The organism is Propionibacterium australiense (assembly GCF_003666605.1).
Lineage (GTDB): Bacteria > Actinomycetota > Actinomycetes > Propionibacteriales > Propionibacteriaceae > Propionibacterium > Propionibacterium australiense.
In genome coordinates, this window is the sequence record NZ_RCIV01000021.1 from 1 (window position 1) to 40,430 (window position 40,430).

General features: G+C 68.5%; 39 protein-coding genes. 17 read left to right on the plus strand and 22 right to left on the minus strand.

Features of this window, described 5'->3' with window-relative positions:
- Window positions 1-14 precede the first annotated feature (14 nt).
- Window positions 15-128: a hypothetical protein gene (locus tag D9T14_RS14500; protein WP_375154066.1), complete on the plus strand. Its 114-nt coding sequence runs from the start codon at window positions 15-17 to the stop codon at window positions 126-128.
- A 25-nt stretch (window positions 129-153) separates the two neighbouring features.
- On the opposite strand, the gene D9T14_RS11530 is transcribed toward D9T14_RS14500, so the two are convergent.
- The 9 genes from D9T14_RS11530 to D9T14_RS11570 all read right to left on the minus strand — a co-directional run bounded on the left by D9T14_RS11530 (window position 154) and on the right by D9T14_RS11570 (window position 8,428).
- Entirely contained in the window at window positions 154-1,848 is a 1,695-nt protein-coding gene (locus tag D9T14_RS11530; RefSeq protein WP_119162599.1) for an ABC1 kinase family protein, read from the minus strand.
- 59 nt (window positions 1,849-1,907) lie between these two features.
- A complete protein-coding gene (locus D9T14_RS11535) occupies window positions 1,908-2,459 on the minus strand; it encodes a PadR family transcriptional regulator (protein ID WP_119162600.1) in 552 nt (183 codons plus the stop codon).
- Window positions 2,460-2,572: 113 nt separating this feature from the next.
- The gene (locus D9T14_RS11540) at window positions 2,573-3,625 is read right to left on the minus strand and encodes a galactitol-1-phosphate 5-dehydrogenase (RefSeq protein WP_197720590.1); all 1,053 of its coding nucleotides are present in this window, start codon (window positions 3,623-3,625) and stop codon (window positions 2,573-2,575) included.
- A gap of 25 nt (window positions 3,626-3,650) precedes the next feature.
- On the minus strand, window positions 3,651-4,598 hold the full coding sequence (locus D9T14_RS11545) for a 1-phosphofructokinase family hexose kinase (protein WP_119162601.1): 948 nt from the start codon (window positions 4,596-4,598) through the stop codon (window positions 3,651-3,653).
- 4 nt (window positions 4,599-4,602) lie between these two features.
- On the minus strand, window positions 4,603-5,214 hold the full coding sequence (locus tag D9T14_RS11550) for a class II aldolase/adducin family protein (RefSeq protein ID WP_119162602.1): 612 nt from the start codon (window positions 5,212-5,214) through the stop codon (window positions 4,603-4,605).
- Between the two features lie 68 nt (window positions 5,215-5,282).
- Window positions 5,283-5,741, minus strand: a complete 459-nt coding sequence (locus D9T14_RS11555) for a PTS sugar transporter subunit IIA (RefSeq protein WP_119162603.1) — start codon at window positions 5,739-5,741, stop codon at window positions 5,283-5,285.
- A gap of 31 nt (window positions 5,742-5,772) precedes the next feature.
- Window positions 5,773-7,020: a PTS transporter subunit IIC gene (locus tag D9T14_RS11560; RefSeq protein ID WP_119162604.1), complete on the minus strand. Its 1,248-nt coding sequence runs from the start codon at window positions 7,018-7,020 to the stop codon at window positions 5,773-5,775.
- Window positions 7,021-7,065: 45 nt separating this feature from the next.
- On the minus strand, window positions 7,066-7,365 hold the full coding sequence (locus tag D9T14_RS11565; RefSeq protein WP_119162605.1) for a PTS sugar transporter subunit IIB: 300 nt from the start codon (window positions 7,363-7,365) through the stop codon (window positions 7,066-7,068).
- Window positions 7,366-7,369: 4 nt separating this feature from the next.
- Window positions 7,370-8,428, minus strand: coding sequence for an alcohol dehydrogenase catalytic domain-containing protein (locus D9T14_RS11570; protein WP_119162606.1), 1,059 nt, complete (start codon window positions 8,426-8,428; stop codon window positions 7,370-7,372).
- 259 nt (window positions 8,429-8,687) lie between these two features.
- Between D9T14_RS11570 and D9T14_RS11575 the strand changes: the two genes are divergently transcribed.
- From D9T14_RS11575 to D9T14_RS11590, 4 genes are all read left to right on the plus strand, one after another.
- Window positions 8,688-10,607: a BglG family transcription antiterminator gene (locus D9T14_RS11575; protein WP_119162607.1), complete on the plus strand. Its 1,920-nt coding sequence runs from the start codon at window positions 8,688-8,690 to the stop codon at window positions 10,605-10,607.
- A gap of 15 nt (window positions 10,608-10,622) precedes the next feature.
- Window positions 10,623-11,270, plus strand: coding sequence for a class II aldolase/adducin family protein (locus tag D9T14_RS11580; RefSeq protein WP_119162608.1), 648 nt, complete (start codon window positions 10,623-10,625; stop codon window positions 11,268-11,270).
- 131 nt (window positions 11,271-11,401) lie between these two features.
- Window positions 11,402-11,674, plus strand: a complete 273-nt coding sequence (gene relB, locus D9T14_RS11585) for a type II toxin-antitoxin system RelB family antitoxin (RefSeq protein WP_119162609.1) — start codon at window positions 11,402-11,404, stop codon at window positions 11,672-11,674.
- A complete protein-coding gene (locus D9T14_RS11590; RefSeq protein WP_119162610.1) occupies window positions 11,674-11,940 on the plus strand; it encodes a type II toxin-antitoxin system RelE family toxin in 267 nt (88 codons plus the stop codon). The genes relB and D9T14_RS11590 overlap by 1 nt, the downstream gene beginning before the upstream one ends.
- Before the next feature lie 79 nt (window positions 11,941-12,019).
- Here the strand turns inward: D9T14_RS11590 and D9T14_RS11595 are convergent, their stop codons facing one another.
- The 5 genes from D9T14_RS11595 to D9T14_RS11615 all read right to left on the minus strand — a co-directional run bounded on the left by D9T14_RS11595 (window position 12,020) and on the right by D9T14_RS11615 (window position 18,052).
- A complete protein-coding gene (locus tag D9T14_RS11595; RefSeq protein ID WP_119162611.1) occupies window positions 12,020-13,012 on the minus strand; it encodes an asparaginase in 993 nt (330 codons plus the stop codon).
- A 3-nt stretch (window positions 13,013-13,015) separates the two neighbouring features.
- Entirely contained in the window at window positions 13,016-14,464 is a 1,449-nt protein-coding gene (locus D9T14_RS11600; RefSeq protein ID WP_119162612.1) for an amino acid permease, read from the minus strand.
- A 272-nt stretch (window positions 14,465-14,736) separates the two neighbouring features.
- Complete coding sequence (rlmB, locus tag D9T14_RS11605) at window positions 14,737-15,663, minus strand: 23S rRNA (guanosine(2251)-2'-O)-methyltransferase RlmB (protein ID WP_119162613.1); 927 nt, start codon at window positions 15,661-15,663, stop codon at window positions 14,737-14,739.
- The gene (gene cysS, locus D9T14_RS11610) at window positions 15,660-17,066 is read right to left on the minus strand and encodes a cysteine--tRNA ligase (RefSeq protein WP_119162614.1); all 1,407 of its coding nucleotides are present in this window, start codon (window positions 17,064-17,066) and stop codon (window positions 15,660-15,662) included. Before cysS ends, rlmB begins: the two co-directional genes overlap by 4 nt.
- A gap of 191 nt (window positions 17,067-17,257) precedes the next feature.
- Window positions 17,258-18,052 (minus strand): FadR/GntR family transcriptional regulator, encoded by a 795-nt coding sequence (locus D9T14_RS11615; RefSeq protein WP_232012359.1) that lies wholly within the window; start codon window positions 18,050-18,052, stop codon window positions 17,258-17,260.
- 214 nt (window positions 18,053-18,266) lie between these two features.
- Here D9T14_RS11615 and D9T14_RS11620 point away from each other — a divergent pair, with 214 nt between their 5' ends.
- The 5 genes from D9T14_RS11620 (at window position 18,267) to D9T14_RS11640 (ending at window position 23,523) form a co-directional block, all read left to right on the plus strand.
- The gene (locus tag D9T14_RS11620) at window positions 18,267-19,955 is read left to right on the plus strand and encodes an L-lactate permease (RefSeq protein ID WP_119162615.1); all 1,689 of its coding nucleotides are present in this window, start codon (window positions 18,267-18,269) and stop codon (window positions 19,953-19,955) included.
- Window positions 19,956-19,997: 42 nt separating this feature from the next.
- Window positions 19,998-20,792: a (Fe-S)-binding protein gene (locus D9T14_RS11625; RefSeq protein ID WP_119162616.1), complete on the plus strand. Its 795-nt coding sequence runs from the start codon at window positions 19,998-20,000 to the stop codon at window positions 20,790-20,792.
- 5 nt (window positions 20,793-20,797) lie between these two features.
- Window positions 20,798-22,330: a LutB/LldF family L-lactate oxidation iron-sulfur protein gene (locus D9T14_RS11630; RefSeq protein ID WP_119162617.1), complete on the plus strand. Its 1,533-nt coding sequence runs from the start codon at window positions 20,798-20,800 to the stop codon at window positions 22,328-22,330.
- 2 nt (window positions 22,331-22,332) lie between these two features.
- Window positions 22,333-22,989 carry a LutC/YkgG family protein gene (locus D9T14_RS11635; RefSeq protein ID WP_119162618.1) on the plus strand — a complete coding sequence of 219 codons (657 nt, stop codon included), beginning with the start codon at window positions 22,333-22,335 and terminating at the stop codon, window positions 22,987-22,989.
- Between the two features lie 183 nt (window positions 22,990-23,172).
- Window positions 23,173-23,523 carry a hypothetical protein gene (locus D9T14_RS11640; protein ID WP_119162619.1) on the plus strand — a complete coding sequence of 117 codons (351 nt, stop codon included), beginning with the start codon at window positions 23,173-23,175 and terminating at the stop codon, window positions 23,521-23,523.
- 50 nt (window positions 23,524-23,573) lie between these two features.
- Here the strand turns inward: D9T14_RS11640 and D9T14_RS11645 are convergent, their stop codons facing one another.
- From D9T14_RS11645 to D9T14_RS11655, 3 genes are all read right to left on the minus strand, one after another.
- Window positions 23,574-24,959, minus strand: coding sequence for a DUF4032 domain-containing protein (locus D9T14_RS11645; protein WP_232012357.1), 1,386 nt, complete (start codon window positions 24,957-24,959; stop codon window positions 23,574-23,576).
- Window positions 24,960-25,145: 186 nt separating this feature from the next.
- Window positions 25,146-26,333 (minus strand): trans-sulfuration enzyme family protein, encoded by a 1,188-nt coding sequence (locus D9T14_RS11650; protein ID WP_119162621.1) that lies wholly within the window; start codon window positions 26,331-26,333, stop codon window positions 25,146-25,148.
- A gap of 158 nt (window positions 26,334-26,491) precedes the next feature.
- The gene (locus D9T14_RS11655; RefSeq protein WP_119162622.1) at window positions 26,492-27,571 is read right to left on the minus strand and encodes an ABC transporter ATP-binding protein; all 1,080 of its coding nucleotides are present in this window, start codon (window positions 27,569-27,571) and stop codon (window positions 26,492-26,494) included.
- 441 nt (window positions 27,572-28,012) lie between these two features.
- Here D9T14_RS11655 and D9T14_RS11660 point away from each other — a divergent pair, with 441 nt between their 5' ends.
- From D9T14_RS11660 to D9T14_RS11680, 5 genes are all read left to right on the plus strand, one after another.
- Window positions 28,013-29,125: a methionine ABC transporter ATP-binding protein gene (locus D9T14_RS11660; protein ID WP_119162623.1), complete on the plus strand. Its 1,113-nt coding sequence runs from the start codon at window positions 28,013-28,015 to the stop codon at window positions 29,123-29,125.
- Entirely contained in the window at window positions 29,122-29,814 is a 693-nt protein-coding gene (locus D9T14_RS11665; protein WP_119162624.1) for a methionine ABC transporter permease, read from the plus strand. The genes D9T14_RS11660 and D9T14_RS11665 overlap by 4 nt, the downstream gene beginning before the upstream one ends.
- Window positions 29,815-29,850: 36 nt before the next feature.
- Window positions 29,851-30,720 (plus strand): MetQ/NlpA family ABC transporter substrate-binding protein, encoded by an 870-nt coding sequence (locus tag D9T14_RS11670; RefSeq protein ID WP_119162625.1) that lies wholly within the window; start codon window positions 29,851-29,853, stop codon window positions 30,718-30,720.
- 115 nt (window positions 30,721-30,835) lie between these two features.
- The gene (locus D9T14_RS11675) at window positions 30,836-31,699 is read left to right on the plus strand and encodes a MetQ/NlpA family ABC transporter substrate-binding protein (RefSeq protein ID WP_119162626.1); all 864 of its coding nucleotides are present in this window, start codon (window positions 30,836-30,838) and stop codon (window positions 31,697-31,699) included.
- Window positions 31,700-31,781: 82 nt separating this feature from the next.
- Entirely contained in the window at window positions 31,782-32,972 is a 1,191-nt protein-coding gene (locus D9T14_RS11680) for a M20 metallopeptidase family protein (RefSeq protein WP_119162627.1), read from the plus strand.
- A 141-nt stretch (window positions 32,973-33,113) separates the two neighbouring features.
- On the opposite strand, the gene D9T14_RS11685 is transcribed toward D9T14_RS11680, so the two are convergent.
- The 5 genes from D9T14_RS11685 to D9T14_RS11705 all read right to left on the minus strand — a co-directional run bounded on the left by D9T14_RS11685 (window position 33,114) and on the right by D9T14_RS11705 (window position 39,685).
- A complete protein-coding gene (locus D9T14_RS11685; RefSeq protein WP_119162628.1) occupies window positions 33,114-34,853 on the minus strand; it encodes an ABC transporter ATP-binding protein in 1,740 nt (579 codons plus the stop codon).
- Window positions 34,846-36,621, minus strand: coding sequence for an ABC transporter ATP-binding protein (locus tag D9T14_RS11690; RefSeq protein ID WP_119162629.1), 1,776 nt, complete (start codon window positions 36,619-36,621; stop codon window positions 34,846-34,848). Before D9T14_RS11690 ends, D9T14_RS11685 begins: the two co-directional genes overlap by 8 nt.
- 191 nt (window positions 36,622-36,812) lie before the next feature.
- Window positions 36,813-37,457 carry an MptD family putative ECF transporter S component gene (locus D9T14_RS11695; protein ID WP_119162630.1) on the minus strand — a complete coding sequence of 215 codons (645 nt, stop codon included), beginning with the start codon at window positions 37,455-37,457 and terminating at the stop codon, window positions 36,813-36,815.
- A 16-nt stretch (window positions 37,458-37,473) separates the two neighbouring features.
- Window positions 37,474-38,940: an ABC transporter ATP-binding protein gene (locus D9T14_RS11700; RefSeq protein ID WP_119162631.1), complete on the minus strand. Its 1,467-nt coding sequence runs from the start codon at window positions 38,938-38,940 to the stop codon at window positions 37,474-37,476.
- A gap of 1 nt (window position 38,941) precedes the next feature.
- Window positions 38,942-39,685: an energy-coupling factor transporter transmembrane component T family protein gene (locus D9T14_RS11705; protein WP_119162632.1), complete on the minus strand. Its 744-nt coding sequence runs from the start codon at window positions 39,683-39,685 to the stop codon at window positions 38,942-38,944.
- A 101-nt stretch (window positions 39,686-39,786) separates the two neighbouring features.
- On the opposite strand from D9T14_RS11705, the gene D9T14_RS11710 reads away from it, so the two are divergent.
- Together D9T14_RS11710 and D9T14_RS11715 are read left to right on the plus strand one after the other, a co-directional pair.
- Window positions 39,787-40,170 carry an MFS transporter gene (locus tag D9T14_RS11710; protein ID WP_126464279.1) on the plus strand — a complete coding sequence of 128 codons (384 nt, stop codon included), beginning with the start codon at window positions 39,787-39,789 and terminating at the stop codon, window positions 40,168-40,170.
- A 55-nt stretch (window positions 40,171-40,225) separates the two neighbouring features.
- The coding region (locus D9T14_RS11715; protein WP_147434126.1) for a transposase at window positions 40,226-40,430 on the plus strand (205 nt) is incomplete at its 3' end.

Below are 40,430 nucleotides of genomic sequence, written 5' to 3' on the forward strand. Positions count from 1 at the left end.
ACTGCTTCGCCTACATACCACTCCTGCTACTGGGCGGCCCAGAAGAAGTCAACCGACTCGACCCCTGCCACATGTGGACACACCTGGAACTCATCGCCCAAGCAACCGGCACACCCAAAGAACCCTGATACCAACACATCCGCCAGCTGCTCATCACCGCGCCCACGGGCCCCGCCCATTCAGCAGCGCCTTGCCCAGCGGCAGCAGCGAGAGCCCCATCAGCGTCAGCCCCCACACCGGCTCGCTGCCACGCAGCACGATGCCGCCGACGAGCATCCCGGCGAACACCACCGCCGCCACCGTCCGGTCCTGGCCCTGCTCGGCCCGGCGGATCTGGCGGAGCGCGTCAGGGGTCTGCACGCTGAGCTGGCCCCGCTCGATCATCGTGAGCACCCGGTCGACGCGCCGCGGCAGCCCGATGGCGAGGGCGGCCAGCGACCTGGACTCCTCGAGCACCACTCCCAGCTGCGAGCCGGGCGTGCCGGTCACGAGGCTGCGGGCGTAGGGTTCCACCGAGTCCCACAGGTTGTACTCCGGGTACAGCTTCACGCACAGGCCGTTCATGAGCGAGGCCGCGCGGATGAGCAGCAGGAAGTTCTGCGGCAGCTGGAAGGGCATCGACGCCATGAGCTCGCGGAACTGCATGCCGAAGGCCACGAACTCCCTCGGGTCGACGTTGCGCATGTCCGCCAGGCTCATGCCGCCGAAGCGGTCGAAGAGCTGGCTCACCGCCCGCTCGATGAGCGCCAGGTCCGCCGTGGGCAGCAGCATGTCGAGGTCCTGCATGCAGCCCAGCAGCCGGTGGCTGTCACGCAGCCCCACCGCGATGACGACCTCCTTCAGCTCGTCTCGCAGGTTCTCCGGCACCTGGCCCATCATCCCGAAGTCGATGAAGGTGAGCCGCCAGCCGCGGCCGGCCTCCGCGGCCTGCGCCTTGGGCAGGGGCGTGATGAACAGATTGCCCGGGTGCGGGTCGGCGTGGAAGAAACCCAGGTTGAAGACCTGCTCGATGTAGGCGTCGGCCACGGCGAAGGCCACCTCGCGGCGATCGATGCCGGCCGCCTCGATCGCCTCGACGTCACTGATCTTGATGGCCGACACATCGGACAGGGTGAGCACCCGAGGCGAGGTGCGCTCCCACACGACGAACGGGTAGCCCACCTGCGGGGCGTCGGCGAAGCACACGGCGAACCGTTCGGCGTTGCCCGCCTCGTTGAGGTAGTCGAGTTCCTCGGTGGTCGTGCGGGCGAACTCCTCCACGAGCGCCGGCATGTCCGTGCGCTCGGCGATCGGACGGTAGTGCGCGATCCAGCCGGCCGCCCGCCGCAGCGCCGCCAGGTCCACCTTGGTCACCTGCTCGATGCCCGGGCGCTGCACCTTCACCACCACGTCCCGGAAACCCACGTCGCGGGCCTCCGACCGCGACAGCCGCGCCCGGTGCACCTGCCCCAGCGAGGCCGCCGCCAGCGGCTCGGGGTCGAACTCCTCGAAGGCCTCGGACAGGGGCATGCCCAGCGACGCCTCGGCCGCCGGCCTCACCTCCTCGAAGGGGACCGGCGGGGCCTCGTCCTGCAGGCCAGACAGCTCATCGGTGACGGTGGGCGGTAACACGTCGAGGCGCGTCGACATGAACTGGCCCACCTTGATCATGAGCCCGCCCAGCTCGGCGGCCAGGCAGTGGAACCGCACGGCCGCCTTGTGCAGCCGCCGTTCCCGGCCCCGCTCGGACAGCCCGCGCAGGCCGAGTCGTGGCAGGACGGCGTCGAAGAACCACAGCTGCACGATGAGCCGGGCGAAGAAGCCCAGGACCCTCCGGTAGCGGGCTCGAAGATGTCTGCTGCCGCTCATGAGACCTCCACGGGCGCCGGGTCACGGCCCGGCCCCGCCCCAGTCTTCCTCACCGCCTCCTAGTCGTCGGCCAGGATCTTGTAGATCCGGCGGCGCGCCTCGTCGATGACCTCGGTGGCGGCCCTGACCTGAACGGGGGTGCCGCTCGTGGCCACCTGAGCGACGGCCTGCACCAGGCGCCTCGCCGCCCTCGGCAGCACCATCGACTCCGGCACGTCCTGCTCGGCGGCACTCTTCCAGGGCGCCGGGCGGCCGCCGGCCGCCTCGGCCTCGGCGCGGCCGGCCTCGGTGAGGCTGTACACCTTCTTGCCGTCCTGCTCGGCCACCTCCACCAGGCCCTCGTCGGCGAGCATCTGCAAGGTGGGGTACACCGAGCCGGCGCTCGGGCGCCACACGCCGGCGCTGCGCTCGGTGATCTCACGGATGATCTGGTAGCCGTGCATCGGCTCCTCGGACAGCAGCGCCAGTACCGCCGCCCGCACGTCGCCCCGCCCGGCTCGCCCGCCGCGCGGGGACGCCAGCTCCCGCAGCTGCTCCTCGATCGCGTCGAACGGGAACATCCTGTCGCCACGGCGGCCACGACGCCCGCCCATGGGGAATGTCGAGTACATGATGGCTCCTCTCCTCGTCCGGCTCCCTGGGAACCGGACCACGACGTCAACGATACATCGGAAGCTATCGCTGGTCGAGGATTGCGGGGAATCGCACCGAACCGGACCAGGAGTCAGGCGTCTTCGCCGAAGACGCGGAACATCACCTTCAGGCGCCTGACGCCGGTTCCGCGCATCACCTCGAAACCGTCCGCCGCCTCCCCGAGGCCGAACTCGTGGGTGACGATGCCCTCAGGCGAGACGGGGGAGTTCTGAAGCACCCGCACGGCGTCGGTCCACTCGCTGCCGGGGAACGGGCTGGAGTACGACAACCACGAGCCCTTGATGGTGAGTTCCTTGCGCAGGATCTGCTCGAAGGTGTCGATGTCCGTCTCGAACGGCCGGGTCGGCTTGCCGACGTACACGATCCGCCCGCGCCTGGCGGCCAGCTGAAGGGCCTGGCGGATCGTGGCGGCCGCCCCGGCCGTCTCGAGGACCAACCCGGGGGCGGCTTCGCCTGACAGCACCGCTGCCGTGTCCTGTGCCGCCGGGTTGATCGTCCGGCACGCCCCCATGGAGCGGGCCACGTCGAGCACCCACGGGTTGATGTCGACGACGGTGATGTCCTCGACACCCCTGTCGCGCAGCGACAGCACGCTCATCAGGCCGATCACGCCGCTGCCGAGCACAACTGCGCGCAGGCCGGGGCGTACGTCGACCTGGTTCACCGCGTGCAGGGCCACGGTCAGTGGCTCGACGAGCGCCGCCGACCTCAGCGAGAGCCCGCCGGCCGGCACCAGGTTCTCGGACGGCGCGAGCACGTACTGCGCCATCGCCCCAGGCTCGCGGGAACCGATGAACGAGTAGTCCTCGCACAGCGTCGGGTTGGCGTCACGACACTGCCCGCACTGCCCGCACGGGATGTGGGGGGCGACCGCCACGCGCGTACCCACCGGCGTGCCGCAACCCGGGCCGGCTGCGGCGACCACCCCGGAGAACTCGTGGCCGAGTATCTGCGGGAAGGCGTGCACCGCGCCGTCGAAGTAGCGGGGCACGTCCGAGCCGCAGATGCCGCAGTAGGCCACTTTGACCAGCGCCTGCCCCGGGCCTGGAGCCGGCACCGGACAGGTGACGGCAGAGAAGTTCTGCACGCCCGTCACGGCGATGGATGTCATGGTCTCTGTCATCGTGCGTCCTCTCGGTCGTCGTTTCTCACAGGGCGGTGACGGTGACCTGTGGCAGCAGCCGCTTCGCCACGTCGAGGTCCAGCTCGCCCGTGCGGAGCGTGAGCACCGCGGCAGCCGAGACGGCCGCCGTCCACCGGGCGGTCTCCGCCCAGTCGTCGCCGAGCGCCCGGCGCCAGGCCACGGCCGACGACGCGGAGTCGCCGGCGCCTGCGGCATTCACCGCATCCTGGCGCGGTGCGATGGCGCGGACGACCCGGTCCCTCGTCGCGACGAGCAGGCCCTCGGCCCCGCAGGTGACGATGAACGCCGAACAGCTCAACCGGGGCAGCCGATCCCGCAGGTCCGCCGCCACGGCCTCGACGCCATGACCGGATGGGGACGCCAGGGCGAATGCCTCGGCGTATTCGTCGTCATTGCATTTCACGACGGCATTGCTCGTCGTGGCGTGCTCGACGAGCACGTGCCCGGAGCAGTCCACGAGCGCCGGCACCCCGGCCTCGCCGGCCAGGTCGACGAGTTGCTTGTACGCCTCGGGTCCCAGGCCCTTCGGCAGGCTGCCGGAGGCGATGAAGAAGACGGCGCCGTCGAGGGCCCGCCGCAGCGTCCTGGTGAACTCCTCGAAACCGGCGGCCGTGGTCTCCAGCGTCCCGCAGGTGATGTGGCTCATCGTGCCGGTCGCCGTCTCGATCACGACGTGCGACTCCCGTGTCGAGCCGCCGACCCGCACGGGGCGCACGTCAATGCCGTAGCCCTGCCCCAGGTCGGTCACCCGGTCACCGGCAGGTCCGGCCACGTTGACCACCCCGGTGACCTGCTCGCCGATGCAGGTCAGCGCGACGGCGCTGTCCATGCCCTTGCCGCCCAGGCACTCGACGACCGCCGGGCCTCGCATGTCAGTGCCGGGGGTCCAGCGTTCGATCTGGATGATCCGGTCGATCGCGCTGTTGAGGGTCGCGGTGACGAAGCGGGCCATGACCTCACATCCCCGCGCGCAGCTGTTCGACGAGTGGTCTGGTCAGCAGCACCATGGCGTTGGTGTTGAGACGTTCGACCGAGTCGATGAGGGTGTCGAGGTCCCGGCCGATGATGAACACGCCGTGCCCCGGAATGAGCACGGGGGCGCCATGCTTGCCGATGCGTTCGCGGTGCACCTCGACGAGCCTGATGATCTCGTCGGACTGCTCCTTCGAGTACGGCTCGACCTCGGGAATGATCTCGAGGGTGCCGAAGGTCTGCGTCGACTTGAGCACGGCCTCCATCGGCAGGTCGAAGGTGGCGAAGGGGAGCATCCACGGCGAGTGCGCGTGGATGATAGCGGTGGCCTCGGAGAAATGGCGGTAGGCGTACACGTGGGAGATGCCCTCGCGGGTGAAGCGCGGGTTGTCGAGGATCCGCTCGTCCCACACCGAGCCCGCCATGATGTCCTCGGGTCGTAGGTCCCAGTGCTGGCGGGCACCGGCGTAGCGGGGAGTCGTGTAGATCGTGTCCCCCTCGCGCATCGAGATGTTGCCACCGGCGAGATCGGTCAGGTGCCGGTCGAACATGAGATGAGCGATCTGGACGATCTTCTCCTGGGCTGTCATGGTCATGGTCGGATTCCATTCAGACGGGTTCTGGTCACGTGGTTCTGATGGGCTCGTGCCCGGCGCGGGCCCTGTCACAGCTCGAAGGCCGCCGTGGCCAGTGCTGCGATCTCCCGCGCCGAGCCCGAGGCGAGCAGCCTGCGGACGAAATCGGTGTCCTGAAGGCGTTTCATCATCGTCTGGAGCACCCCCAGGTGATCGCCGGACCCTCGCAGCGCCAGCAGGATGACGAGGCGCACGGGGACCTCTCCGCCGTCACCGGCCATCTCGCCGAACATGACCGGTGCGGCCAGCGTGGCGATGGAGATGGCGCTGGAGCGGACGTGCTCCGGGTCGGTGTGGGGGATGGCGACTCCTCCGCTGATGGGCAGTCCGGTGGGGAACCTGTTCTCTCGGGCCAGCAATCCTTGGAGGAAGGTGTTGTGCACGTAGCCGAGGTTCTCCAACCGTGCGGCCATGATTGCGAGGAGTTCTTCCCTGCCGGCGGCCGACAGGTCCACATGGACGAGTTCCGGTGAAATCAGAGCGGTCACGACGATGGGTCTTTCGTGTTGGGCTGCAGGTTCAGAAGAGCTGGTGGATGGTGGCGATGATGACGTTCGGGAGACTGAAGCCGAAGTAGGCGTCGGTCACCATGCCGTTGACGTCGACCCCCATCGTCGTCATCATGGCGGTCGCCTCGGAGGCGAAGATGTTGGCCATCCACTCGACGATGAACAGGAACATCGCGCTGATCGTGACCGTGCGGAACAGATTGCCCTTGCTCGCCAGTGAGATGAGCGGAACCATGTAGACGATGTTCGTCAGCACGCCCACCGGGAAGTAGGTCATGTTCGGGATGATGAAGGCGAACACGATCGACAGCGGGATCATGAGCACGGTCGTCGTGATGGCTGCTGGATCGCCGAGGGCAAGGGCGATGTCCATGCCGATGTTGAGTTCCCGGTCCTTGCCGAGGTGACGTTTCATGAACTCCTGGGCGCCGTCACCGACAATGCTCAGGCCCTCCATCATGACCGAGACCATGCGCGGCAGCAGCACGAGTGCGGCGGCGATGCCGATGCCCATGGTGAGCACGCCCTGCCAGCCCTGCCGGGTGAGCAGGCCGAGGAAGACCCCGACGATGACGCCGATGAACGCCGGATCGCCGAAGAAACCGAGTTTCTCGCCGACCTTCTCCATCGACAGATCGATCTTGCGCAGCCCGGGGATGCGGTCGATGAGTTTGTTGAAGAGGATGCCGAACGGCCAGGCGAACGAGATGAACGACAGGGTCGAGCAGGTCGTCCCCTCCAGGCCGTAGTACTCCTGCCAGTAGGGGGCGATGACCTGGGCGAGCAGCAGCGTGATGATGGCCAGGACCAGGACGATCCCCAGCCCGATCCACAGATTCCCGGTCAGGGCGTAGGCCATGGAGCCGGGGATGAGGAAGTGGATGTAGTTCCAGATGTCGACATTGAGGACATTGGTCCACTTCAAGGCGATCATGATGATGTTGATGACCACGATGATGAGGACGGCGGGCGCCGCGAACGGGGCGGCCCACGAGGCCGCGCCGACCGCGGCCCAGCCGACGTCGACGGTGGTGAACCCGCCGCCCTGCAGGCCCCGGTAGTACTCGATGGCCGGTTCGACGGTGGCCATGAGGGCATTGATGACCATGACCAGGCCCGAGAAACCGATGCCGATCATGAGGCCGGCGCGGATCGACTTGCCGATCCCCATGCGGAAGATGAGGCACAGGATGGTCATGACGATCGGGAGCATCACTGCTGCGCCGAGGTTCATGATCCCCTGGACGACGCTGAGCATGGTTGTTCTCCTTCGGTGTGATGTGAGGATTCGTGAGGGGACGGTTCAGGCGTCGAGGACTGCCCGGCAGGTGTCGACGACCTCCTGGGCGACCTTGTCCTCGTTGATCCCGGAGATGAGGCCGAAGACCTGCACGACGGGCTTGTCGATCGCGCCGGGGTACTTCGTCGTCACCATGACGACGTCCACGCCGTTCGCCAGGGACTGGATCTGCGAGACGGTGCCCTTGGTGATCCTGGCGGGAATGCCCGCCCCGGCCAGGATCTTCTTCACCTTCTCCTGGGCGACGGTGCTCGTGGCGATGCCGCTGCCGCAGGCGATGAGGATCTTGACTTCCTTGCTCATTGCTTCACTTCTCCTCGGTGTTGGGTAGCAGGACGACCTTGAGGGCCTCGCCGGTGCGGGTCAGGTCGATTGCCTCGTTGATGCTGCTCAGGGGCAGGATGTGGGTGATGATCTGCTCGGCGGGGAACGCCGGGTCGATGGCGAGTTCGAAGGCGCGCTGCACCTGCATGCTGTTCGCCCCGTAATGGCCGTAGACCCACAGGCTGTCGTAGTGCACGGCGTTCGAGTCGATCTCGGTCAGGGCCCCCTTGGGCACGCCGCCGAAGAAGACGACGGTGCCGCAGGGCCGGGTCATGGCCAGCGCCTGCTGCTGGCCGGCCGTCGTCGGGTTGGCCGAGATGGCCTTGTCGACGCCCAGCCCGCCGGTGAGGCGCCTGACCTCCTCGACCGGGTCGACCGTGCTCGAGTCGATGCGGTGGTCGATGTCGAACGCCAGGGACTTGTCCAGCCGGTCCTGGGTCACGTCGACGAGGATGACCTTCGAGGCCCCGCGCATCCGTGACAGGACCGCGAGGAAGACGCCGATCGGGCCGGCCCCGAGGATCGCCACGGTGTCACCGAGCCTCACGTCGATGTTCTCGACGCACGCATAGGTGCTCGACAGCGGTTCGGCCAGGCTCGCGCGCACCGGGTCGACGCCCTCGGGCAGGGTGAAGGCGGCGCCCCGCTCCACTCGTCTGGCGGTGTAGGCGATGTACTGGGCGAAACCGCCGGGGCGTGCGGTGTACGACTCGACGTCGGTGCAGTGCTCGTGGTGGCCGGCGCGGCAGTAGCCGCACCTCAGGCAGTGCGCCTCGGGGTAGACGTAGAGGCGCTGGCCGGGTTCGTAGCCGGTCACTCCGGGCGAGACCTCGGCCACGGTGCCCACGACCTCGTGCCCGTAGATGTGGGGGTAATCGCCCCCACGCGAGTCGGTCGTCAGATTCCTGATGTCCGATCCGCACAGGCCAACCGCGTCGACCCTGAGGACGAAGCCGCCGTCGGGGCACCGCGGCCTGGGCACCCGCTCGAACCTGATGTCGCCGGGGCCGTGCATGACGGCCGCGTTCATCACGTCACTCATCGATGAGCTCCTCGTCCTGCCGTCGGCATCGACGGCGCGCCGTGCGGTTTTCCTGCGTTCCGGGCCCTGCCCACGAGGACCCGGGACACGTCACGATCCTTGCGGCGCGACGACCGTGACGCATACTTGTTTCTGCCGCAGGGGCTGCAATGATTGATTGCCACGCCCGCGGCAGATGACTGTTCCCCGCGGGGCGGCAACAATCGTGTGCCGAACGGGCCGGAGGCGTTGCTAGCGTGAGCCCCGGGAGGTGTCAAAGGTGATCCTTTTCTCCGAACGTCAGTCCCTTCTCCTGGAGCTGCTCAGCGAACTCGACCACGTCATCACCGGCCGTGAACTCGCCGATCTTCTCGGAGTGAGTGCGAGGACATTGCGGTACGACATCTCCAGGGCCAATGGAATGGCCAAGGCGGAGGTCATCGAGGCGACTCCCAAGGGATATCGCCTGAATCGCCCGGTTTATTACGACCTGGTCGCCAGGAATTCCGATCTGGGCACCGAGCTGGGGCATCAGGAGCGGATTCTGCTGTATCTCTTCAATGCGCCGTGCACCGACGTCTACGACATCATGCGCGACTGCTATCTCAGCGAGTCCGTCACGCGGGCCGCGCTGCAGCACCTCGGACCCAAGGCGGCCGAGTACGGCCTGTCGCTCACGACCTCTGGTGCGCGCGTCGAACTGTCCGGCGACGAACTCGACCTGCGGCGGCTGCTCGGCGAACTCGTCCACAATGCGATGGACGTCGCCGTCGGGCGCGCCGAGAAGATGAAGCGCTACCTGCCGGACGTCGAACTTCGGGTCGTGGAGGCGGAGCTGCGGGTGGCCGTCGAGGAGAGCCGCGTCGACATCAACGACATCCAGCTCGCCAACACCGTCGTGAGCCTTGCGATCTGCCTGCAACGCTTCGACCACCCGCCGGCCGCCTCACAGGTGCAGCGCGCCGGCGGGCCCGGGGCGGACGAACTGACCGGGCGTCTCCTCGCCAGACTCGCGAGGGCCTACCCGGGCAGGATCTTCGCGCCGTCCGACCGCGAGTACGTGCGCGCCCTCCTCGGCATCGCTCTCGACCACGGGACAGCGTCCCGGGACGGCCGGATGGACGGCGATGAGAGCGGCACGGCCGAGGCCGTCCGGGCCTGCCTCGACGAGACCATCGGGCACTTCAACCTCGACGTCGACTACGGGAAACTGTCCCGCAGCGTCTGTGAGCACGTGCTGCGCCTGGTGGCCCGGCCCCGCAAGCTGCCCTACTTCCGCAACAACCTGCAGGAGTCGCTGCGGGCCCGCTCGCCCTTCCTCTACGACGTGGCCGTCTACCTGGCCGACCGACTGTCCAAGGCGCTGTCGATCGGCTTCTCCGATGACGAGATCGGTCTGCTCGTCATCTACCTCGGCCTGCACAGCACACAGCCTCCGGCCGACGAGCGCGCCGTCTCGGCCGTCGTCGTCTGTCCGCGCTACCGCGCGCTCCAGGACTGGCTGCTGGCCCAGCTCGTCGAGCGGTTCCCCGACCGGCTGCGGATCGTCGACATCGTGGCGGGCAACCGGGAGGCCGACGACATCGCGTGCGACCTCGTCATCACCACGACCGACGAGGCTCCTGGTGCGCACCCGAGCGTGCGGATCAGCGCCGTGCTGTCGGAACTGGACTGCACCGTGGTCGACGCCGCGATCCTGCGCGAGTTCTCCGCGAAGATGCGCACGCGCATGGCCGCCACCATCTCGAAATTCCTCGACCCCGGCCTGTTCTTCGTCGGTCCGTCCTTCCCGGACGCGACGAGCACGATTCATTTCCTGTCCGGCGCCCTGCGCGACCAGGGATACGTCCCGGACGGGTTCGAGGACAGCGTCCTGCTGCGCGAAACCTATTCCCCGACGGCCTTCGCGCGCAGATTCGCGCTGCCGCACTCCATGGATTTCATGGCGCACGAGACGAAGGTCGCCGTGCTCATCCCGTCCTCGCCCATACCGTGGGAGACGGCCGAGGTCAGTCTCGTCTTCATGCTCGCCATCAACGGAGCGGACTACGACGAATTCATCCAGTTCTACCAGCCACTCATCAGCCTCCTGTACGACCCGCGGCTCTTCTCCGAGCTGAAAAGGGTCACCGACTTCGAGGCATTCACGCAATTGCTGGGCAACCAACTCGTTGCCCCCAACAGGGATCAGCCGGGCTGATCGGGAGGGAGAACCATGATTCTCGAGGAAGAACGCAGTGCGGTGGTACGGACCTGCCAGGAGATGCAGCGACTCGGCCTGGTCGTCGGGACCGCCGGGAACGTCTCGGTCCGGGTGGGGGACCGGGTCGTCATCTCACCGTCGGCGGTCGAGTACCAGGACCTCGTGCCCGAGATGGTCGGCGTGCACGACATGGACGGCGCCGTCGTCGACGCCGAGCTCAAGCCGTCGAGCGAGCTGCCACTGCACCTGGCCGTCTACAAGGGCACCGCTGCCGCGGCCATCACGCACAACCACGCACCGGCCTCCACGGCACTCGGCCTGGTCGTCGACGTGGTGCCGTGCTCGCACTACTACTCGGGCATGTTCGGCGGCCCGATTCGCGTCGCCCCCTACGCCCACTTCGGCACCGGCGAACTCGCCGACAACGTCTGCGCCGCCCTGCAGGGCCGCCTCGGCGCGCTCATGTCGAACCACGGCGCCATCACCATCGGCCCGAGCCTTGAGAAGGCATTCTCGCTTCTGCCCTACCTGGAGTACGTCTGCGAGATCCAGCTGCGCGCCATGGGGACCGGCCTGCCGGTCAAGACACTCGACGAGGACCAGATGGCCTACGTCCTCGACGGGCTGAAGACCTACGTGCCGGCACGGATCGAGCGCTGATGGCTGGTCCTGGTGCGGCTGCTTCGGTCCGGGCCAGGACCAGCCATTGTGATCGAGAATCGATCCGTACTGATTGGGACGGATTCGCCGTGACTGTTGCGTACCCAGCGGCGAAAGACGATGATGTTTACATGTCTACGAGCGTGCTGAGCATCCGCCTTCCCGACGAGGTCAAGAACAGGCTGGACGCGCTGAGCGCCTCGACGGGCCGCCCCGCAGCTTTCTACGTTCGCGAGGCCGTGCTGGAGCATCTTGATGAATTGGAGTGGGCCTACTCCCTCGCGGCCCGGGCCGAGGCCATCCGCAACGGGACTGAGGAGACCCGATCCTTCGACGAGGTGGCGCGCGGGCTGGGTTTCGATCCCGATGAACTCCGCGCCGAGGCGAGCGAAGACCGCTCCTGATGGCCTGGACACTCCGGTTCAGCAGCGATTTTGAGCGCTCTCTGCACAAGCTGGACAGACAGACCGCCAGGCGCATCCTGGTGAAGCTCCACGGACTTGTCTCACTCGACGAGCCTCAGGCGCGGTGCAAGGGCCTCGCTGGACCACTCGCGGGTCTGTGGCGACTCCGCGTGGGCGATTACCGCGTCCTGCTCGACATCCGCCGTGCCGAGTTGGTCATCGTCGCCCTCGGCGTGGGTCACCGCAGCTCTATCTACGACACGTAGAGCCCTGGAACCGGCAGGTAGGGGGCCGCATGGGGCGGGGAGCTCGCCGCCGAGAGGGCAATTCCGTGTCCGATGCCGTTCAGAGCGTCATCTCGCCGGCGAGGCTCGCCCCCATCCAGCGTGCGAGTTCGGCGCCGCGCACTCCCTGCGAGAGCAGGAAGACGAGCTTGGCGTAGAGCGCCTCGAGCGTCATGTCGCGGGCGCTGATCGCCCCGCCCGAGGCCAGCGCGTGGCTGGCCTCGTAGTGGCCGAGCAGCACTTCGGCCTGCACGCACTGGGAGGCGACGACCAGGGGGACGCCGGCCTCTATCGTCTGGGTGAGCACGTCGGCCAGGCCAGGCTCCTCGTTCGGCATGTTGCCGGTCCCGAAGGCCCGCAGGATCACCGCCTCGGGCAGGGGGTCGAGCACGGCCGCCAGCCGCTGGGCGCTGATGCCCGGCGCGAGATCGAGCACGAGCACGTCGTGACGCCCGTACGGCTCCGGGTCGGCCCAGCCGCAGCCGGCCGCCCCTGGCTCGTTCCACTGCCAGGGCGCCCCGGCCAGCGCGAGCGCCGGAACGCCGGGGGAGTCGAAGCCCTGGAAGGCCCATGACGAGACCTTCGTCACCCGGTTCCCGCGCAGCAGCTTGTGGCCGAAGAACACGGCCACGCCGTCGAGGCGGCCGCTCGTCGCGGCGCGCAGCGCCCCGGTCACGTTCGGTGCCGCGTCGGAGCCGACGACCCCCAGCGGGTACTGGGCGCCGGTGAGGACGACCGGCTTGCCGAAACCGGTGAGCGCATAGGACAGGGCCGCCGAGGTGTAGGCCATCGTGTCCGTGCCGTGCAGGACGACGAAGGCGTCCGCCGCGTCACGGTGGGCCCACAGGTCGTCGACGATCGCCCGCCAGTCGTCCGGGGTCGCATTCGACGAGTCGATGAGGTGCTCGAACTGCGTCACCTCGACCATGTCGGCCATGTCGGTGTCGTCCAGCAGGTGGCCGAGCCAGCGGCCGAGGTCGGCCCCGGGGGCGAGTCCCTGCGGCGTCTCGACCATGCCGAGCGTGCCGCCGGTGTACAGGATGTGGGTGCGCACCGCTCAGCCCTCCTCGTCGGCGGCGATCATGGTGTCGAGCAGATCGGCCCTGATGTTGTTCCGCACCGCGAACCAGCCGATGACCATCGCCGCCACGACGATGGCGAACAGCAGCAGGGTCCAGCGGCCGGAGGCCGAGGTGAGGTTCGAGGCGACGACGATGATGAAGAACGCCAGCGACAGGTAGTTCGTGAACGGGGCGCCGGGCAGACGGTAGGCCGGTCGCTGCTCCTGCCCGTGCCGGACCTTCTTGAGGAAGCTCAGGTGGGTCACGAGGATCATCGCCCAGGTACCGGCGATGCCGATGCCGGCCAGGTTCATGACGATCTCGAAGGCGTCCTCGGCCAGGAAGGCGTTGAGGGCGACGCCGAGCAGCCCCAGGGCCGAGGTGATGATGATGCCGCCGGAGGGCACCTGGTGCTTGTTGAGTCGGGCGGCGAAGCCCGGGGCCTCACCGGCGACGGCCATCGAGCGCAGCGTCCGGCCGGTCGAGTACAGGCCGGCGTTCAGCGAGCTCAGGGCCGCGGTGAGCACGACGACCTGGATGATGTCGCCGGCATGCGGGATGCCGATGCCGGTGAAGAAGGTGACGAACGGGGACTCGTTGGGCGAGTAGGCGGTGTACGGCAGCACGAGGGCCATGAGGATGACCGAGCCGACGTAGAAGATGAAGATGCGCAGGATCATCGAGTTGATGGCCTTGGGCAGGATCCGGCTGGCATCGGCCGCCTCGCCCGCCGCGACGCCGACCATCTCGGTGCCGCCGAAGGCGAAGATGACGCCCAGGGTCAGCGCGAAGACCGGGGCGATGCCCTCGGGGAAGAAGCCGCCGTTCTCGGTGATGTTGTGGAAGCCGGCGGTCGCCTCGCCGACCGGGGCGCTGACGAGGATCGCCCAGATCGCGATGAGCATGAACAGGACGATGGCCGCGACCTTGATGAGGGCGAACCAGAACTCGGCCTCGCCGAACATCTTCACGCTGAGCATGTTGAGCACGAAGACGAGCGCAAGGGCGATGAGCGCCAGCACCCACTGCGGGATCGGGTGGAACAGCGACCAGTAGTGCAGATAGAGCGCGACGGCCGTGATGTCGGCCATGACGGTGACGGCCCAGTCCAGGAAGAAGAACCAGCCGGTGACGTAGGCCCCCTTCTCGCCGAGGAACTCGCGGGCGTACGAGACGAACGCGCCCGACGAGGGCCGGCGGATGGCCAGCTCGCCCAGGGCCCGCACCATGAGGAACGCGAAGACGCCGCAGATCGCGTAGGCGAGCGCCAGACCCGGGCCTCCCTGCGCCAGACGGCCGCCGGCCCCCAGGAACAGGCCGGTGCCGATGGAGCCGCCGATGGCGATCATCTGCAGGTGGCGGTTCTTCAGGGCCTTGTTGTACCCGACGTCGCCCTTGTCGACGGTGTGGGTGCCTGGGGCGGGTGCTGGTGAGGTGTCAGCCATGGTGGTCCTTCCCCGACGGGCGGCTCTGCCCGTCCTCCTGTGGCAGAGGCTACCTTGCCGGGCAGGACGGAAGCATCCGGTACCGCTCTGGGCGAGAAGCCTGTCCGGTCTCCTCACCCCACCGGGGACGGCGTGCGTGGACCGACACGGTGGCACGCATCGTTCCGGGTTCCTGGGCCACCGGGGACAGCGGCACCGGCAGGACCTGGATGCCGGTCACCGCCTCGGGCTCCTCGCCCGTCGCGGGGCGGCGATCGGGCCCACTGTTCTTGCTAGCCGGCGCGGCAGCGGCTCACCTCGTACAGGGCGATGGCGGCCGCGACCGAGGCGTTGAGGCTCTCGACGGCGCTGCTGATCGGCACCGCCACGAGCGCATCGCAGTGCTCGCGCACGAGCCGCGACAGGCCCTGCCCCTCGGAGCCGACGACGAGGGCCAGGGGCCCGTTCACGCCAGGTACCCCGGCCACGTCGGTGTCGCCCTCCCCGGCCAGCCCCGCGACGGCGAACCCGGCGTCGGCCATCTGTTCGAGCGCCCGGTTGAGGTTCTTCACCCGGACGACCGGGATGCGCGCCGCGGCCCCGGCCGAGGACTTCCAGCTGGCCGCTGTCATCGAGGCGCTGCGGCGCTCGGGGATGACGACGGCGTCGGCGCCGAAGGCGGCGGCCGAGCGGATGATCGCACCGAGATTGTGCGGATCGGTGATGCCGTCGCAGGCCACGAGCAGGCCGTGGTCGTCGTCACGACCCAGCGCCGCGGCCATGACGTCGGCGAGGTCGGCGTACTCGAACTCGGGCAGCTGGATGGCCACCCCCTGGTGGACGGCCCCGCCAGTGAGCTTGTCGAGCTCGGCGCGCGGCACGTGCAGCATCGTCAGCGAGTGCTCAGCGGCGTACTTGAAGATCTCCCGCAGCCGGTCGTCCCGTTCGGCGCCCTCGGCGACGAAGGCGCGGTGCACCGGCAGACCGGACTGCAGCGCCTCGAGCACGGGGTTGCGTCCGACGACCCAGTCCGGGCCGGCGCCACGACCGGAACTGCTCGGCTTGCCCGTCCTGGCCTTGCGGGACTCGGGGTGCGCCAGGCGTTCCTGCTTGGCCCGATGGGCCTTGTGATAGACGCGGTCCTCGGCCTTGGGCGTGGGGCCGCGGCCGGCCAGCCTGCGGCGGCCCTGGCCGCCGGAGCCCTTGCGCGCCGGACTCATCTGCTCACGCTCCAGCGTGTCCCACCGGGCGTGTCCTCGATTCGCACCCCGATCGCGGCGAGGGCGTCACGGATCTGGTCCGCCGTGGCGTAGTCCTTGCGGGAGCGGGCCGCCTGGCGCTGCTCCAGCACGAGGCGCACGAGACCGTCCACGACCGATGAGTCGGCGCCCCCGGCGGCCTCGGCCCACTGCGGGTCGTGCGGGTCGAGGCCGAACACGTGGAGCATGGCGCGTACCTGGCGCAGGGCGTCGGCCGCGGCCTGCCCGTTCCCGGCGTCGAGGGCCTTGTTGCCGGCCCGGACCCTCTCGTGGAGGACGGCGAAGGCGCCCGGGGTGCCGAGATCGTCGTCCATGGCCTCGACGAAGGCCCCGGGCAGGTCCTCGAAGGCGAATGCGACCGGACCGGTGGCGCCGGCCCGGCCCAGGAAGGTGTCGATCCGCTCGAGCTGGGCGGTGGCCTCGGCCAGCGAGCCCTCGGCGTACTCGATGGTGGAGCGGTAGTGCGGCTGGGCCAGGTAGAGACGAACCGCCCGTGGCGGGAACCTCCTGGTGACCTCGGTGACGATCGCGCCGTTGCCCAGTGACTTGCTCATCTTCTCACCGGCCATCGTGACGAACGCGTTGTGCATCCAGTAGCGGGCGAAGCCGTAGCCGGCCGCCCTGGACTGGGCCTGTTCGTTCTCGTGGTGGGGGAAGCGCAGGTCGAGGCCCCCGCCGTGGATGTCGAAGGCCTGGCCGAGGTACTTCAGGCTCATCGCCGAGCACTCGAGATGCCAGCCTGGACGACCCGGCCCCCACGGGCTGGGCCAGCTGGCGGTGGCGGGTTCGCCCGGCTTGCTGCCCTTCCACAGGGCGAAGTCGCGACGATCGCGTTTGCCGCGCTCGTCGGCGGACTCGTCCGAGGCCATGTCCTCGATTCGCTGGTTCGACAGCGAGCCGTACTCCGGCCAGCTGCGCACGTCGAAGTAGACGTCGCCGGAGCCGTCGTCGGACACGTACGCGTGGCCACGGTCGATGAGACGCTGCGTCAGCTCGATCATCTCGGTGATGTGACCGGTGGCTCGCGGCTCGTAGTCGGGCGGGATGCAGCCGAGTGCGGCGTAGGCGCGGTGCAGTTCCAGCTCCATGGCGTAGGCGAGCTCGTACCACTCGATGCCGGCGGCCTCGGCATTGGCCCAGATCTTCTCGTTGATGTCCGTGATGTTGGCGACGACCTTCACCCGGTAGCCGTTCGCCGTGAACCAGCGGCGCAGCACGTCGAAGACGACTTCCTTGCGGATGTGGCCCAGATGCGGCGGACTCTGCACGGTGAGGCCGCAGTGGTAGATCGACACCACACCCTCGACCAGCGGGGTGAAGGGCACGACCGTGCCTGTGGACTCGTCATAGACCTGGAACGTCACGTCGGCAGTCTACCGAGCCCCCGCGCACGAGGACGGCGGTGAGGACGTCCAGTGGGCCCACGAGGATCGCCCACCGAGCTCCCGCTCATGAGGGCGACGGTTTCACCGGATCCGCACGTGCATTGTTCTCGGCGCCGAACCACTGCGCACGAGGACGGCGGCCCCAGGGGGCAGGGTCCTGCGGCGTGGGCTCAGCTGTGAGTGTGCCCGGCGTTGATGGTGAAACCGCTGGGCAGCAGCACCTCGTAGGAGTGCCGGATGTGCCGTTCGACGAGCTCGGACGCCAAGTCGGGGTCGCGGGCCTTGACCGCCTCGAGGATCCCGCGGTGCTCGGCGACGAGCCGGGCGCGCACCTCGTCCCAGTTGGTCAGACGCTCCTCGGCCTGGCGAATCGGGCCCGACAGCGTGTGCCGGATGGCCGAGGACAGCATCGACAGCATGTGGTTGCCGCTCGCCTCGATGATGGCGATGTGGAAGGACGTGTCGAGTTCGTTGAACGAGTCGGGATCGCTCTGGTGCTCCATCCGGCCCACGAGCATCTCGGCCCGGCGCAGCGATGCCCCCGGCCCCTGGCGGGCGGCCGCGACGGTGGCGGCCTTCTCGACGACAACGCGCGTCTCGGTCAGGTCCTCGACCGAGGTGACGTCGAGCGCCAGCTGGAGTCGCAGCATGCGGCCCAGGGCGTCGCCCGGGGTGGTGCGGATGCGGGTACCGTTGCCCGGCCCCGTGCCCGATGTGACGATGCCCTGGGCCTGCAGCACGCGGATGGCCTCGCGGACGGCGCCGCGGCCGACCGACAGGCGGGCGGCCAGCTCCCGCTCGGTGGGCAGCTGCATGCCGGCCACGTAGTGACCGGCCAGGATCTCGGACTCGATGTGGTGCAGCGCCACGTCGAAGCCGGACAGGCCCTTGGCCTGCATGATGGCGCAGTCGTGACAGCGGTCGGGCTGCTTCAGGCCGGCCCTCGCCTCACGTGTCCTGGCCATGAGCCCATTGTGGTCGATGCGTCAAGTGCGCGGGAAGCCCGCGCAGCGTCCCGCCCGGCGGTTACGGGCCGCGGCAGTCCCAAAATCAGGCCTAGACAGAGCGGGCTTCTTGACCCCGGCAATTGGTAGGACCTATTGTCATCCCAGAATGGTGCGCGTCTCAGTGCAGAGACCTTCATCACTCAATCGTCCAAACATCGAACGGGGGATTCTCGTGGTACTGCTTGAAGCGTTCACGCCCAGCACCAATCCACTCGGTCGCCAGTGGGCCTCAGCCCTCGTGGCACTCATTCCGATTGCTTGCATGCTCATCACTCTCGGGGCGTTGCGCTGGAAGGCCTACTGGGCCGGTCTCGCGTCGTGGGGGCTTGCTCTCATCGTCGCCATCACCGCTTATCACATGCCTGTCGGCATGGCCATCGCCTCCAGCGCGCAAGGATTCCTGTACGGTCTCTTCCCGATCGGCTGGATCCTGCTCGCAGCCATCTGGATGTACCAGGTCACCGTCATCTCGGGTCGTTTCGACGACCTGCGTCGTACCTTCTTCCTCATCTCCGACGACCCTCGCGTCCTCGGTATCCTCATCGCCTTCTGCTTCGGCGGCCTGCTCGAGGCCCTCGCCGGCTTCGGTGCCCCGGTCGCCATCGCCGCGGCCATGCTCATCGCGGTCGGTTTCGGCAAGCTGCGCGCCGCCGTCACCGCCCTGGTCGCCAACACGGTCCCCGTCGCCTTCGGCGCCGTCGGCCTGCCCGTCCTCATGGCCGCCCGCACCAGCGGTCTCGAGGTCTCCCAGGTCTCCCCGGTGACCGCACGCATCTGCGCCATCCTCTGTCTCGTCGTTCCCTTCCTCATGCTCGGCATCATGGACGGCAAGCAGGGCGTCAAGCAGTGCTGGCCATTCGGCCTGTTCGTCGGCATCATCTTCGGCGCCGTCAAGTGGGTCATCGCCGGGACCAGTCTGTACAACCTCACCGAGATCTTCGCCGCCGTCGTCTCCGTCGGTCTGGCCATGATCTTCCTGCGCTTCTGGAAGCCCAAGGGCGGCGCCGAGGCCGCCGAGCGCATCGGCATCCCCATGGACCCGGCCCTGGAGACCGAGCCCGTCACCAAGAGCGAGGAGAGCGGCGTCACACTCACCCCCGGTCGCATCGTCATGGCCCTGGTGCCCTACATCCTCGTCATCGTCATCTTCGGCATCGCCGCTGTCCCCTCGGTCAAGGCCCTGCTCGCCAAGGCCAACGTGGACATGGCCTGGCCCGGTCTGGGCGATCTGCTGAGCACCACCGGCGCCGCCAATGCCCACCAGACCTACACGTGGCAGTGGCTCAGTACACCCGGCTTCCTGCTCATGATCGTCGCCATCCTGGTCGGCATCATCTACAAGGTCTCGGCCAAGGACCTGTTCGGTGAGTTGCTCGTCAACCTCAAGAAGATGAAGTTCTCGCTCATCACCATCGGCCTCGTCGTCGCCCTCGCCTACGTCATGGGCGACTCGGGCCAGACGCTGGCCCTGGGCCTGTTCATCGCCGGTGCCGGTGCCGTCTACCCGTTCCTGGCCCCGATCCTCGGCTGGATCGGCACCTACGTGACCGGTTCGGACACCTCGGCGAACATCCTGTTCTCCGGCCTGCAGTCGGGCATCGGCGAGCAGGTCGGCGCCGCCCACTCCCTCGGCCTGGACGGCATGCGCTCGCTGCTCGTCGGCTCGGGCGCTGCCGGTGGTGTCGTCGGCAAGATGATCTCGCCCCAGTCCCTGACTGTCGCGGCCACCGCCATCGGCCTCGCCGGCGGCGAGTCCACGATTCTGCGCAAGGTGTTCAAGTACTCGATCATCCTCATCGTGTTCATGTGCATCATCGCCGGCCTGATGTCGACCCCGGTCCTCAGCTGGCTGCTTCCCTGAAGCTGATTTCTCTCGCCCATCAATGTCAACGGAGGTTCTTCCATGACCACCACCACCTCGCCGGGCACCCGGGCCGGTATGTCGGGTCTTCCCGGCGCCGGTCTGGATGTCGCGGTGTTCATCACGTGTATCAATGACGTCATGTTCCCGCAGACCGGCATCGCCATGACCAAGCTGCTGGAGCGGCTGGGCTGCAGGGTCCACTTCCCGAAGGAGCAGACCTGCTGCGCACAGCTCACCACGAACACCGGCTACTTCAAGGAGTCGATGGGCATGGTGGAGTCGTACGTGAAGGCCTACAGCGACTACGACTACGTCGTCGCGCCATCAGGCTCCTGCATCGCCGCCGTGCGCGACCAGCACCCCATGCTGGCCGAGCACGCCGGTGACAAGGGCCTGATGCGCGACGTCGAACACACCAGCAGGATCTCGCTGGACATCAGCGAGTTCCTGGTCGACGTCCTGGGCGTCACCGATGTGGGCGCCTACTTCCCGCACCTGGTCACCATCCACCCGAGCTGCCACGGCATGCGCCTGCTGAAGCTGGGCGATCGCCCGTACAAGCTGCTCGAGAACGTCAAGGGCATGACGACGGTCGACCTGCCCGCCGCGGAGCAGTGCTGCGGCTTCGGCGGCACCTTCTCCGTCAAGAACCCCGACATGAGCTCCACGATGACGGCCGACAAGGCCCGTCACATCCGCGAGACCGGCGCCGAGTACGTCGTCGGCTGGGACAACTCCTGCCTGCTCAGCATCGGTGGTGTGCTCTCCCGCCAGAACGCCGGCGTGAAGGCCATCCACATGGTGGAGATCCTGGCCAACACCGAGGAGGACTGACTGCCATGACCACTGAACTGCGTCGCATCACCGAGGGGAACTACGGCGTCGCCCGCCTGACGCCCGCGCCCGAGCACGGCGGCACCTTCCTGGGCCAGCCCAAGTTCCCCAAGGCCGTCAAGAACGAGCTCAAGCTCGTCGTCCAGCGCAAGAACATGCGCAACGCCACGACGACGATCCGCAACAAGCGTGCCCTGCGCGTGACCGAGACCCCCAACTGGGAGGACATCCGCCAGGCCGCCTACGAGATCAAGAACCGTGTCGGCCGGCACCTCGACTACTACCTGGAGATGGCCGAGAAGTCCCTCACCGCCAACGGCGTCCAGGTGCACTGGGCCCGTGATGCCGAGGAGGCCAACCGCATCGTCGGCGAGATCGCCAAGGCGAAGGGCGTCCAGGAGGTCGTGAAGATCAAGTCGATCACCACCCAGGAGACCGACCTGAACGAGCACCTCGAGGAGCAGGGCATCGCGGCCTGGGAGACCGACCTGGCGGAGCTCATCGTGCAGCTCGGCCACGACCGCCCCAGCCACATCGTGGTCCCGGGCATCCACCGCAACCGCGCCGAGGTGCGCGAGATCTTCCTGCGCGAGATGAAGAACTACGGTCGGCCGTGCCCCGAGGACATCACGTCCAACCCGCCCGAGCTGGCCAACGCCGCCCGCCTGCACCTGCGCGAGAAGTTCCTGCGCGCCAAGGTCGCCGTCTCGGGCATCAACTTCGTCCTGGCAGACACCGGTTCGGTGGTGATCGTCGAGTCCGAGGGCAACGGCCGCATGTGCCTGACCCTGCCCGACACGCTCATCTCCCTCGTCGGCATCGAGAAGGTCCTGCCGAGCTACGACGACCTGGAGATCTTCCTCAAGCTGCTGCCGCGCTCGGCCACCGGTGAGCGCATGAACCCGTACAACTCCGTGTGGAGCGGCGTCACCCCGAACGACGGCCCGCAGGAGCAGCACGTGATCTTCATGGACAACGGCCGTACGAACGTGCTCGCCGACCCGGTCGGCCGCGAGGTGCTGCGCTGCATCCGCTGCGCGTCCTGCATCAACGTCTGCCCGGTCTACGAGCGGGCCGGCGGCCACGCCTACGGCTCGGTCTACCCGGGCCCGATCGGCATCACGCTGACCCCGCAGCTGCGCGGCATCGACGACCCGGTCGACCGCGGTATGCCGTATGCCTGCACCCTGTGCGCGGCCTGCACCGAGGTGTGCCCGGTCAAGATCCCGTTCACCGACATCATCGTCCACCTGCGCAACCGTGTCGCCGAGGCCGAGCGCAAGGAGTTCTCGACCGATGTCGAGGTGGCGGCCGAGAAGGCCCTCATGAAGGCGGCGGCCTGGGTGCTCGGCGACTACAAGCACTGGGAGACGACGATGTACGCCACCCGTGCCGCGAGCAGGGTGATCGGCAAACGCAAGCTCGGCCCGCTGCCGGTGCCGGTCGCCAACCGGTGGCTCGACTACCGCAACGTCGATCACATTCCCAGCCAGACGTTCCGCGACTGGTGGAAGGCCAACCGCGGAGAGGAGAAGTGACCATGGACGCCAAGCAGGAGATTCTCGCCCGTATCCGCCGGGCCACCGTGGACGTCACAGAGAAGGACCCGGTCAAGGACCAGCCCGTCAACTGGACCTACGGTCTGGGCATCGAGATGGATGACGTCGTGGGCACCTTCGAGCAGAAGGTCATCGACTACTCGGCCACGGTCGTGCGGTCGAAGCCGACCGGGGTGCCCGCCGCCGTCGTGGCCGGCCTGAAGGCCACCGGCGCCAAGGACTCGGTCGTCGTTCCCGCCGGGCTGGACAAGTCCTGGCAGGACGCCATGGCCGCTGCCGGGTTCGAGGTCCGGGTTGATGAGCCCCAGCTCTCCCACCAGACCCTCGACCAGACCGACGCCGTCGTCACCGCTGCCGCCTCCGGCATCGCCGACACCGGGACGATCGTGCTCGACCACACCGAGGACCAGGGCCGCCGCGCCCTGTCCCTGGTGCCCGACCGCCACGTCTGCGTCATCAAGGCCTCGCAGGTGGTCTCCGACGTCCCCGAATCGGTGCGGAACCTGCGCCCCTCGGTAGAGGCCGGCCACCCGCTGACCTTCATCTCCGGCGGTTCGGCCACCAGTGACATCGAGCTGTCCCGCGTGGACGGTGTGCACGGTCCGCGCACGCTCTACGTGGTGCTGGTCGAGGACTGAGACCGCGTCACGGCACAGACCGGCAGGGGCCGGCCCACCCGAATCGGGTGGGCCGGCCCCTGCCGCGTTGCCGGCAATTCGTGAGCCGGTCCTTCCTGACTAGGGTTGGGTGTGCCGTCCGGCGGGAACGGCCGGCACTGACCGAGCCCACTGGTCCATGAACCACGCAAGGAGAACGCCCACATGGCCGAGACACGCAAGCACAACCCCCGGACGAGCAGCATCGGTGAGCGGGTGCGGGAGGCCATCGGCGGGGTCCCCCGGGTGAACCCACCTGAGCCGGACGAGAGCCTTGCCGACGGCGGCGACCCCTTCGTGACCGCTCCGGAACCCGAGTCCGACGAGGCCCCGCTCATCAGGGCCGCTGCCGATCCGATGGGCGGTTACACGCTGCTGGCCGGCGAGCAGCCGGGTCTCATCACGCTCGGCGCCGACCAGCTCGGCCGGCTGGCCAAGGTCATCCGCAGCGAGGCCGCCGCGGGCGACGAGGACGACGAGGACGAGTTCTGGGACGACGAGGACACCGAGGACTGACGCCCCTCTCGATGGGCCGGCCGGGGCGGCTCGGCAGGACCGGGTGCTCCTCAGCCGCGCCGGCGCAGCGCCTCGATGTCGAGGACCTCGGACTGGCCGGCGCCCATGCTCTCGGCGGCCTCCTCCCACGGATCGTGGACGGGGCTCTCGTCCTCCTCCACGTCGTCGACGTAACCCATCGTCGGGTCGTAGGGATTGATCAGGCGGTGGTCGCCGCTGCCGACCTGCACCAGGGCGTCCCTGCTCATCGCCTCGTCGGGCAGCGTGTTCAGCACGTCCCGGACGTAGCCTTCGGTCGCCTCCACCAGGGGCACCTCGCGGTTCTCCCGCTGGGACATGTACCAGCGGTAGTCGAGCACCTCGTGGTAGACCTGCGCGGGGTCGCGTTTGCCGCCGAGCTCGGGCGGGATCGCGCTGATGACCGGCTCGAAGCACTCGGTGAGCCACTGGTGGGCGACGACCGCCTCGTCCGCGTCCTGAGGATGCATCCGTGCCTGGAAGGTGTCCAGATCGTTGAGCAGGCGCCGGGCCTGGTTCTCCTCGATGTCGAGCCCGGTCAGGCGCATGAGGCGCCGCGAGTGGTGTCCCGCGTCGACGACCTTCGGCTGGATCGAGATCGTCCGGCCGTCGGGGCTGGTCTGGATGTCGAGTTCGGCGACGTCGAAGCCCAGCGCGTTGAGGCGGCGTACCCGGGACTCGATGCGGTACAGCTCCGCATCGGAGAACTCCTCCAGCCCGGTCAGTTCGTCCCACAGCTCGTGGTAGCGCGATTCGATCGTCTCGACGAGACCGAGCGGGTCGAGTGACTCGTCCAGCAGACCGCCCGCTTCGAGATCGCAGAAATCACCGAAGATGTTGACCCGCGCTATCTCCAGGTCGTGGGAGCGCTGGCCGTCGGTGAGCCGGTCGTGCAGCTCACCGGTCTCGGCATCGACGAGGTAGGCGGCGAAAGTGTCGGCATCGCGGCGGAAGAGGATGTTCGACAAGGAGACGTCGCCCCACATGAAGCCCAGCAGGTGCAGGCGGGCCAGCAGGACGACCATGGCGTCCAGCAGGCGCATGACGGTGTCGTGGCGCACGCCGGGGCTGAACAGCGAACGGTAGGGCAACGCGAAGTCCAGGTGTCTCGTGATGAGGACGGAGTCGAGTGGATTGCCGTCGGCGTCGACGCGACCGCTGACCACGGCGACGGGTTCCACGGAGGGGGTGCCGAGACGCCTCAGGTCGTGCAGTAGTCGGTACTCGTGGATGGCCAGGTGCTCGACGACCTCCTTGGCGCCGTAGACCTGATCGCCCACCTTGATGAACCGTACGACGTGGCGTGAGATGCCGCGCGGAAGCGCGACAAGATGCTCAACCGGCCATTCAGCCAGCGGTGCGCCCCAGGGCAGGGGAATGAGCCGGGCGTCCGGCTTCGCTGACAGAAATCGTGGCACGGGACCTAGTGTGCCACCGCAGGACGTGTCGCAGGGCTTTCGCCGCGCTCGTGTCTGGGGCACTGGTGGCCGATGACCGTCATCGGGCCGCCGGCGATGCGCCACACTGTCCCAGCCCATCCGGGGTGCTGCGGGCCGGGACCTGGCTGCGCGCCGCCCGGCACGGCATCCGGGCGGCGGTGCCGCTCAGCCCCGCGAGGCTCGTTCCGCGCGCTCGAGGGCCGCGGTCAGATCGGCCGTGAGGTCGCCGATGGGCTCGATCCCGACCGACAGCCGCAGCAGGGAGTCGCCGATGCCCGCCTCGGCGCGTGCCTCGGGCGTCATGCCCACATGGGTCATGGTCGCGGGGTGGGCCAGCAGTGACTCGGTGCCGCCCAGGGACTCCGCCAGGTCGATGGCGATCGTGCCTTCGGCGAAGGCCTTGACGGCCTCGAAATCACCGGCCAGCTCGAAGCTGAGCAGCGAGCCGAAGCCCCTCTGCTGGCGGGTCGCCAGCTCATGGCCGGGATGGTCGGGCAGCCCCGGGTAATTGACGTGCGTCACCATCTCACTGGCCAGCAGCAGTTCGACGATCGCCGCCGTGTTCTCCTGGTGGACGCGCAGCCGGGCGTCGATCGTCCGAAGCCCGCGCAGCGTCAGCCAGGCGTCCCAGGACCCGCCGGTCAGCCCGAGGGTGTTGGCCCAGTGCTGCACCTGCTCCCCGAGCTCGGCCGTCGACGAGACGACCACGCCGCCGACCACGTCGGAGTGCCCGTTGATGAACTTGGTGGTGGAGTGCAGCACGACGTCCGCTCCGAGATCGATCGGGTTCGACAGCAGCGGCGTGCAGAAGGTGTTGTCTGCCACGAGCAGTGCGCCCTGGGCATGGGCGAGCTCAGCGGTGGCGGCGATGTCGGTGATGCGCAGCAGCGGGTTCGAGGGCGTCTCGACCAGGACCAGTTCGGCCGGGGAGGCCAGTGCCGTCCTCACCCGGCCGGGATCGGACATGTCGATGAACTCGACCGCGATGCGTTCGCGGGCGTCAAGGTGGTCGAGCAGCCGCCACGTGCCGCCGTAGCAGTTGTCCGGCGCGACGACCCGGCCCCGCGGTCCGACGAGCGCCTCGATGGCGGCGGTGATCGCGCCCATCCCCGATGCGGTGACGGTGGCGTCGGCGCCATGCTCCAGCTCGGCGAGCGTCCCGGCCAGCATGCTGCGCGTCGGGTTGGTCGGGCGCGAGTAGTCGAAGGGTGGTTTCCCCTGGCCGAGGCAGGGGAAACGGTAGTTGGTGCTCGGATACAGGACGGGGGTCACCGAGCCGTACTGGGTGTCCGTGTCGAAGCCTGCGCGCACGGCGCGGCCCAGCGGGGACAGTTCTCGTTCTTGCGGGCTCATCAGTGCCTCCTGCTCATACGGCGCGGCCTTCGGCGCCTGCCCCGACGATAGCCGCCCCCGGGCTCCCGGCGCCGCCGGCTCCACCGATCAGGACGGCGCTGGGGCCGGCCCGGAGCGGGCCGGCCCCAGCCGATGCCGGATGATCCCGGAGAGCGGGGTCAGGAGATCCTCTCGGTGGTCCTCGTGTCGAAGACGTGCAGTTTCTCCGGGTCGAGACGCAGAACGACGCGTTCGCCGCGGGTCGGAGGGGTGCGCGTCGTGACCCGGGCGACGGCCTGCTGGTCGAGCGGGACGCCGTCCAGGGAGCCGTACAGGTACGAGTCCGCGCCGGTCTCCTCGACCGCGTTGATCGTCATCGTGACGCCCTCGCCGGTGGGGGAGATCTCGAAACTCTCGGGCCGCACGCCAAGGATGACGTCCGCACAGCTGGCGCGCTCGGTGACTTCACGGGGGACGGCGAGCACCTGACGGTCGAGCTCGACGCCCCCGTCGACGATCCGCGCCGGGAGCAGATTCATCGCGGGCGAGCCGATGAATCCGGCCACGAAGAGGTTCTTCGGGCTGTCGTAGAGGGCGAGCGGGCGGTCGACCTGCTGAAGCTTGCCGTCCTTCATGACCGCGACCCGATCGCCCATCGTCATGGCCTCGACCTGGTCGTGGGTGACGTAGACGGTGGTGACGCCCAGCCGGGTCTGCAGGGCCGCGATCTGGGTGCGGGTCTGCACGCGCAGCCTGGCGTCCAAGTTGCTGAGCGGCTCGTCCATGAGGAAGACCTGCGGGTCGCGGACGATGGCGCGGCCCATGGCGACGCGCTGGCGCTGGCCGCCGGACAGGTTCTTGGGCTTGCGGGTGAGCAGGTCCTCGAGCCCGAGCAGCTTGGCCGCCTCGAGCACCCGGTTCTCGCGCTCGTCCTTGGCCACGCCCTTCATCTTGAGTGCGAAGCCCATGTTGTCGGCGACGGTCATGTGCGGGTAGAGCGCGTAGTTCTGGAAGACCATGGCCACGTCACGGTCCTTCGGCGCCAGGCCGGTGACGTCCAGGTCACCGATCCACACCGAGCCCGAGTTGACCTCCTCGAGACCGGCCAGCATGCGCAGCGACGTCGACTTGCCGCAGCCGGACGGGCCGACGAGCACCATGAACTCGCCGTCTCCGATCTCGAGGTTGAGCTTGTCGACAGCGGCGTGGTCGGCGCCGGGATAGATACGGGTTGCGTCCTTGTAACTGACAGTGGCCATGAGCCACCACACCTTTCCACGGGCAGGAACGTGCCCGACGATCCGTAGTAGAGCAGGGACGAAGGACGTCTTCGTCCGCCTCACATTCTCGCACACGGCCCGCGCCTGGTGAGAAGAGAAAGCGGTGCCCGGTTCCCCCATCCTTAACCCGTTTCTTGCCACATCCGGTGCTCTCGGGCATCATTGACCCGTGGAGTTTCCTCTGATGCGCACCTTCGTCGCTGGTTGTCGAATGACCAGCGCCATGTGTCACATCTGCTGACCCGGCTGTCGCGTCAGGTCCAGCCGACCGGCGCGTTGACACATGGCGTCAAGGCCCAGAGGCATCCGCCCTTGCCGACCCCCATCCCAAGGACGAGTGCGGCTGCGGGCCGCTCCGCATACCCTTTTCTCGACAATCCAGCACGGCCGCAGTGCGGCCTCAACGGAAGGTGAACCCAGGTGATCGAACTCACCGGCGTCAACGTGACCTTTCCCGGGCACAGCCCCGGGGGGCAGATCCACGCGGTGCGAGACGTCGATCTGACCGTCAACGACGGCGATGTCTACGGCATCGTCGGCTACTCGGGGGCGGGCAAGTCCACCCTCGTGCGGACGATCAATCTGCTGCAGCGCCCCACGACGGGCTCGGTGCGGGTCGACGGGCAGGAGATGACCGCGCTCACCCCGCCCCAGCTGCGCGCCGCCCGCAAACGCATCGGCATGATCTTCCAGCACTTCAACCTGCTGGGCTCGCGCACCCTGTTCGACAACGTCGCCTACCCGCTCAAGGGGAATGGCCGGACGCGGGCCGAGATCCGCGAGCGCGTCATGGATCTGCTCGACCTGGTCGGCATGGCCGATCGCGTCGGCGCCTACCCGAGCCAGCTGTCCGGCGGCCAGCGGCAGCGCGTGGCCATCGCCCGCGCCCTGGCGAATGATCCCACGGTGCTGCTCTGCGACGAGGCCACCAGCGCTCTCGACCCGAAGACCACCAGCGGCATCCTTGAGCTGCTCGGCCGGCTCAACGCCCGGACCGGCCTGACCATCGTCCTCATCACCCACGAGATGGGTGTCATCAAGCAGATCTGCTCCGACGTGGCCGTCATGGAGGAGGGCCGCATTATCGAGCGGGGCTCGGCCGTCGACGTCTTCACCAACCCGCAGCAGCCGCTCACCCGCGACTTCATCGACACCGCCAACCACGTCGACGCCGGCATCACGACGGTCATCACCCATCCCGACCTCATCAGGCTCGGCAACGGCGACCGCCTCGTCTCCCTGCAGTTCGCCGGCGGCGCCACCGGCGACCCGATGGTCGCCGCGCTGGCCCGCGACTACAACGTCAGTGCCAACATCCTGTTCGCCAACGTCGAGGTCATCGCTGGCACCCCGGTGGGGAACCTGCTGCTCGGCCTGTCGGGTGCCCAGCCCGACCTGGACGCGGCGGAGGCCTGGCTGGCGCGCTCCGGCGTGCGGGTGCACAACTACAGCGAGGCCGAGATCGAATCCATCCGGCGGCGCGCCACCGAGGCATCCGAGCCCGCCGGCGACGACCAGGAGGAACAGCGATGATCGACTGGCTCAGCCACGTGGCGCACGTTCTGCTGCCCAACGTCTCGAACAGGCCGGGCGATCTGTGGGACGCCACCGTGGAGACCTGCTATATGACGGCCGTCTCGGCGCTCATCGCCGGCGTGCTCGGCATCATCCTGGGCACACTCCTCGTCGTCATCGACCGGCGCGGCATCCTGCCGCACCCGGTGCTGTACTGGGTGCTCGACAAGCTCGTGAACCTGTTCCGCTCGATCCCGTTCGTCATCCTCATCGCGCTCGTCGGCCCACTCACCCGCATCCTGACAGGCACGACGATCGGTACCACGGCCGCGCTCGTCCCGCTCGTCATCGGCACGGTGCCGTTCTATGCCCGCCAGGTCCAGAACGCGGTGCTCGAGGTCGACCCGGGTGTCATCGAGGCGGCCCAGGCGATGGGCTCGAGCCCGATGGAGATCATCTTCCGCGTCTACCTGCGCGAGGCCCGCCCCGGCATCATCCGGGTCTCGGCGCTGACGATCATCAGCCTCATCGGGCTCACGACGATGGCCGGCATCGTCGGCGGCGGCGGCCTGGGCGATCTGGCGATCTCCCGCGGCTACAACCGCTTCCAGACCGACGTCACCATCGTCTGCACGCTCGTCATCCTCGTCCTCGTCTACGTCTCCCAGGGGATCGCCGACTTCCTCGTCAAGCGCGTCACCCACTGAACCCAGCCGACCAAGTCTTTATCGAATGGAGAACCCATGAAGCTCAAACTCACGGCCGCCGCTCTGGCCGCCGTCCTGTCCGTCGGCCTGGCCGGCTGCTCCGGCTCCTCGTCCGACTCGAACCGAGAAGAGGTCACCGTGAAGGTCGGTGTCGTCGGCGACAACAACGAGCCGTGGGAGACCGCCGCGGCGAACCTGGCGGAGAACGAGAACATCAAGGTCGAGCTGGTGCGGTTCTCCGACTATGTGCAGCCTAACCAGGCGCTGGCCGACGGCTCGGTCGATCTCAACAGCTTCCAGACCCAGATCTACCTGGAGACCTACAACACCGAGCACGGCACCGATCTCACCTCGATCGGCTACACCCTCATGGCCCCGCTCGGCGTCTACTCCAACCGGATCGCCTCGGTCGGCGAGCTGCCCGACGGGGCCACCGTGTCCATCCCCGACGACGCCTCCAACGGCGGCCGGGCCCTCAAGCTGCTGGAGAAGGCCGGGCTCATCACCGTCGACCCAGCCGCGGGGCTGACGCCGACGAAGGGCGACATCACCGGCAATCCGAAAAATCTGCAGATCACCGAGCTGGACGCCTCGCAGACCGCCCGCTCGCTTGAGGACGTGGACGCCGCGGTCGTCAACTCCGGTATGGCCGTCGACGCCGGCCTGACCCCGAGCACCGATGCGATCTTCATCGAGGAGGTCGGTGCGGAGTCCACGCCGTACTACAACGTCATCGCGGCCCGCGCCGGGGACACCGGCAACGAGACCTACAAGAAGGTCGTGGAGTACTACCAGAGCGACGAGGTCGCCCAGACGATCGCCGAGTCCACCAAGGGCTCGCAGATCGCCGTCTGGGAGGGCGCCCCGTCCATCGCACCGAGCGCCGCGCAGAGCACGCCGGCCTGACCGGACTCGTCCCGGGCCTGAGGGCCCGCCGCCCAGCAGACCCGCGGCGGGCCCGTCTCCCGGAGACAAACCCATCGCACGAAAACAACCACCACACCGTAGGGAAGGAACCGTCATGAAGCTCAAACTCGTGGCCGCCGCTCTGGCCGCCGTCCTGTCCGTCGGCCTGGCCGGCTGCTCCGGATCGTCCTCGGGCGAGGAGAAGACCACCGTCAAGCTCGGTGTCTACGGCGACAACAACGAGCCGTGGGAGACCGCCGCGGCGAACCTGGAGGAGAACGAGAACATCAAGGTCGAGCTGGTGCGGTTCTCCGACTATGTGCAGCCTAACCAGGCGCTGAGCGACGGCTCGGTCGATCTCAACAGCTTCCAGACCCAGATCTACCTGGAGACCTACAACACCGAGCACGGCACCGATCTCACCTCGATCGGCTACACCATCATCGAGCCCATGGGCCTGTACTCGAGCAAATACGATGACCTCGGCTCGCTGCCCGACGGAGCCACCGTGACCATCCCGAACGACGTCTCCAACGGCGGCCGGGCCCTCAAGCTGCTGGAGAAGGCCGGGCTCATCACCGTCGACCCCGCGGCCGGCGTGACCGGGACGAAGGAGGACATCACCAGCAACCCGAAGAACCTGAAGATCACCGAGCTCGACGCCGCGCAGACCGCCCGATCGCTGAGTGACAGCGACCTGGCCGCCATCAACGCGGACATCGCGGTCGACGCCGGCCTGGTGCCGAGCCAGGACGCGCTGCAGCGCGAGGAGGTCGGTGAGGAGTCCGCGCCGTACTACAACGTCATCGCGGCCCGCGCCGGGGACACCGGCAACGAGACCTACAAGAAGGTCGTGGAGTACTTCCAGACCGACGAGGTCGCCCAGACCATCGCCGACGCCTACAAGGGCTCGCAGTTCCCGGTGTGGGAGGGCGCCCCGTCCATCGCACCGAGCGCCGCGCAGAGCACGCCGGCCTGATCGCCGATGCGTCCCTGACCACCGATGGCCCGGCCCGGCACGACCCGCGCCGGGCCGGGCCATCACAGCCACGAAAGACACCATGAGTTTCAACCAGCAGCGCATCCACACCGAGGTCGAGGCGCTCACCGGGCGCATCGTCGCCGACCGCCGCCATCTGCATCGGCACGCCGAGACGAGCCTGCAGGAGTTCGGCACGGCGCGGTACATCGCCGACCGGCTCGACGAGCTGGGCATCGACCACGTCAGGGTCGGCGAGACCGGGCTGCTCGGCACCCTCGACGGCGCCGGTCCCGGCAGGACGCTGCTGCTGCGCGCCGACATCGATGCCCTGCCGCTGCGCGACGGCTGCGGCGCCGAGTGGGCCAACACGACGAGCGAGGCCAACCACGCCTGCGGGCACGACGGCCACGTCAGTGCCCTGCTCGCCGCCGCCGAGGTCCTCGCGGCGCACCGCGCCGACTTCGACGGCACCATCAAGTTCGCCTTCCAGCAGGCCGAGGAGATCGGCGCCGGCGGCCGCATCTTCGAGGAACAGGGCGCCCTCGAGGGCCTCGACCAGGTCTTCGGCCTCCACCTGTCCTCCGAGCTGCCGGTGGGCACGGTCAGCACGACCGCCGGCCCGCAGTGGGCCAGCGTCGACCACTTCTCGATCGACGTGCACGGCAAGGGCGGTCACGTCTCCAAACCGCACCTGTGCCGCGACGCGCTCGTCGCGGGCGCCTCGATCGTCGTCGAGGCCCAGCAGATCGTGTCCCGCGAGCTGAGCCCCTTCGACGAGGCCGTCGTGGGCATCGGCACGTTCACATCGGGCGAGAACTACAACATCATCGCCTCGTCCGCGCACATCGAGGGCACCGTGCGCGCCTTCGACGAGAAGGTGCGCGCCACGGTGCTGGCCTCGCTCGAACGCATCGCCGACGCCACGGCCCGCGCCCACAACACGACCGCCGAGTTCACCCGCACCGTCTACGCCGACGTCCTCGACAACGACCCGGAGGCGGCGCGCTTCGCCACCCGCGTCGCCCTCGAAGTGCCCGGTGTCGAGCAGGTCGTCACGAACAGCCCCAAGAGCGCCGGCGGCGACGACTTCGCGGTCTTCCTGCACCACGCCCCGGGCGTCTACGCGAGGGTCGGCTCCGGCGGCACTGGCGCCACGAGCCACCCGCACCACACCTACGAGTTCGCGCTCGACGAGGCGGCCCTGCCGATCAGTGCCGAACTGCACGTCAGTTACGCGCTGCGCTGGCTGGCCGGCGGCTACGAGGGCTGAACCCGAACCGCGAGCAGAGCGGATCAAGGCCCCGCACCCGGCCCGACCGGGGTGCGGGGCCGTTCCCGTTTCGGGCCGGGCCGGCATGATCCGGAGGCGACGCGGGCCCGGAGCGCTGATCCCAGTTCCGTCCGCTCCGTGTCAGCGCACGCTCCAGCGGGCCGTCTGCGAGAAGTCACGTACCAGCTCGGCGAACATGCCCCCTCCTGTCGCCAGCTCGGCCGGGGCGCCGTGCTCGACGATCCGGGTCGGGGCGCCGCGCTCGCGTCCCGACAGGACGTAGACGTGGTCGGCGTTCATGATCGTCGACAGGCGGTGGGCGATGACGACGACCGTCCGCCCGGCCGCCAGCTCGGCCAGTGCCTGCGTGATGGCCGACTCGTTCTCGGCGTCCAGGGCCGAGGTGATCTCGTCCAGCAGCAGGATGGGGGCGTTCTTCAGGAAGGCGCGGGCGATCGAGACCCGCTGCCGCTCGCCGCCGGACAGCTTCAGCCCGCCCTCGCCGACCTGCGTGTCGAGGCCGTCCGGCAGGGCGTTGACGACGGCGCCCAGCCCCGCCTTCGAGATGGCGGCCGCCAGTTCCTCGTCGGTCGCATCCGGGCGGGACAGGCGCACGTTCTCGGCGATCGTCGTGTCGAACAGGTAGACGTCCTGGAAGACCATCGAGACCATGTCCATGAGCTCGGCCGATTCGATGCGCCTCACGTCGACGCCGCCGACGCTGATCCGGCCGGAGTCGACGTCCCAGAAGCGGGCGATGAGCTTGGTGATCGTCGACTTGCCGCAGCCGGACGGGCCCACCAGCGCGGTGATCCGGCCCTCGGCGGCGTGCAGCGACAGGTGCTCGAAGAGGGTGTCGCCGGCCGTGTAGCCGAAGGTCACGTCGTCCAGGTCGATGCCGGTGCCGGCCGGGTGCTTGGGGTGCGCCGGCTCGGGCAGGACGGGGGCGTCGACGATCTGCTCGATCGCGTCGAGACTGACCATGTCCTCCTGCAGGGCGGCGGCGTAGAAGACCGACTGCGAGATGGGCGTGGTGAAGCGGGCCGCCATGACACCGATCGCGACGAAGGCCGCGACATCGAGTCCGCCGCCCAGCACGATGCCCAGACCGGCGGCCAGCACGGCGGCGAAGAAGGCCTGGCCGAGCAGGCCGAAGGCGATGGCCGGTCGCCCCTGGGCGGTCATGATCGCGTCGAGCTCGGTGCGTTCGTCGTGGAGGGCCTTCGCCAGGGGCCGCCAGGCGGTGCCCGAGATGCCCTGGGCGCGCAGCACCGGCTGCAGGCGGGCGTGCTCGATGGTTGCCGAGGCGGTGCGCGCGGCGATGGCTGGGGCCTCCCGGTGCTCCGTCATGAGCAGACGCGAGGCCCAGCCCCACAGCAGGGCGACGACCGGCACCACGAGGGCCATGATGAGGCCGAGACGCCACTCGTGGCAGAAGGTGACGACCATCACCGTCAGCGGGGTGACGGTCCCGGAAATGAGCTGCGGCAACACGATGGGTGTCAGGTGCGAGAGCTTGTCGGTCTCGGTCGAAATGGCCGAGGAGACCCTGCCGACCGAGCCAGCGTCGAACCAGCCGAGCGGCAGCCGCACGACATGGGAGCCGACCCGGGCCACCGCGTTGCCGCAGACGTCGTAGGCGCTCACCTTGTTCGCGCGGATCAAGGTGGCGGCCTGGATGAGGAAGGAGGCCGCGCCGAACCCGACGAGCAGCCACATCGGTCCCCAGGCCTGTGAGGGCTCGGGCCCGAGGAAGGCGCGCAGGAACCCGATGAGCGCGCCGAAGGCCAGACCCTGCAGGACTGCCGCGACGACGTAGCCGGCCACCAGCAGGTAGATCGTCGAGGGCCGGTCGAGGAAGGATGTGAACCGGCTAAGCATGGTGGGCTCCTGCCATGGTCTGGTCCTGCGCAGCCCACAGCCGGGCGTACTGTCCGCCGGCGGTCAGCAGCTGCTCGTGGGTCCCGGTCTCGGTGATGCGTCCGCCGTCGACGACGGCGATCTGGTCGGCGCCGCGGATGGTCGACAGGCGGTGGGCGATCATGACGACCGTCCTGCCCTGCGCCAGGCCGGTGATGGCCCGCTGGATCTCCAGCTCCGAGTGGGCGTCGGCCTGGGCCGTGGCCTCGTCGAGGATGAGGATCGGGGGAGCGGCCAGGAAGGCGCGGGCGATGGTGAGGCGCTGCGCCTCGCCGCCGGACAGGAAGCCCGCGCCCTCGCCGAGCACCGTGTCGTAGCCGTCGGGCAGGGCCATGATCCGCTCGTGGATGTGCGCCGCTTGCGCCGCTTCGACGATTTCGTCGCGGGTGGCGTCGGTTTTGCCCAGCGCGATGTTGCCGGCGACTGTGTCGGTGGCCGTCATGACCTCCTGGAAGACGAGCGACATGGATCCCATGAGCTGCCGGCTGGTCTGGTCGCGCACGTCGACACCGCCGATGCTGATCCGGCCGGAGTCGACGTCCCAGAAGCGGGCGATGAGCCTGGCGAGCGTCGACTTGCCGCCGCCGGAGGGGCCGACGAGCGCGGTCACCGTGCCGGGACGGCAGGTGAGGCTGACGTCCCTGATGACGGGTTTGCCGGGTTCGTACGAGAAGGACACGTCCTTCAGCTCGATGAGCGAGGGATCCGCCGTGAGTTCGGCAGGGGCGTCGGGCTCGGGCAGCTCCCCGGCGGACAGCACCTCGACCGTGGACCGGGCCGCCTGGGCCGCCGCGTAGAGCTGTTGGAAGATCTGCACCAGCGCCATGAGGCCCTCGGGGATGCCCACCCAGACGAGGGCGAAGGCGAGCACCGTCATGGGCCGGGCCCAGCCCATGTGGACGAACCAGTAGCCGATGCCGGTGGTGAGGGCCAGGGTCGTGGCCGGCTGCATCGCGGCGCCGACGATCGCCACGCCGATTCCCGAGGAGTTCATCCACGACATCGAGACGTCGGCGTGGCGCCTGCGGGCTGCGTCGAAACGGCCGAACACCGCGGCGGTCATGCCGAAGTTCTTGACCTCCTTGATGCCGTCGACCATCTCGACGGTCACCGCGGCGAGCTCGCGCTCGGCGGCCGAGTAGTCCTCGAAGCTCCTGCCCATGGCGCGCAGGCTCGGCAGCACGCACAGGGCGAGCAGCAGCAGCCAGCCGGCGATGAGTGCGCCGGCGAAGCGGGCGTCCAGCCACAGCAGATAGCCGAAGCCCACCACGACGACCCCCAGGGTGTTCGCCAGGTCGCCCGACAGGTGCGCGACGAGTGAGTGGATCGAGCTGGTGTCCGAGGTGATCGCCTTGCGGACCACGCCGCTGGAGCGGTCGTTGAACCAGCCGAGCGGCACGTGCGTGAGCTTGTCGACCAGCCGCAGCCGCAGCTCGTGGCGCAGCGCCGCCTCGGTGCGGTGGTTGGCGCCGACGGCTCCCGTGTAGGCGGCGCCGTGGACCACCATGGCGACGACGGCCGCCACGACCCAGCCCCACAGGTGCCCCCGGGAGGCGCCCGCCCAGAGCCCCCGGGCGATCTCGACCAGCCCGATGTACGGCACGACCTTGAGGGCCGAGCCGATGAAGGCGGCCAGCCCGCCCAGCAGCATGGAGCGGTGCGCGCTTGCGGTCAGCTCCCAGATGTTCCCCGGCGCCTGCCCGGCGGCCGATGCTCGTGCTGTGCTCATGGAACGCTGCTTCCTCGATGAGTGGTGATGGGTGGGGTTCGCCGACTCGCGGTCACGCGTTGTGATACGGAGCCATGTGATGACCCGCCCACGTTCCCTGGATTTTCCTTCGCTTAGGCATTCCTAAGATTAGGCCGAGGGGTATTGGGCGTGGCAAGGGGCTGTTCACCGCGTGGCTGTCGTCGTGACGTTCAGACGATGCCGGCGCGCCTGAACTGCTTGCGCGTCAGCGCGCGCCCCCAGCGGCAGCCGATGACCGCTGCCACGACGCCCAGCACGCAGAACACGGCCATCGTCAGCGGGTTCAGCAGCTCCGTGCCCACCCGGGCCACCTCAAGGGTGGCGTTGTCGGCGTACTGGTCCAGGTAGGCCTGCTTCATCCAGACGAAGGGGATGTACTCGCCGATCGCGTAACAGGCGATGAAGGCGCTGTAGGCGATGGTCATCGACCGGAAGGAGCGGCGCCCGAGCCGGGAGTGGATGAGCTCGGCGACGATACCGCCGAGGACCGTCATGTAACACATGGAGCCGCCGGGGGCCATCGTGATGAGGCCCAGGCCGAGGATGAGGCCGGTGATGAGGAAGGAGCCGGGGCGCTGCACCTTGCCGAGCAGGACGGTGAAGATCAGGCCCCCGAAGAGACCGAAGATCACCGGTAGCAGCACCATGATGATCGGCACGGCGGCCATGATCATGCCGCAGAACATGAACAGCACGATGTACAAGGCGATGAACACGCCCATCGTCACATAGTCGCGGACCCTCGAGTTCCGGCGCTGCACACTCTCCGGAGCTGTCGTGAGGGTCTGGGGCGTGGCAGGATCGTTCCGGCTCATTGTTGTCTCCTTTCTCTCAGGATGCGCGCGTGTCGCTGGTCTGGCTGTGAGCGGCGACGGACTCCAGACGCACCGTGCGGTCGCTGATGCGGATCACGTGGTCGAGGAGCCCGGCGGCGAACTCGCTGTCGTGGGTGATGACGAGCACGAGCGCGCCGTCCGCGGCCACCTGCCTCAACAGGTCCGACAGGACGCGCATGGTGCCCGCGTCGAGGCCGCTGGTGGGTTCGTCGAGGCAGATGACCGGGGCCTGGTTCATGCAGGCCAGGGCTATCCCAAGGCGTTGTTTCTGGCCGCCCGAGAGGGTCAGGGGGTGCTGCTCGGCCATGGCGTCGAGCCTCATCCGGGCGAGCAGCTCGTCGGCCCGGCGACGGGTTCCCTCGCCGGGCTCGGGGCCGATGAGCAGCTCGGCGCGCACCGACTCGCCGAGCAGCTGGTACTCGACGTCCTGCATGACGTAGGCGCACTCGCGCGTGCGCCGGCGGCGCGACCAGTCGGTGCCGCCGAACCGGACCCGTGCGCCCCGGCAGGCGAGCAGGCCGAGGATGAACCGGAGCAGCGTCGTCTTGCCGCAGCCGTTGGCGCCGGTGATGCCCACGACACCGCTGGCCGGCAGGCACAGTTCGTCGATCCTCCACAGCACGTCGCGGCCGGGGTAGGCGAAGGCGGCAGAGGCGATGCGCAGCCCATCGCCGCTGGCCGGCCCGGTGACCGGCTGCGAGACGACGGCGGGCGGGTGCAGCTGGCGGAGGCCCCGGTCGGTGAACCACTGCGCGTCCTTGGCGGCGATGTCCTCGGCGTCCAGGTCTGCGACGACGCGTCCGCGGTCCAGGATGACGGCGCGGTCGAGGACGTCGTCCAGGTAGCCGAGCCGGTGATCGGCGACAACCACCGTCACGCCACGGGACCTGAGCGAGCCGATCACCTCGGTGAGCATGGTCAGGGCCTCGGTGTCGAGATTGGCGGAGGGCTCGTCGAAGAGCAGGATGCCGGGGCGCAGCATGAGGGCGGCGCCGATGGCCACCTTCTGCTTCTCGCCGCTGGAGAGCCCCGCCAGAGCCCGGCCCAGCAGGTCCTCGATGCCCACCACGGCCGCGGTCTCGTCGAGCCGCCGGGCGATCTCGGCCGGTTCGACGCCGGCGTTCTCGCAGGGGAAGGCCAGCTCGCTGCGCACGTCGAAGGTGAAGAACTCCGACCGGGGGTCCTGGAAGACGTAGCCGACGCGGGAGGCCAGCTCGGCCGTGGTGTGTCCCGTCACCGGGGAGCCGTCGACGAGCACCCGGCCGGTCATCTGTGCCTCGTGGAGGCCCGGGATGAGGCCGTTGATGCAGCGCAGGGCGGTCGTCTTGCCGCAGCCGGAGGAGCCGGTGAGCAGGACGGTCTGGCCGTCGGGGATGAACAGGTCGATGCCGTCCAGGGCCGGCGGCAGGGGGCCGTCGTCGCCCGGATAGGCGACGCTGAGGCACTGGAACTCGATGCCCATCTCAGCCGACCAGTACCTTCAGCCCGGCGAGGGCGGCGATGCAGGCGCCCGCCAGCGCCACGTCGACGGGCTGGATGCGTGGCGTGACCATGCTGGTGCGGCGGGAGTCGGGGTCGAGGCCCTTGCAGACCGCGGCGGCAGCCAGCTCGTCGGCGATCCGGCCGGTGCGCATGAGCACGGGGACGACGATGTGCTCGCACTGGGCGACCGGGTGGCGCAGCCAGCGCTTCCAGGCGGGCTGGGCGTGGCGTAGCCGCGCGCCGGAGCGGATGACCCGGATCTCGCCCACGAGGGTGGGTACGTAGCGGTAGACGACGATGAGGACGACCAGCAGGGCGCCCCGGACGTGGATCCGGTCGAGGGCGGCCATGACCTCGCCCATGGGGAGCCTGGCGAAGACGAGCAAGGCCGTGACGTAGATCGGGTAGGCCTTCACGACGAGGGTGAGGGCGATCCCGAAGAAGGGCACCAAGGGGAGGGCGACGCCGAGGATGCACAGCCGTTGGGCGGTCACGAGGAGCACGTAGGCGACAGCCAGCTTCCAGGCCCACCGGTCCATGCCGAGCACGAGGCACAGGGCGAGCGCGAAGAGGCTTGCCAGGGCCGAGCCGAGGAGGGGCCCGATGATGGCCGACTCGACGGTCATCGACGCGATCATGACGAGGCCGGCCCGCAGATCGGGCTTCACCGGGGCCGAGGTCTGAGTGGGTGACAGGGTCTGTGATGTGCAGGTCATTGCATCCATCAGTCGAGTGTTCCTATGCTTAGGCAAGACTAACCTATATCTTCTAGGTATTTCGAGTCAATCCGTGTCCGAACAGGTCTGCTGTCATGATGGAGGTTTTTATGGGTGATCGGCACGGTTCCAACGTCGATATGGAGATCGTTGAGCGTAGTGGGCGTACCGTCGCCAAGACGTGGCCTGGCCATGATCAAGTGCGCTGGCGAGTGGTTCTGGCGGCGGCCGCTGCGATGACTGTCGAAGGGTATGATTTAAACATCTACGGCAGTGTTTTGCCGTTTTTGACCGCCGATGAGAATCTTGGCATGACAACGGGGGCTGCTGGCCTTGTGGGATCGGCGGTGTTCTGTGGCATGCTCGTCGGAGGGTTGTGTGTAGGACGGCTCAGTGCACGACTGTCGCAGGTCAGGGTGTTGCGTTGGGGGATCGTTGTCTTCTCTGCTGCCATGTTCGGTGCCAGCTTCGTAGCGCATGCGATGTGGCTTTGAAGTGCTTGGTGTTTTTCGGACAGTGGGTGAAATGATCGTGAGGTAGAATTAGATCATGTCGGCACCGAAATACAGTGCGGAGTTCAAGGAACAAGTCGTTCTCGAGGTCGTCCAGAAGTCCAAGCCGATCGCCGAGGTCGCCAGGTCGTACGGGCTTGTGGCGCAGACAGTCGGGAACTGGGTCGCGAAATGGCGGAAAGAACACCCCGATCCCAGCACTGATGGCACCACCGCGGAAGAACACGCCGAAATCAGACGCC

Excerpts from the sequence above, each read along its gene's own strand:
- D9T14_RS11705 (WP_119162632.1), bottom strand. The coding sequence starts at position 39,685 with ATGGATGCAATGACCTGCACATCACAGACCCTGTCACCCACTCAGACC.
- D9T14_RS11710 (WP_126464279.1), top strand. The coding sequence starts at position 39,787 with ATGGGTGATCGGCACGGTTCCAACGTCGATATGGAGATCGTTGAGCGT.
- D9T14_RS11630 (WP_119162617.1), top strand. The coding sequence starts at position 20,798 with ATGACCACTGAACTGCGTCGCATCACCGAGGGGAACTACGGCGTCGCC.
- D9T14_RS11565 (WP_119162605.1), bottom strand. The coding sequence starts at position 7,365 with ATGAGCAAGGAAGTCAAGATCCTCATCGCCTGCGGCAGCGGCATCGCC.
- D9T14_RS11625 (WP_119162616.1), top strand. The coding sequence starts at position 19,998 with ATGACCACCACCACCTCGCCGGGCACCCGGGCCGGTATGTCGGGTCTT.
- D9T14_RS11560 (WP_119162604.1), bottom strand. The coding sequence starts at position 7,020 with ATGCTCAGCGTCGTCCAGGGGATCATGAACCTCGGCGCAGCAGTGATG.
- D9T14_RS11650 (WP_119162621.1), bottom strand. The coding sequence starts at position 26,333 with ATGAGCCCGCAAGAACGAGAACTGTCCCCGCTGGGCCGCGCCGTGCGC.
- D9T14_RS11540 (WP_197720590.1), bottom strand. The coding sequence starts at position 3,625 with ATGACAGAGACCATGACATCCATCGCCGTGACGGGCGTGCAGAACTTC.
- D9T14_RS11640 (WP_119162619.1), top strand. The coding sequence starts at position 23,173 with ATGGCCGAGACACGCAAGCACAACCCCCGGACGAGCAGCATCGGTGAG.
- D9T14_RS11670 (WP_119162625.1), top strand. The coding sequence starts at position 29,851 with ATGAAGCTCAAACTCACGGCCGCCGCTCTGGCCGCCGTCCTGTCCGTC.
- D9T14_RS11695 (WP_119162630.1), bottom strand. The coding sequence starts at position 37,457 with ATGAGCCGGAACGATCCTGCCACGCCCCAGACCCTCACGACAGCTCCG.
- D9T14_RS11685 (WP_119162628.1), bottom strand. The coding sequence starts at position 34,853 with ATGCTTAGCCGGTTCACATCCTTCCTCGACCGGCCCTCGACGATCTAC.
- D9T14_RS11690 (WP_119162629.1), bottom strand. The coding sequence starts at position 36,621 with ATGAGCACAGCACGAGCATCGGCCGCCGGGCAGGCGCCGGGGAACATC.
- D9T14_RS11680 (WP_119162627.1), top strand. The coding sequence starts at position 31,782 with ATGAGTTTCAACCAGCAGCGCATCCACACCGAGGTCGAGGCGCTCACC.
- D9T14_RS11700 (WP_119162631.1), bottom strand. The coding sequence starts at position 38,940 with ATGGGCATCGAGTTCCAGTGCCTCAGCGTCGCCTATCCGGGCGACGAC.
- D9T14_RS11550 (WP_119162602.1), bottom strand. The coding sequence starts at position 5,214 with ATGACCATGACAGCCCAGGAGAAGATCGTCCAGATCGCTCATCTCATG.
- D9T14_RS11615 (WP_232012359.1), bottom strand. The coding sequence starts at position 18,052 with ATGGCCAGGACACGTGAGGCGAGGGCCGGCCTGAAGCAGCCCGACCGC.
- D9T14_RS11530 (WP_119162599.1), bottom strand. The coding sequence starts at position 1,848 with ATGAGCGGCAGCAGACATCTTCGAGCCCGCTACCGGAGGGTCCTGGGC.
- D9T14_RS11600 (WP_119162612.1), bottom strand. The coding sequence starts at position 14,464 with ATGGCTGACACCTCACCAGCACCCGCCCCAGGCACCCACACCGTCGAC.
- D9T14_RS11590 (WP_119162610.1), top strand. The coding sequence starts at position 11,674 with ATGGCCTGGACACTCCGGTTCAGCAGCGATTTTGAGCGCTCTCTGCAC.
- D9T14_RS11535 (WP_119162600.1), bottom strand. The coding sequence starts at position 2,459 with ATGTACTCGACATTCCCCATGGGCGGGCGTCGTGGCCGCCGTGGCGAC.
- D9T14_RS11545 (WP_119162601.1), bottom strand. The coding sequence starts at position 4,598 with ATGGCCCGCTTCGTCACCGCGACCCTCAACAGCGCGATCGACCGGATC.
- D9T14_RS11655 (WP_119162622.1), bottom strand. The coding sequence starts at position 27,571 with ATGGCCACTGTCAGTTACAAGGACGCAACCCGTATCTATCCCGGCGCC.
- D9T14_RS11675 (WP_119162626.1), top strand. The coding sequence starts at position 30,836 with ATGAAGCTCAAACTCGTGGCCGCCGCTCTGGCCGCCGTCCTGTCCGTC.
- D9T14_RS11570 (WP_119162606.1), bottom strand. The coding sequence starts at position 8,428 with ATGAGTGACGTGATGAACGCGGCCGTCATGCACGGCCCCGGCGACATC.
- D9T14_RS11580 (WP_119162608.1), top strand. The coding sequence starts at position 10,623 with ATGATTCTCGAGGAAGAACGCAGTGCGGTGGTACGGACCTGCCAGGAG.
- relB (WP_119162609.1), top strand. The coding sequence starts at position 11,402 with ATGTCTACGAGCGTGCTGAGCATCCGCCTTCCCGACGAGGTCAAGAAC.
- D9T14_RS11665 (WP_119162624.1), top strand. The coding sequence starts at position 29,122 with ATGATCGACTGGCTCAGCCACGTGGCGCACGTTCTGCTGCCCAACGTC.
- rlmB (WP_119162613.1), bottom strand. The coding sequence starts at position 15,663 with ATGAGTCCGGCGCGCAAGGGCTCCGGCGGCCAGGGCCGCCGCAGGCTG.
- D9T14_RS11635 (WP_119162618.1), top strand. The coding sequence starts at position 22,333 with ATGGACGCCAAGCAGGAGATTCTCGCCCGTATCCGCCGGGCCACCGTG.